48 protein-coding genes (1 of these 48 running past the window's edge) are annotated in these 57,671 nt (G+C 41.8%); 40 read left to right on the top strand and 8 right to left on the bottom strand.

Annotated features, from left to right (window positions below):
- Positions 1-281, bottom strand: partial view of a CYTH domain-containing protein gene (locus tag DXA60_RS09410; protein WP_117921005.1) — the 5' portion only. It extends 166 nt beyond the left edge of the window; 281 of the gene's 447 nt are visible here — the first part of the coding sequence; it begins with the start codon at positions 279-281; the stop codon falls past the left edge of the window.
- A gap of 658 nt (positions 282-939) precedes the next feature.
- Here DXA60_RS09410 and DXA60_RS09405 point away from each other — a divergent pair.
- Complete coding sequence (locus DXA60_RS09405) at positions 940-1,500, top strand: DJ-1 family glyoxalase III (RefSeq protein ID WP_117921004.1); 561 nt, start codon at positions 940-942, stop codon at positions 1,498-1,500.
- A 107-nt stretch (positions 1,501-1,607) separates the two neighbouring features.
- Here DXA60_RS09405 and DXA60_RS09400 read toward each other — a convergent pair whose 3' ends face one another.
- Positions 1,608-1,829, bottom strand: a complete 222-nt coding sequence (locus DXA60_RS09400; protein ID WP_015559764.1) for an alpha/beta-type small acid-soluble spore protein — start codon at positions 1,827-1,829, stop codon at positions 1,608-1,610.
- Between the two features lie 250 nt (positions 1,830-2,079).
- Here DXA60_RS09400 and DXA60_RS09395 point away from each other — a divergent pair, with 250 nt between their 5' ends.
- The 9 genes from DXA60_RS09395 to DXA60_RS09355 all read left to right on the top strand — a co-directional run bounded on the left by DXA60_RS09395 (position 2,080) and on the right by DXA60_RS09355 (position 11,973).
- Positions 2,080-2,541 (top strand): GtrA family protein, encoded by a 462-nt coding sequence (locus DXA60_RS09395; RefSeq protein ID WP_117921003.1) that lies wholly within the window; start codon positions 2,080-2,082, stop codon positions 2,539-2,541.
- Between the two features lie 67 nt (positions 2,542-2,608).
- Positions 2,609-3,586 carry a glycosyltransferase family 2 protein gene (locus DXA60_RS09390; protein WP_117921002.1) on the top strand — a complete coding sequence of 326 codons (978 nt, stop codon included), beginning with the start codon at positions 2,609-2,611 and terminating at the stop codon, positions 3,584-3,586.
- A gap of 8 nt (positions 3,587-3,594) precedes the next feature.
- Positions 3,595-4,539 (top strand): glycosyltransferase family 2 protein, encoded by a 945-nt coding sequence (locus DXA60_RS09385; protein WP_117921001.1) that lies wholly within the window; start codon positions 3,595-3,597, stop codon positions 4,537-4,539.
- 26 nt (positions 4,540-4,565) lie between these two features.
- On the top strand, positions 4,566-6,599 hold the full coding sequence (locus DXA60_RS09380; RefSeq protein WP_117921000.1) for an InlB B-repeat-containing protein: 2,034 nt from the start codon (positions 4,566-4,568) through the stop codon (positions 6,597-6,599).
- 135 nt (positions 6,600-6,734) lie between these two features.
- Complete coding sequence (locus DXA60_RS09375) at positions 6,735-7,829, top strand: DUF3048 domain-containing protein (RefSeq protein WP_243006831.1); 1,095 nt, start codon at positions 6,735-6,737, stop codon at positions 7,827-7,829.
- 120 nt (positions 7,830-7,949) lie between these two features.
- Positions 7,950-8,681 (top strand): toxin-antitoxin system, toxin component, encoded by a 732-nt coding sequence (locus tag DXA60_RS09370; protein ID WP_241070895.1) that lies wholly within the window; start codon positions 7,950-7,952, stop codon positions 8,679-8,681.
- An 11-nt stretch (positions 8,682-8,692) separates the two neighbouring features.
- On the top strand, positions 8,693-9,826 hold the full coding sequence (locus DXA60_RS09365; protein WP_117920998.1) for a hypothetical protein: 1,134 nt from the start codon (positions 8,693-8,695) through the stop codon (positions 9,824-9,826).
- Entirely contained in the window at positions 9,816-10,895 is a 1,080-nt protein-coding gene (locus DXA60_RS09360) for a hypothetical protein (RefSeq protein WP_117920997.1), read from the top strand. The genes DXA60_RS09365 and DXA60_RS09360 overlap by 11 nt, the downstream gene beginning before the upstream one ends.
- Positions 10,896-10,938: 43 nt before the next feature.
- The gene (locus tag DXA60_RS09355) at positions 10,939-11,973 is read left to right on the top strand and encodes an acyltransferase (protein ID WP_117920996.1); all 1,035 of its coding nucleotides are present in this window, start codon (positions 10,939-10,941) and stop codon (positions 11,971-11,973) included.
- Between the two features lie 84 nt (positions 11,974-12,057).
- On the opposite strand, the gene DXA60_RS09350 is transcribed toward DXA60_RS09355, so the two are convergent.
- The 3 genes from DXA60_RS09350 to DXA60_RS09340 form a co-directional block, all read right to left on the bottom strand.
- Positions 12,058-13,104, bottom strand: coding sequence for an acyltransferase family protein (locus tag DXA60_RS09350; protein ID WP_117921042.1), 1,047 nt, complete (start codon positions 13,102-13,104; stop codon positions 12,058-12,060).
- Between the two features lie 113 nt (positions 13,105-13,217).
- Complete coding sequence (locus tag DXA60_RS09345; RefSeq protein ID WP_117920995.1) at positions 13,218-14,237, bottom strand: hypothetical protein; 1,020 nt, start codon at positions 14,235-14,237, stop codon at positions 13,218-13,220.
- Positions 14,238-14,254: 17 nt separating this feature from the next.
- Positions 14,255-15,208 carry a GT-D fold domain-containing protein gene (locus DXA60_RS09340; protein WP_117920994.1) on the bottom strand — a complete coding sequence of 318 codons (954 nt, stop codon included), beginning with the start codon at positions 15,206-15,208 and terminating at the stop codon, positions 14,255-14,257.
- 177 nt (positions 15,209-15,385) lie between these two features.
- Between DXA60_RS09340 and DXA60_RS09335 the strand changes: the two genes are divergently transcribed.
- The 9 genes from DXA60_RS09335 (at position 15,386) to DXA60_RS09295 (ending at position 26,995) form a co-directional block, all read left to right on the top strand.
- A complete protein-coding gene (locus tag DXA60_RS09335; RefSeq protein WP_117920993.1) occupies positions 15,386-16,996 on the top strand; it encodes a glucosyltransferase domain-containing protein in 1,611 nt (536 codons plus the stop codon).
- An 11-nt stretch (positions 16,997-17,007) separates the two neighbouring features.
- Positions 17,008-17,868: a UbiA prenyltransferase family protein gene (locus DXA60_RS09330; protein ID WP_117920992.1), complete on the top strand. Its 861-nt coding sequence runs from the start codon at positions 17,008-17,010 to the stop codon at positions 17,866-17,868.
- 61 nt (positions 17,869-17,929) lie between these two features.
- On the top strand, positions 17,930-19,630 hold the full coding sequence (locus DXA60_RS09325) for a hypothetical protein (RefSeq protein WP_117920991.1): 1,701 nt from the start codon (positions 17,930-17,932) through the stop codon (positions 19,628-19,630).
- 56 nt (positions 19,631-19,686) lie between these two features.
- Positions 19,687-20,589 (top strand): alpha-1,2-fucosyltransferase, encoded by a 903-nt coding sequence (locus DXA60_RS09320; RefSeq protein ID WP_117920990.1) that lies wholly within the window; start codon positions 19,687-19,689, stop codon positions 20,587-20,589.
- A 13-nt stretch (positions 20,590-20,602) separates the two neighbouring features.
- Positions 20,603-22,348: an ABC transporter ATP-binding protein gene (locus DXA60_RS09315; protein WP_117920989.1), complete on the top strand. Its 1,746-nt coding sequence runs from the start codon at positions 20,603-20,605 to the stop codon at positions 22,346-22,348.
- Positions 22,345-23,178, top strand: a complete 834-nt coding sequence (locus DXA60_RS09310; RefSeq protein WP_117920988.1) for a Nodulation protein Z (NodZ) — start codon at positions 22,345-22,347, stop codon at positions 23,176-23,178. Before DXA60_RS09315 ends, DXA60_RS09310 begins: the two co-directional genes overlap by 4 nt.
- 64 nt (positions 23,179-23,242) lie before the next feature.
- Positions 23,243-23,971 carry a WecB/TagA/CpsF family glycosyltransferase gene (locus DXA60_RS09305; protein WP_117920987.1) on the top strand — a complete coding sequence of 243 codons (729 nt, stop codon included), beginning with the start codon at positions 23,243-23,245 and terminating at the stop codon, positions 23,969-23,971.
- Positions 23,972-24,088: 117 nt separating this feature from the next.
- Positions 24,089-25,963 carry an asparagine synthase (glutamine-hydrolyzing) gene (gene asnB / locus DXA60_RS09300; protein ID WP_117920986.1) on the top strand — a complete coding sequence of 625 codons (1,875 nt, stop codon included), beginning with the start codon at positions 24,089-24,091 and terminating at the stop codon, positions 25,961-25,963.
- Between the two features lie 3 nt (positions 25,964-25,966).
- Positions 25,967-26,995 (top strand): acyltransferase family protein, encoded by a 1,029-nt coding sequence (locus DXA60_RS09295; RefSeq protein WP_117920985.1) that lies wholly within the window; start codon positions 25,967-25,969, stop codon positions 26,993-26,995.
- A 264-nt stretch (positions 26,996-27,259) separates the two neighbouring features.
- Here DXA60_RS09295 and DXA60_RS09290 read toward each other — a convergent pair whose 3' ends face one another.
- Entirely contained in the window at positions 27,260-28,138 is an 879-nt protein-coding gene (locus tag DXA60_RS09290) for a helix-turn-helix transcriptional regulator (protein ID WP_117920984.1), read from the bottom strand.
- A gap of 128 nt (positions 28,139-28,266) precedes the next feature.
- Between DXA60_RS09290 and gmd the strand changes: the two genes are divergently transcribed.
- From gmd to DXA60_RS09265, 5 genes are all read left to right on the top strand, one after another.
- Entirely contained in the window at positions 28,267-29,301 is a 1,035-nt protein-coding gene (gmd, locus tag DXA60_RS09285) for a GDP-mannose 4,6-dehydratase (RefSeq protein WP_117920983.1), read from the top strand.
- A gap of 105 nt (positions 29,302-29,406) precedes the next feature.
- Positions 29,407-30,348: a GDP-L-fucose synthase gene (gene fcl, locus DXA60_RS09280; RefSeq protein ID WP_117920982.1), complete on the top strand. Its 942-nt coding sequence runs from the start codon at positions 29,407-29,409 to the stop codon at positions 30,346-30,348.
- A 116-nt stretch (positions 30,349-30,464) separates the two neighbouring features.
- The gene (locus tag DXA60_RS09275) at positions 30,465-31,802 is read left to right on the top strand and encodes a sugar phosphate nucleotidyltransferase (RefSeq protein ID WP_117920981.1); all 1,338 of its coding nucleotides are present in this window, start codon (positions 30,465-30,467) and stop codon (positions 31,800-31,802) included.
- A gap of 373 nt (positions 31,803-32,175) precedes the next feature.
- The gene (locus DXA60_RS09270) at positions 32,176-32,550 is read left to right on the top strand and encodes a BlaI/MecI/CopY family transcriptional regulator (RefSeq protein WP_117920980.1); all 375 of its coding nucleotides are present in this window, start codon (positions 32,176-32,178) and stop codon (positions 32,548-32,550) included.
- A complete protein-coding gene (locus DXA60_RS09265) occupies positions 32,537-33,949 on the top strand; it encodes a M56 family metallopeptidase (RefSeq protein WP_117920979.1) in 1,413 nt (470 codons plus the stop codon). The genes DXA60_RS09270 and DXA60_RS09265 overlap by 14 nt, the downstream gene beginning before the upstream one ends.
- A gap of 137 nt (positions 33,950-34,086) precedes the next feature.
- Here the strand turns inward: DXA60_RS09265 and DXA60_RS09260 are convergent, their stop codons facing one another.
- Positions 34,087-35,010, bottom strand: coding sequence for a ComEC/Rec2 family competence protein (locus DXA60_RS09260; RefSeq protein ID WP_117920978.1), 924 nt, complete (start codon positions 35,008-35,010; stop codon positions 34,087-34,089).
- A gap of 170 nt (positions 35,011-35,180) precedes the next feature.
- On the opposite strand from DXA60_RS09260, the gene DXA60_RS09255 reads away from it, so the two are divergent.
- The 14 genes from DXA60_RS09255 to DXA60_RS09190 all read left to right on the top strand — a co-directional run bounded on the left by DXA60_RS09255 (position 35,181) and on the right by DXA60_RS09190 (position 54,416).
- Entirely contained in the window at positions 35,181-36,365 is a 1,185-nt protein-coding gene (locus tag DXA60_RS09255; protein ID WP_117920977.1) for a nucleotide sugar dehydrogenase, read from the top strand.
- A gap of 15 nt (positions 36,366-36,380) precedes the next feature.
- Positions 36,381-38,864 (top strand): glycosyltransferase family 2 protein, encoded by a 2,484-nt coding sequence (locus tag DXA60_RS09250; protein WP_117920976.1) that lies wholly within the window; start codon positions 36,381-36,383, stop codon positions 38,862-38,864.
- Positions 38,865-38,895: 31 nt separating this feature from the next.
- On the top strand, positions 38,896-39,096 hold the full coding sequence (locus DXA60_RS09245; RefSeq protein WP_006855882.1) for a hypothetical protein: 201 nt from the start codon (positions 38,896-38,898) through the stop codon (positions 39,094-39,096).
- 2 nt (positions 39,097-39,098) lie between these two features.
- Positions 39,099-41,039: a glycosyltransferase family 2 protein gene (locus DXA60_RS09240; RefSeq protein WP_117921041.1), complete on the top strand. Its 1,941-nt coding sequence runs from the start codon at positions 39,099-39,101 to the stop codon at positions 41,037-41,039.
- 11 nt (positions 41,040-41,050) lie between these two features.
- Complete coding sequence (locus DXA60_RS09235) at positions 41,051-42,007, top strand: glycosyltransferase family 2 protein (protein ID WP_117920975.1); 957 nt, start codon at positions 41,051-41,053, stop codon at positions 42,005-42,007.
- Positions 42,008-42,154: 147 nt separating this feature from the next.
- On the top strand, positions 42,155-43,573 hold the full coding sequence (locus tag DXA60_RS09230) for an undecaprenyl-phosphate glucose phosphotransferase (RefSeq protein ID WP_117920974.1): 1,419 nt from the start codon (positions 42,155-42,157) through the stop codon (positions 43,571-43,573).
- A gap of 12 nt (positions 43,574-43,585) precedes the next feature.
- Positions 43,586-44,689, top strand: a complete 1,104-nt coding sequence (locus tag DXA60_RS09225; protein WP_117920973.1) for an LCP family protein — start codon at positions 43,586-43,588, stop codon at positions 44,687-44,689.
- Positions 44,689-45,660, top strand: coding sequence for a glycosyltransferase family 2 protein (locus tag DXA60_RS09220; RefSeq protein WP_117920972.1), 972 nt, complete (start codon positions 44,689-44,691; stop codon positions 45,658-45,660). The genes DXA60_RS09225 and DXA60_RS09220 overlap by 1 nt, the downstream gene beginning before the upstream one ends.
- Positions 45,661-45,663: 3 nt before the next feature.
- Positions 45,664-47,046 carry a DUF6056 family protein gene (locus DXA60_RS09215; RefSeq protein WP_117920971.1) on the top strand — a complete coding sequence of 461 codons (1,383 nt, stop codon included), beginning with the start codon at positions 45,664-45,666 and terminating at the stop codon, positions 47,044-47,046.
- A gap of 110 nt (positions 47,047-47,156) precedes the next feature.
- On the top strand, positions 47,157-48,713 hold the full coding sequence (locus tag DXA60_RS09210) for a S1C family serine protease (RefSeq protein ID WP_117920970.1): 1,557 nt from the start codon (positions 47,157-47,159) through the stop codon (positions 48,711-48,713).
- A gap of 206 nt (positions 48,714-48,919) precedes the next feature.
- On the top strand, positions 48,920-50,245 hold the full coding sequence (locus tag DXA60_RS09205) for a hypothetical protein (protein ID WP_243006830.1): 1,326 nt from the start codon (positions 48,920-48,922) through the stop codon (positions 50,243-50,245).
- Between the two features lie 92 nt (positions 50,246-50,337).
- Positions 50,338-51,531 carry a Mur ligase family protein gene (locus DXA60_RS09200; RefSeq protein ID WP_243006829.1) on the top strand — a complete coding sequence of 398 codons (1,194 nt, stop codon included), beginning with the start codon at positions 50,338-50,340 and terminating at the stop codon, positions 51,529-51,531.
- 229 nt (positions 51,532-51,760) lie between these two features.
- Positions 51,761-53,098, top strand: a complete 1,338-nt coding sequence (locus DXA60_RS09195; RefSeq protein WP_117920967.1) for a replication-associated recombination protein A — start codon at positions 51,761-51,763, stop codon at positions 53,096-53,098.
- 31 nt (positions 53,099-53,129) lie between these two features.
- Positions 53,130-54,416, top strand: coding sequence for an aminotransferase class I/II-fold pyridoxal phosphate-dependent enzyme (locus DXA60_RS09190; protein WP_117920966.1), 1,287 nt, complete (start codon positions 53,130-53,132; stop codon positions 54,414-54,416).
- 140 nt (positions 54,417-54,556) lie between these two features.
- On the opposite strand, the gene DXA60_RS09185 is transcribed toward DXA60_RS09190, so the two are convergent.
- Entirely contained in the window at positions 54,557-55,195 is a 639-nt protein-coding gene (locus DXA60_RS09185) for a hypothetical protein (protein WP_117921040.1), read from the bottom strand.
- A gap of 154 nt (positions 55,196-55,349) precedes the next feature.
- Here DXA60_RS09185 and ispE point away from each other — a divergent pair, with 154 nt between their 5' ends.
- Complete coding sequence (ispE, locus tag DXA60_RS09180) at positions 55,350-56,228, top strand: 4-(cytidine 5'-diphospho)-2-C-methyl-D-erythritol kinase (RefSeq protein WP_117920965.1); 879 nt, start codon at positions 55,350-55,352, stop codon at positions 56,226-56,228.
- A 26-nt stretch (positions 56,229-56,254) separates the two neighbouring features.
- Positions 56,255-56,929, top strand: coding sequence for a GntR family transcriptional regulator (locus tag DXA60_RS09175; RefSeq protein ID WP_186900142.1), 675 nt, complete (start codon positions 56,255-56,257; stop codon positions 56,927-56,929).
- Positions 56,930-57,671: the final 742 nt, after the last annotated feature.

The following is a 57,671-nucleotide window of genomic DNA, read 5'->3' as shown; positions in this document are numbered from 1 at the left end:
GTGTATTTTGGTGCAAGCGGGATCAGATAGCGGCGCTTTTTGATCAGCCTGCCATCAATTTTTTCTTTCAGATGAAGAAATGCTTCCTCATTCAAAGGCAGATTATATTCTTCGCGCACCATCATTCCTTTGCCTTTGTAGGTTAGAATATAATCGTCATTGGAACGGCGGATACGCACGACCGGGTTGGTATTTAAGTAACCCTGTTCGATCACTTTGCAGGGGTACTGTTCTAAATGCTCCGGTAATGTTTTTATTAAATATTTGCGTTCGATTTCCATGGTAGAGAACTCCTTTTTGTTATTTGTGAAATGATTTTAAAGGGATGTAGGAAAACAACATCGCTGTATATTATTATACCAGTTGTGCAGGTAAGAAAAAAGAAGATTTCGATAGAGGTTACAAAGAGACAAAGAAAAATATTTACAAATATAATAGTTGATTTCGCATGAAAGTGGAAGGCTTTCAATTGGGTGGCACGCACCTAAATAAACCAGTAGCAGTATTAACAAAGATAAAGGTCTTGCGTAAGCAGGACCTTTTTACGTAGGAGAAAAATGACAGTTAATTCAAGACTTTCTGATAGTGAACTATTGGATGCAATTTATAGAGCTGCATATGAGTACTCTAAATTAATTGGTAATTCCTAAAAATATAGATGAGTTTATGAAACAAAAATATAAGATAGTATTAGTATTACAAAAAAGTAAGTCACAAGAAAAGTACAGAATGGTTACAGCAGAGATAAAAGGAGGAACTTTTAAAAGATATGCATAAGGAGTTTCCAGATAATTTGAAGGAATTAATTACTATAGATAAATAAGAGCATACATGCAGAAAACAGGTAGCCATTGACCACAAAAAAACAGTTTGTTATACTTTATTTAAATTATTAAGCTGAATGTGATACCGTACATAAAAGAAAGGCAGGCAATATTTATGAGTAAAATTGGAATTTTCATGGCAGACGGCTGTGAGGAAATTGAAGGACTTACCGTAGTTGATATTGTGCGTCGTGCAAAAATGGAGATCGTTATGATCTCTGTCACCGGGAAAAAAGAAGTAACAAGCTCCCACGGAGTTACTTTTTTAGCAGATGTACTTGCAGAAGAAACAGGATATGAGGATTTGGATGGAATCGTGCTTCCGGGTGGCATGCCGGGAACTATACATCTGCTGGAAAATGAAACTGTCAATGCGGTGATCCGCAAGTTCGCAGATGAAGGAAAGTTAGTTGCCGCAATCTGTGCAGCTCCGAGTGTATTAGGTGCAGCAGGGCTGTTAGAAGGAAAGCATGCAACCTGTCATCCTGGATTTGAAGAAAAATTAACCGGTGCGACAACCAGCGAGGACGAGGTCGTAGTAGACGGCAGCTTCATCACAAGCCGCGGCATGGGAACAGCGATTCCATTTGCATTTGAGATCGTGCGTTACTTTACCGATGATGAAACGGTAGAGCATGTCCGTCAGGGGCTTGTGTACCGTGCAAATGAAAAATAACGGATCGCAGGCATCAGGCACAGAACAGATCATCGTGAATAAATAGAAAAAGTCTCCACATCACGCCATGGATGTGGAGGCTTTTTTACTTCCGGCAAGTTGTTTTTTTACTTGCCTGACATCTGCTCTTCCTGTTTCATGATCATTTTTTTGACCATCTCGCCGCCGATGCTTCCTGCCTGTGCAGAAGTAAGGTCACCGTTGTAACCTTCTTTTAACGGCACACCGATCTCGCTTGCTACTTCCTGTTTAAAACGGTTCATAGCTTCTTTTGCCTGTGGTACAGCCATTTTGCTGGTGTTAGAACCAGAATTGTTAGATCCACTCATGGATTTCACCTCCGTAAATTAGTCTGTTATTTGTTGTAACTATTTAGAATAGTTACTGTTTGGTATTAGGATTTACAAGTAAGAATTACTGTATGTCCTAATTCTATTATTTACAAAGAGAGGAAAAATATGATGGAAAATTCTGAGAAAATCGGGAACCTGCAAATGATTCAGGTTCGTTGACAGCAGACCATGAATACTCTATAATTAAAAAGTTATGATAGAGTTGCACGAAAGAACGGAGGAATATATGGATACAAAGAAACAGGATATATTTGACCGGCTGATGCATCTGCCTGTTTTAAATATTTTTGAACCATTTTATAAAAAACATAAGGAAATGCTATTATATTTATTTTTTGGCGGATTGACATTTGTGATAAGTGTTATCACATATGCCTTTTTTAATGTTTCACTTGGAATGAATGAGCTTGTTGCCAACATTTTTTCCTGGATCTTAGCAGTTTTATTCGCTTTTTTTACGAACCGTATCTGGGTATTTGATGGAAAGACGAATGGAGCAAAAGAATTTTTTGTACAGATGATGAACTTTTTTGGCGGACGTGTTGCAACGCTGCTTGTGGAAGAAGTGATACTTTTTGTGTTTATCACAGAGCTTGGATTTGGAAGTATGGCAGTTAAGATAGCGGCACAGATTATTGTAATCATATTGAATTATGTGATCAGTAAATTGTGGGTTTTCCGGAAATAAAAAGGTATATCCGGGTAAGGAGCAGAATCGAAGGGTATGTCTGTGCAGAGAAAAAGGGAGAATGTCAATGAAGGCAATCTTATATATTGTAATTCCGTGCTATAATGAAGAAGAAGTTTTACCGGTAACTTCCGGTCTTTTTTTAGAGGAATTATTGTTGTTGATTAAGAAGGAAAAGATAAGTCAAAAGAGCCGTATCCTTTTTGTGAATGACGGGAGCAGGGATCGCACATGGGAGATCATAGAGAAACTTGCCAGAGAAAATCCTTATTTTATCGGAATAAGCCAGAGCCGCAACAGGGGACATCAGAATGCGGTTCTTGCGGGACTGATGGAGGCAAAAGATGTCGCTGACATCACAATCTCAATTGACTGTGATGGACAGGATGATATTGCGACAATGGAAGCAATGGTAGATGCTTATTATGATGGTGCAGAAGTGGTTTATGGAGTCAGAAGTAAGCGCGATACGGATACTTTCTTCAAGAGGCTTACGGCACAGGCATTTTATAAAATTTTAATATGGATGGGTGTGGAGACCATTTACAATCATGCGGATTACCGCCTGGTTTCGGCGAGGGTTTTAAAAGAATTTGCCGGATTTAAGGAGGTAAATCTGTTTTTACGGGGAATGATCCCTCTGGTTGGATTTAAGAGCACAAGTGTTTTTTATGAGAGGCACGCGCGGATTGCGGGCAGATCACATTACCCACTTGCAAAGATGGTCAATCTCGCGATTGATGGAATCACAAGTTTAAGTGTAAAACCTCTGCGTCTTATTTCTGGTATTGGTATCGGAGTATCTGTATTAAGTTTTATTGGCGTTTTGTGGGCGGTCATTACACAGATCTGCGGCAGAACTGTGACCGGATGGGCAAGTACGATCTGTGTGATCTGTTTTATGGGAGGTGTACAGCTCGTCTGTCTTGGCGTGCTGGGTGAATATATTGGAAAAATCTATATGGAAGTCAAGGCGAGACCACGTTATATCATCAGCGAACGAACATGGATCAAACAAAATAAGAATGAGGAAAAGGGAGAATAGAGAAACATATGAAAATTTCATTGATTATTCCGTGCTATAATGAGCAGGAAGCGTTACCGATTTTTTATCGGGAAACAAAAAAAGTGATGCAGTCCATGGACTGTGATTATGAGATGATTTTTGTCAATGATGGATCAAAGGATGGTACACTGGGGCTTTTGAAAGAGTTCGCAAAAGAAGATGATCATGTGACTTATATCGGATTTTCCAGAAATTTTGGCAAGGAAGCTGCAATGTATGCCGGATTTTGTAATGTGACCGGTGATTATGCAGCAGTAATGGATGCAGATATGCAGGATCCACCGGCATTATTGCCGCAGATGCTCGATATTTTGGAGAATCAGGAATATGACAGTGTGGCAACACGCCGTGCAACAAGAAAAGGAGAGCCGGTGATCAGAAGCTGGTTTGCAAGAAGATTTTACAGTCTGATCAATAAGATCTCAGATGCAGACATTGTAGATGGTGCGAGAGATTTCCGGCTGATGAAACGCAGTATGGTTGATGCGATCGTTGAGATGGGAGAGTATAACCGTTTTTCGAAAGGTATTTTCGGGTGGATAGGGTTTAAGACATACTGGCTTCCATACGAAAATGTCAATCGCGTTGCCGGAGAAACAAAATGGAGTTTCTGGAAGTTATTTAAATATGCGATCGATGGTGTGATTAATTTTTCACAGGCTCCGCTTTCCATAGCATCCTGGTTTGGAATGTTTATGACATTTGTATCATTTATAGCAGTTGTGTTTATCGTTATCCGCAAACTGATCTTTGGTGATCCGGTGGATGGCTGGGCGTCAACGGTATGTATTATCACGCTGATCGGCGGCATACAGTTATTTTGTATGGGGATTATGGGACAGTATATCGCAAAGACATATCTGGAAGTCAAAAAAAGACCGCACTATATCGTTTCGGATACGAACCGTGAGGATATGGAAAAGGTTAAATAAGGTATAAACGAAACAGGAGGTCAGGTATGAAAAAAAGAGTATTGGCAATGTTTATGGCTGCCTTAGTCTCTGTGGGGACTGTGCTTGCACCGGCAGACATGGGGAGTGCTTACGCAGCAGAGGTAACGCAGGAAGAAACTGAGGAAAGTGCTGCCGAGGCTTTGCTTGAGAATGAAACACCGGGAGTAACAGTCGAAACAGAAACCTCTGAAACGGAAGAAATACAGACGACAGAGGGGAAAGAAATACCGGAAACACAGATGGTTGAAGAAACATCCGAAACCGAAGAAGCAGCAGAGACACAGACAGTCGAAGTAATTGCTGAAACCGAAGAAACGGTGGATGTGCAGACAACAGGGGAGAATGAAGCAAGATCAGCCACACTTTCGGAGATGCCGACGGGTCTTCTGCCGTTTGAAGCAGTTGGTGAAATCACACTGGATGGCGAAACTGCGGAAGAGGAAGAAGCAGAAAATATTTTAAAATCATCTGCTTATTATAACAGTACCTGGGAAAAATATGGAAGTTATTATTTTTATAATCAGTTAAGCAGTAAGGAAAAGGCATACTGGGATGCTTTGAATAAAGTTTGTTTAAAGTATATGACAACACAGGCAGATGCAGCAAAATACAATATCAGTGGGACAACTTACTATTATATTGATATAGTAGGCAGCAGTTCGCTGTCATTATCGCAGATGGAGGAGGTATATCAGATCTTCCGTTATTCAAATCCACAGTACTATTTCTTAAAGAGTGCATACTTAAAAAGTGGAACTTATGGTATTGCAGGCTGTGTTTATCCTGCATTTGCAAATGGTTCCGCACGTGCAGCTGCAACAAAAAAAGTGCAGAGTCAGGTTTCATCCTGGCAGAAGAAGATCGATGCATGTTCAACAGATGAGAAAAAGGTAAAAATGATCCATGATCTGATCATTGATAAAGTGGAATATAACCAGACCTTATATGATAATAATTTTAAAGATGAGGATACGGCATATTCCCAGTCTGCCTACAGTGTATTTTGCACAGATCTGACGGTATGTGCGGGATATTCACAGGCATTTGAGATGATGTGCAATGGCTCAGGAATCGATGCCGTAGCAGTAACAAGTTACTATCACGAGTGGAATAAAGTGCGCCTTAACGATTCCTGGTACAATGTAGACTGTACATGGGATGATGCGGACGGAACCATTTACTATGGTTATTTTGAAAGAAGCGATAATTATTATGATACAGTAAATTATAGTTCCTATGTTTTCCATGCGGAAGAAGATATCTGGGAGAGTTACCTGCCGGCATGTACGATCGATTCCGGGGCGACATCCACAGCACCGGGAACGATTGCCACAATCACTCAGACAGTAGCAAAGCCAGTTATTTCAGCGTCGGTAAGCGGTACCTCCTATAAAGTAAAAATAACATCGAAAACATCTGGGGCAGTTATTTATTATACCACAGACGGAAGTGAGCCAAATGCGGCATATTCAAAGGGCACACGTTATACGGGAGCATTTACAGTTTCCCCTGGTAAGACGGTGAAGGCAGTTGCAGTCTGCAATAAATATGCGGACAGCAGTGTTTCATCGAAGAAACTCGCAAAGCTGACAACTTATAAGATCACATTCAAGAGCAATGGCGGCAAGGGAAGCATGAGCAAGCAGAGCATGGCAAAAGGTGTTTCCACCGCGATCTCAAAAAATAAGTTTTCAAAAAAATATTACACGTTTGCGGGCTGGAAGACCAAGGCGAACGGAAAAGGAAAGTCTTATAAAAATAAACAGAAGATCAAGCTCACAAAGAACATTACCCTGTACGCACAGTGGAAACTCACAAAATATAAGATCACCTATAAGCTAAACGGTGGAAAAAATGCGAAGAAGAATCCGACTGCATATACATACAAGACCTCGACGATCAAACTGAAAAATCCGACAAGAAAAGGGTATGTATTTAAGGGATGGTATTTAGATAAGAAATTTAAAAAGAAAGTTACTGTCATCAATAAAGGAAGCAGCGGAAATAAGACACTGTATGCAAAGTGGAAAAAGAAGTAATTTATGAATTACAGCTTTTTACCTTAAGGTTTTCTTAAAACGTGAAAATAAGATGGTAAAAAAGTCTTAAAGGGTGGTATAATAACAGAAACGGTGCGCAAAATGCACAAATAATTACTTTGAGAGGTATTTAGTTTGAAGAGAAGAGCGATTTTAATGCTGACTGCACTTGCAATGACAGTATCCATTACAGCATGCGGCAGCAAAAACACAGACGAGACGGCAGCTGATTCGACAGAGGTTGCCATGACAGAAGCAGGAACAGAGGAAACCGAGACTGAAAGTGAGGAAGTGCTTCCAGAGGGGATGTATCGCAGCGAGCTGACAAACGAACTGATCGATGAGAGTCTTAAAAATCAGAGACCGATTGCAGTCATGGTGGACAATGAGTCTATTGCATTGCCACATTATGGATTATCCCAGGCAGATGTTGTTTATGAGATGATGAACAGTACATTAAACGGCAGGATCACCAGATTTATGGTACTTGTCAAAGACTGGGAGAATATCAAACAGTTAGGAAGCATCCGGAGTGTGCGCCCGACGAATATACTGATCGCATCTGAGTGGAATGCAGTTATCTGTCATGACGGAGGTCCTTTCTATATTGATGAATATATGGCAGATCCGAGTGTGGATAATTTTAGTGGTACTTTCTCCCGTGTGGATAACGGTAAATCAAGAGAGTATACCGAATATATCTTACCGGGCGATCTGGACAAGAACTTTGAGAACAGCGGTGTGTCCAAAGAATATACCTCCTATTATGAGGGTCCACATTATCAGTTCGCAAGTGAGAGTAATCCGGTGGATCTTTCATCAGCGTCTGATGCAATTGATGCAAATCTGGTAGATCTTCCATTTCCTCATAACGGTTCTTATTTAGAGTACAATGCAGATGACCAGCTCTATTATTATTCAGAGTATGGTAAAGCACATGTAGATCCGGGCAATGACAACAAACAGCTTTGCTTTAAGAATCTTCTGATCCAGAGCTGCGGATATACACAGTATGATGAACACGGTTATCTGATCTTTGACTGTGTCAGTCAGGGTGGAGGATATTATGTGACCAACGGAAAAGCAATTCCGGTTACATGGAAAAAAGAGAAAATGACTTCCCCGACACGTTATTATGATGCGGCAGGTAATGAGATTAAGATCAATACAGGTAAGACTTATGTCGGATTTGTTCCGGTAGATGACTGGCTTGATCTTGTAATTGAATAAGCAGATTGAAAAATCCGTATTTCAGAAATGAAGTACGGATTTTTTTATATTGTTTTTAGGCTTTTAAAATCATGTGTTTTGCGGTAAAATGAAAAATATATGTAGTCAGAAAGCAGAATTTTGGCAGAAGCAAATGAATGGAAAGAAAACGGAGAAGCTGTAGTGGATAAAAGTACATTTGAGACGGACAGAGAATATACGGTATGGGAGATACTGAAGGGAAACCTTAAAGTATGGTGGCTGATGCTTGTTGGAGCACTGGCAGGAGCAATGCTTTTGGGTGGATATAAATATTATTCAAACCGTTCTTATATTTCTGAAAAAAATTATGAGGATGATTACCGTGTTATGGCATCTTTATTTGTGGAGGAATACAGCACAGAGAGTGCTGCAGAGCGTGTTGGAACCGTGATCACAGTGGCAGGCAGCCGCAGTACCTATGAGAAGATGAAACAGTTAAGCGGATATGATATGGAATATCTGGCATATCAGGATATGTTTGATTTAGAGCAGAATACTTCTTCGGCTGTGATTACAGTGCATGTGAAATACCCAAGAACCTATGGAACATTTTCATTGGAAAATGAAAGTGATGCCCTGGAATTTGCCGGATATCTGTTAGAGGCAATAGAAGATACGGTACAGGAGAGTATTGGTAAAAACGGAGTACATGTATTAGATGCGCCATATGTGGCAGATGTTCAGCAGAGATATCTTGCTTATGCGCCTACTATACAGGAATTTAAACAGGAAATTGCAAAAGCAGCAGTAGCGGGGATATTTTTCGGAATCCTAATAGAGGTGGCAATTTATGCAGGAATATGTGTGTCTGGCAAAAAGAGAGGAATATAGAGGGATAGCAAATGAATACGGTAAGAACATTTTTAAAAAATGCTGACGTAAAAAAAATCGGAGTTGTCTCTTTTTATGCCTATTTTGCAATCAACGTACTGATGAAAGCATTTTCCTACGATCATGGTGACAATATCTATAAATATTTTTTTTATACAGCGATCTTGTTCTGGGGCATCAAAATGATATTTACGACATATACCATGCGGGAAGTATTCTGGATCGCAGGTATGATGGGAATCGGAGTGATGCTTTCCGTGATCACAAGACAGAACATGTGGCTGTTGTCGATCATGACGGTGGCAGCGATGAAGAACTGTCGTTTTTCTGTGATTGCACAGATCGCAGTGTGGATCCGTTGTGTGGCAGCAGTGATACTGGTGGGAGGTTCTTTGATTGGAATTTTTAATATCGGAGAACAGACTAAACTTGATTCGGGCTATGTGGAACAGCATGTTTACGGATTTGCAATGGGGGAACCGAATACAGCGTTTCTGACGATATTTTTGGCGTTACTTCTGGTATTGTATTATAATTATGAAAGATTAAATATACTGTGGTTTGCTGTGACTTCGCTGATCGCACTTGTTTTTTACAAGATGACATTTTGCAGGACGGGTGTGCTTGTATTCTTTTTCTGCTGGGGGCTGATCTTATTTGAAAAGATTGTAAAAAATAAAAAAATAAAGTCTGTACTGGTGTGCTCGGTGTCGGTCGGTGCAGCATTTTCCCTGCTTACAACACTTTTTTATGATGGAAATAATGCATTGCTTTATAAGATCAATCATCTCGTTTCGGGAAGAGTTTATATCATGAATACTTATTATAAAGATCAGGGATTGTCTCTGTTTCCACGTACGCAGGCAGTTTTTTATACGAGTTATCATGGACTGATCGACAACAGCTATATGAATGTGACATTTTACGCAGGTATTCTTGTGGCGGTACTGTTCTTTGTGATCATCTTTAAAACTATGATAAGACTGTACCGGATGGAGTGTTATAAAGAACTTGTAATGATAGGAACTTTAGCATTGTATGGCGTGTTAGAGCAGTTTGTGTTAAATGGATTTATGAATATATTTTTACTTCTGTGCGGAATGTTATTATATCCGGGCATAGTGGAGGAAAAACATGAAAAATAATATTTATGTGTTAAATCAAAGACAGGATGAGACATTTGATGCAGCAGGCAAAGCAATGCGGGATGTGTTTTCTGTGCTTGCAGATAAAAATGCAAAGATTATCTGGAGCGTACCAAAACACTGCAGTAAATATTTAAAGCTGTTAGATCTGCCATATCTGGTTTTGTTTTTACTGTTTCACGTGAACAAAAACGACAATGTATTTTATTCGATTCCGGAGAATCATTTAAAAATCCGTCTGTTAAAAAGCCTGCAGCGTGTAAAAAAATACCGGATCATCTGTTTTGTCAACGATCTGAATGCATTCCGCTATGACGGACAGACCGATGGAGATCCCGGTGAGGTAAGGGCGCTTGCAGCAGCGGATAAAATTCTTGCACCGAATGTCAATACTGTTTCCATGTTAAAGAAAAACGGTATTTCTTCGGACATGATACCGGTCGGAATCTGGGATTACCGGATGAATGAGACACAGATCGCTAAAATCCGTGAAATATCGCATGCACACAAAAAAGAAAATGAAGTAAAAATTGCATTTGCCGGCAATTTAAACAAATCAGAATTTTTATCTGTCATGGAGATACCTTCTGATGTCAGAATGGAATTATGGGGAAAACTTGATCCGGAGCGTGAAAAAACGCTGGCAGATGGGTGTTATTATCACGGAATATTGTCTTCCGATGAGATACCGTTCGCAGTTGCAGAGATGGATTATGGATTAGTCTGGGATGGCAGCGGAAAAGATGAGATCGAAGGCGGCCTGGGTGAATACCTTCGATACAACAATTCACACAAATGTGCACTTTACCTTGCGTCAGGTCTTCCTGTTATCGTATGGAGTCAGTCAGGAATGGCATATTTTGTAAAAGAGCATGCCTGCGGTATCGTTATTGACCGTCTCAGCGATCTGGATCAGGTACTCCGTGAAGCAGATTATGAAAAAGTGAAAGAGGCAGCACTTACCGTTGCCCCGAAACTGTGGGAGGGCTATTACTTAAGCAAAGCGATAGATACAGCTTCATCAAAGCACAGGATTGAAGCAACCGGGAAGGCGGATAAGGATATGTAAGTGTTTTGTTTATTCCATTATACACAAAGGAGAAAAGTTAGTTATGAAAAAGAAATATTACCTTGAAGCCATCCGCATTGCTGCGATCCTGATGGTCATGTACAATCATTCTGCAGCATTTATGTCATTTTCTGTTCAAAGTGGCGTCGAATATGCAATATCGTTTTTCCTTTCCATGATATGCAAAGGTGCGGTACCACTGTTTTTCATGGTATCCGGTGCACTTCTGCTCGGAAAAAATGAGAGTGGAAAAGACTTATTCCAAAAAAGGATTCTTCGCATGATTTTCGTAATCGTGCTGTTTTCATTTTTATATTATCTGAAACTGGTATTAAAAGGAGAGCGTCCGTTTACACCGTTTTCTTTCCTTTTATCCCTGCCATCAGATCTTGTTTATCTGCCATACTGGTTTTTATACAGTTATCTTGGCGTGCTCACTATTTTACCGATATTACGTCCGCTGGCACAGAATATGACAAAAAATACCTTCTGGTATCTGATCATTCTGCAGTTATTGCTTGATTGCCTGAAACCTACAGCGTGGGTATTGTGGGGATATGGACTCTGCGGATACTATAATTTCGGCGGACTGTTCCAGTATGTTATTTTTTATCCGCTGATCGGATATGGGTTAGATCAGTATTTCAGTGAGAAAAAATTTGTGACGCCGCAGAATATAGGAAGAAACCTGGCTGTGATCGCTGCGGCAGTTCTTACGCAGATGATGGTATATAAAGATTACCTTTCCGTTGGAAATTATCAGGAAGCATATCTTGGCACATGGCTGTCTGTCCCGGTCATTGTGATCTTCTTAAATGCAAAACTTCTCTTTCAGGAAGAACGTCTGTCTGAGCACACGAAAAAAGTTCTGGGATGTGTCGGAAGCTGTGTATTCGGATGTTATCTTTTAGGTGGATTTATCGGAACAGGGGGAAGACTGGATATCATTGCAAATACATTAACCCCTGTGATCGGAATGCTGCCGGCGTACATCATTGAGATCCTGATTGCTTTTCTGATCGAAGTGGCAGTTACGCTGGTTTTGAAGAAATTGCCGGTATTCCGGAAATTATTGTAGGAAATGTAATTAGCAGGATTTTGGAAAAAAGAGGTGTGCCGGGAAATTCCGGAACACCTCTTTTTGTCTTTTAAGTGAACATCATCAGGCAAGAAAATACGCCATTAACTTTTCTGCTACAGTTCTTACCACATTTGCACCCCACATTACCATGCGGTTGACCACATCCACGATCCATGGCTCTAAACGTCCGATCGTCGCTTTACGTACTTCATTGAGCAGACATGCAATTACCATGATCGCAAGCACATAACCAATCGCAGGGAATACTAAAAACCATGATCCTGCATAAGGTTTAAGATCGATCCATTTCAGCAGAAATGTCTGTACCGTTCCGTCTAACACATAAATGGCAAGTACATTTCCTGCAGCACGGTTGATAAAACGGCTGTGAAAATGAATCTCCCGAAACAGCAGCAATACCATGACAGAACCGAATATAATGAAGATCGAGCAGTCACGGCAGAAGGTCGTATAGAGTTTTCCACGAAGAAACGTCAGCGAACTGTCCGCAAGGAAAATAAAGCCAATGCTAAGAAGCAGCCCTGAAAGAAGGCGATGAACATTGTGGCTGCGGTTATGATAGAGTGAAAGGTAACGTCCGAGCAGATAGATCATAACCATGTGAACTAACCCTTTTCCACCGTCCTGCATGATCTCAAAAAATCCGAAAGTAGGGATCACAGAGAAAAGAAGCAGCAATATGGCAAGCAGCTTCCTAAAGTTTTCCTTTGATAGTTTTTCCGGGATCTGGTTTAAAAACGGTGTTAAAAAGCAGAGGAAAAAGTAGCAGCTGATAAACCAGTAATATCTTGAAATTACAGGAATACAGGATTTAATCAGTGATTTTATGCCAAAATTGCCGACGGCGATCGTACCAAATACCGTAAAAAAGATGATCATGAGATCAAGCCGGATCAGTTTTTTGAAATCAAAACGGATACCAAAATAACCGGAAATTAATATAAAACAGGTAACTCCCATGTTAAAAATGGAATTGACCAGTACATGGATCTCTGTGTTAAGCAGTGATACAGATGTATCAATACCTCCGAAAGTGTGCATCATCAGGATACCAAAGATGCATAATAAACGTAATAATTCAAAATTCGAAGAACGTTCTTTGGACATGATGTCTCCATTTCTGCCCGTGCTGCGGGGCATTAGAAATTTTTGCACAGATTATGTTTTGTATGGTGTTCTGTGCATTTTTTGCAGCAGAGTATTACAGATCTATACAAAGATCATGCTTTCTGGCTGCGTCTGATCTTTAGTTTCTGCTGCCACTTTGTATTGCCGTGTTTGATATCCGCAAGTCTGCCGCGGCATTTTAACATATAGGTCACAAACTTGGCATGTGCGGAATAAGACTGGTTTTCATAGATTCCTTCCATGAAGATTTTTGTGATATCAACAAAGTGAAGATTCAAAAACCAGGTTTTTTCGTGTCCGTCGATCGTATAACAATAAGGTCTGCCGTTTTCCCAGTGAAGATTTTTCACACTTAAGCGTTTGATATATTCATACTGGTGTTCTAAGTAGCCGGAAGATTCGCCGACAGAATTATCAAATACGCTGTGGTTCGCATCGTCTTGTAACAGGTTTAAATATTCGCCTTCCGGAAGAGATGAAACCCAAAGGTGCAGCAATGCCATCTCGCCGACACCACCGTACATGCCGAATTTGCGGTGGACATCCCATTTTTTCATCAGGATATCTTTATGATTTGCATACATATCGATACAGAAATCCGTAAATTCACGAAGACCTTCCGTGGTAAAATAGGAAAATCCTGCGCAGGTTTTCCATTTTAGACCGTTACCTTCTTCAAGCATTGCAAAATCCTGTAAAAGCGGAGTCTCGGCAGCTACCTTGCAGTGACGGAACGGTTCATATTCACTGACATTTAAATAAAGCAGAACATCACTGTCGATGATGACACATTCTTCAAAGGAGTTGCGCTCTAAATACTCTAATATAAGGAAGAAACGTTTGAAGATTCCTTCTGCCCACGCAGTCGGATAGGTAGAAAGATTTTCAAAAACAGAGTGGAACTTTGTCCATTTTTCAGTGATGAAATCATTCGCATTATGCCAGTCGTCACACCAGGCTTTGTTGTATTCATCGCCTAACAAAACAACTTTTTCATTATATTTTTTTGCCTGTGCAATACAGTATTTTAAATATTCCTGGTTCTTTTTTCCGGCAGCCTGTGCCTTTTCTCCGGTTTCATGGTGAACCATAACAGGAATAATCTTACTCATAATAATTGTCCCCCTTATTATTCTTTTTTCCAGTAAGTGCCGCCTTCTACGTCGCTGCTTCCGGTCGGTACTTCGCTTGCCATCGGATAATGCCAGTAATCGTTATACATGGCAACGATATCCGGTTCTTCCTCGTCCCAGCGTCTTCCTTTTAAACCAAACAATATCTGCAGGCATCCACCGAGATGAATTGCCTGTTTTCCCATTTTTTTGATATGGGCAGCTAATGGATAACCGTAAGCTCCACAGCCGAGCAGGGCGATGTCAAAATCGATTTTTTCGCATTCCCTGCACATATAATCGAGCGCGTCAAACCATGTGGCAAAACGCGCATCTGTAGCATTGCCTGCGGTCTGCACTGCTTTTAAAGTTTTTAATTCAAATTCAGGCAGAATGTCTGTACCAGGAAAGAGTTTATCAAAGTGTTTATACTGGTTTTGAATTGACTCTTCAAATGGATGAATGACAAGTACCTTTTTCCCGGCAAGGGCAGCAGACCATGGATTATTGCTGCGCCATGGTTCTAAGGAGATCAGCCGGCAGGTTGCAGATAAATCTTTACAGTATCTGCGGATATAATAATCCTCACAGGCATTCTGCCACAAACCTAGGATATCCGTCTGCCTGCAGGCATCTTTCATGATATCGTTAAAACGGGGAAGGAGTGCAGGATCATTTGGGAAAAAGCCGGCGCAGGTAAAAAGCTGTTCGCAGGCTTTTTCTTTTTTGGATTCCATGTGAAATTCATCCACACGCATGTTGAAAAGTTCGACAGCACCAAAACGTCCCATCATAAACGGTTTGCCGGAACCAATCAGATCTGCCGTATATTTATTTAATGTATCCGTATCATAGAACGGTTTGCCGACATAATGCCGGTAAAGAAAATCTGAGTCATCTGTTGCCTGCCGCAGTTTGTTGCGCAGACAGTATTTTAACTGATAATAAGAGGCTCCGAGGATCGTACCCATCTTAAGAACACTCCTTTCTGATTGCAGTACATAGATATAAACATCATAAACAATGCTTCCTGCGGTGTCAAGAAAAATGGAACAGGCAGAGGAATCTACTGTTTGACACTCACTATATATATTTGATACAATAAAGAGTAAATGAAGTTGAGAAAGTAACAGATAGAGGAAAACGTTATGAATACGATTAAATGGAAAATGCCGGATCAGTATCTGACCGAGTGGTACCGGAATCTTTCGGGAGCGGTAAAGACAGCTTTTTATGCTGCGTTTGTGGCGGGGCTTGCAGCACATTTGTATCAGTTCACCAATAAATTATATAACTATGATGAACTTGCAAATACACCCGGAGGTATCGGACTTAGCACAGAACAGGGAAGATGGCTGTTAAACTGGATGGGACGGTTTATGCATTCGGTATTTGGAGGTTCTTATTCACTGCCTCTTTTTAACGGGATCTTTGCACTTTTGTTCCTTGCATTATCAGCAGGAATGATCGTTTCCATCTTTCAGGTGAAAAACAGGCTGACCGCAGGACTTATCGGAGGACTTATGACGGTATTTCCGGCAGTTGTGTCCATGTATTTTTTTATGTTTCTGTCACTTTATTATGCGATCGGTATATTTTTCAGCGTGCTTGCTGCGTGGCTGACTGTGAAATATCCGAAAAATATCATTGCAGACATAGCAGCAGTTTTAATGGCTGCCTGTTCACTGGGTGTATATCAGGCATATTTTCCGGATACTGTATGTATCCTGCTTATGGTAGTGATCTTAAAGGCAGGATTTGGCGGCGTAAAAGAGAAAACACAATGGAAAGAATTTTTTCTTATGGTCGTCCGATTTTTAGTTGTGATGGCAGCAGGTATTGTAGTTTATTTTCTTATTAATAAGGCAGTACTTGCAGTAACGCATATACAGCTTACGAGTTATCAGGGTGGCGATACGATGGGAAAGATCACGTTTACGCAGCTCATTGATGCAGTGAAGCAGTGTTATACTTCGTTTTTTGATCTGGGATATTCGGATGTTATGGGGATTAACTATAACCGGACCATAAAGCGTCTGATCAAAGTGATGTGGCTGTTATTTGCAGCTGGTATCGGAGCATATCTGGTTTTAAAGAAAAAGGAATATTTAAATAAGGTAATTGCTCTGTGCGGCATATTGGTATTTCCGGCAGCAATGTTTTTGATCTATGTGATGGCACCGAATTCTTATTGTTATACACTGATGGCATATCCGGTTGTATTTTTCTTTATATTTTTCCTGCTCTGGATGGATGCATGTTTGTGGAACCTGAAACTGCAGGCACCGGTTAAGAGTATAGCAGGCTGGGTATCGGCACTGCTTACAGCAGCATTGGTAATCGTGTTTGTCTGGTATGCAAATGGAAATTATATGGCACTTGAATATACGAAATATCATGATTTTTCCTATGTACAGACATTGATCACAAAAATACGCAGTGTGGAGGATTATTCCCAGGATAAAGCTGTGATCGTGGTTGGAACACAGATCTCAGACAGCACAGGCAGTATGGGAAGCCTGATCGGTGATACGTTTATCGTTGGTGGAAAAGCAGATACCAATTTAGGGTATAATTCACTGCTGTATCTGATGTCTGACTACCTTGGATTTTCACCATATTATGGCACTTATGAGGAGATTCAGAGCTGGATGCAGAGAGAAGCGGTGAAAGAAATGCCGGCTTATCCTGCAGATGGCTCCATTCAGGTTATCGACGATACGATCATTGTAAAATTGTCTGATTATGAAATGAATTAAGGAACGATTGGATGAAAAAATATTTATATCTTATGAGAGTACATCATTATATCAAAAACATACTGATTTTTATGCCGCTGATCTTCAGCGGCAATCTCACAGACCGCCGGAAATTTATGGCAACATTACTTGGAATGATCGCATTTTCGCTGGTCACATCCGCTGTCTATATTATTAATGATATCAGGGATGCGGAAAAAGACCGGATGCATCCGACGAAGAAAAAACGTCCGATCGCTTCCGGCGCAGTCACACCGGTGCATGCTGTGATACTGATGGCAGTCATTCTGATCGCGGCAATGGTTTTACTGGCAGTATCAGATGCAACAGCAGGCAGTTATACACTTGTGCTGTTATATCTGTTTATTAATGTGGCATACAGTATGGGACTTAAGGATGTACCGCTTTTGGATGTGACCATCCTTGCTTCCGGATTTTTGCTCCGTGTACTCTTTGGTGCAGTGCTGACTGGAACGGAAGTATCTGAATGGCAGTATCTGACTGTACTTTCCGGCGCATTTTATTTCAGCCTTGGAAAGAGACGAAACGAACTGCAGAAGAAAAAAGACGGGGATACGAGGAAGGTACTTAAATATTATACGAGAGATTTCCTCGACAAGAACATGTATATGTGTCTTGCCCTGCTCAATACATTTTATGCTCTATGGTGTAAGGATATTACCAATGCAGGAATGAAATATGCAATGTGGACTGTACCGATCGTGATCTTAATCTGCATGAAATATAGTCTGACGGTTGAGGGCAATTCTGAGGGAGATCCGGTTGAGGTACTTTTACATGATAAGGTGCTGATGGCGCTCTGTGTTGTTTACGGTATTGTAATGTTAGCTATGCTTTATTCCAGAGTATAGTCTGCAGGCTGTTGAAAAAGTATGGTTAGTTAGTAGAAAAGAGCTTGGAAATGAGGTTTTTATGAAACGAACATATAAATTTGGCTGGATCATTTTGATCGCACTGATCCCGCTGTTGCCATTATCGGGCTGGAATTACAGCATTGATGTCAGCGATGTCGGTTTTAATCTGAATCAGTATCGTTTTTGTTTTACAGATATGGACAGTACTTATCTTCCTTTGTTTCTGACGAATATTTTAGGCGGCTGTCTGTTAAGATTATTTGAAGTGCTGCATATACCGGCATATATCGGTATGGAGGCTGCATGGGCAGCAGTCTGTTTTTATCTTTGCTTCTTGTCTTACCGGCTCTATGTAAGATATCGCAGGGATACATTGATACTTCCGGCACTTGCGTTTGCTATGGTGTTTGCAAAATGTAATTTTCATTTCTTTATTTATAATACGGCAGTTGCATTTATGGCACTGACGGGATTGTATTTTCTCATCCGGGCGGTCAATGATAAAAAGTCATGGATGCTCTTTTTTGCAGCAGCATTTTTTATGCTGGCTTCTTTCTGCAAGATATCTTCCCTATTGCAATTTGCTGTATTTGCAGTTCTTTTTTATGATCTTTACCGGAAAAAGGATGTGGCATATTTTGTACGTCAGGTGTTATGGTGCGTGGCAGGTGTTTTGTGCAGTCTTGCAGCAGGACTTGTGCTCATGTACAAAACATGTGGGATCAGCACTTATTTTCAGATGGTTGCAGACATGTTTCTCTATGCGGGAAACTCAAATGACGGACATACGATCGGCAATATGGTGGTGATCAATTTCAAGGGAACTGTGCGTGGAATGTTGTTACTTGCCGTGATCTATGTTATTTATCTGGCAGCAGCAAAAATAAAAAGGCTTGCGCCGGTTATTGGATATGGTATGATCGCTGTGGCAGTGCTTTTGCTGGCAGGAGCAGTTTTAGGTGCAGATCAGATTGCAGGATTATCGATCCTGTACCGTGTGCTTGGAGATTATCTGAATGCAGTTGCAGTGATAAAAGCCATGATGTATGTATGTGCAGTTCTGATCTTAAGAGACAAAGAAACTTCGGAAGAATTTAAAATACTTACACTAGCATCCTGTGCGCTTGCAGTCCTGATGCCGATCGGTTCAAATGTGGGAATCACACATCTGTGTAATGAAGCGTTTTATATTCTGCCATATATTTTGATCTGTGCTGGAGAGAAAATCAGAAAGTCAGAGAACAATAGAAAAATTGTTGTGATTATATTCACAATATGGTGCGTGATATTAACTGCGTCACAGAGTCTATATATGACAAAGGCATACGTAAGAGATAAAGAACAAAAGCAGCAGTTTACACTTGATGAACTGCGTGGCATCAGGTATGATACAGCTATTGTCCTGCCAATGGAAGAAGTGGTGAACTTTATAAAATCATATGGCGGGGAAAGCGATAAAATGGTTGCCTGTGGTGCAATTCCGATATTACATTATCTGACAGGAAGAGCACCATATATTACAGGCTGCGGCGGCTGGATCGAGACAGATTATGTCACGGCAGAAGAGATAAAACAGCAGCTTGATGCATCGGCAGAGTCAGACAGCGGCGGAAAAACAATGCCGCTTGTGGTTTTTAATAAAACAGCGCTTGACAAACCGTCGGAAAAGACGGACGTGGTTTTGTCATTTGTAAAGAAATATTCTTACCAGCAGGTATTTGAAAATGAAGAATATAAAGTGTATGCAAAGAAAAATTGAAGTATATGGGCAGTTGAACCACCGGATATTACAGAAAAGTATGAGGTAACAGAGAAATGATAGCAGTAAAAATTGGAGACGGCATGGGTAACCAGCTGTTTAATTATGCCTGCGGCTATGCCCAGGCAAGGCGGGAGAACGATTCACTGCTTCTTGATATTTCGGAATGTGATAATTCCACTCTGCGGGATTTTGAGCTTGACAAGTTTCATCTGAAATATGATAAAAAGGAATCATTTCCAAATCATAATTTAGGTCAGAAGATTTACAAGAACATAAGACGTGCGTTAAAATATCATGTGATCAAAGAACGCGAGGTGTATCATAACCGTGGCCACCGTTATGATGTGAATGATATTGATCCGGGAGTATATAAGAAAAAATTTATACGTGATAAATATCTGTATGGTTATTGGCAGCATCTTGCTTATTTTGAAGAATATTTAGACGAGATCACTGCGATGATGACGCCGGCTTATGAGCAGAGTGAGACAGTGAAAAAGTTACAGGAAGCGTTCAAAAAGACGCCGACCTGCGCCGTGCACGTCAGAGGCGGGGATATCATGGGACCTGCCGGTATTTATTTTAAACATGCCATAGAGCGGATGGAACAGGAAAAACCGGGTGTGCGGTATATCGTGTTTACCAATGATATGGAGCGTGCAAGGGAAGCACTTGCTTCCATATTAGAAAGTCAGAAACAGGAAGCAGGCGGGGATCAGCTGAAAAATGAAGTGTGTCAGATGGAAAACAGGCTGGAGTTTGTCACGCAGCTTGGAAAATTTTCTGACGTGGACGAATTTTTCCTGATGGCAGCATGCCAGAACCAGATATTGTCAAACAGTACATTTTCGACATGGGCAGCTTATCTGAATCAGAATCCGGATAAGACGGTCATTATGCCGGATGATCTTTTAAGTGAGCGGATGTGTCAGAAAAACTGGATAATTTTAAAATAAGAAAGGCAAAAGAATGAAAGATTTGGTAAAAAGTGTATTAAAAGTTTTTGACGGAAAACAGAAGCGGAAACTTGTCGGAATGATGTTTCTGATACTGATCAATTCCGGCGTCAGCCTGCTTGGTGTTTCTGTGTTATCCCCGTTTATCACAGCGGTAATGAATCCGGAACAGTTATTAAAAAATGATATCATACGTTCTGTTTATGATGGATTTCATATGCAGAATACAAATCAGCTGATCACATTTTTATGTGTGCTGATCATTATTGTGTATATTGCCAAAAATGCATTTATTATTTTCATCAATAATATGCTGTATTGTTTTTCCTATTATGGAAAGCGCGAGATGCAGGATCGTATGATGAAATATTATATCAGCAGGGATTATACATTTTTTCTGAATCATAACAGTGCAGAGCTGATGCGTGATATCAATACAGATCCGGAAATGTTTTATGCGGCGGTATTAAATATGCTTCAGCTTATGTCAGAGCTCTGTGTCAGCCTGATCTTAGTCGGATATCTACTGGTAAAAGATGCCCTGCTTACTTTAGGTGTTGCATTTGCAATGGTTATTATGGTGTTTATCTTTATGAAAAAACTGCGCCGTACCTTAGCGCGTTTCGGTGATGATAGAAGAAAATACAATGCCAATATCTTACAGTGCATGCAGCAGGCGTTTGGTGGCATCAAAGAGATCAAGATTGCAAACCGTGAGGCATATTTTGAAGGGGAATTTGTAAAGCAGAACGGTCTTTATACGTATGTGATCAAACAGAACTCTTTCTTAAGTTCCATTCCAAAGCCGATCATGGAAGCACTCTGCATCACAGGACTGATGGCAGCGATCGTTGTCCGTATCAATGCAACTTCCACAAGCCCGGAGCAGTTTGTCGGAACACTTGCGGTGTTTGCAGCGGCAGCATTTGCCCTGCTTCCTTCGGCAAATAAAATGTCAGAATATTTAGGATCGATCATCCATAATGGTGTCGTGATCCACAAGATCGGCGAGGAGTACGCAGCGATCCGTGACATGGAGATCCAGACAGAAAAAGAAGAAAACTACAAAAAAGTAACCTTGGACAAAGAAATCAAAGTCGAAGACATGACCTTCCATTACCCGGACACGGAGGATGCTGTATTATCCCATGTAAATGTGACAATCCCAAAGAACAAGTCCGTTGCATTTATTGGACCATCCGGTGCAGGAAAGACCACGATGGTCGATCTGATCCTTGGAGTTTTAAAACCACAGGCAGGAAAGATCACGGTAGATGGCATGGATATCAAAGAATCTTATCGTGGATGGCATGACAAGATCGGTTATATTCCGCAGACAATCTATATGTTAGACGATACGATCCGCAACAATATTGCATTTGGAAGGACAGAAGGCATTGATGATGCAGATATCTGGGAAGCCTTAAAACAGGCGCAGCTGGATGAATTTGTGAAGTCACTGGATGAAGGACTTGATACAATGATCGGAGAAGCAGGTGTCCGCTTATCAGGTGGACAGCGTCAGCGTATCGGTATTGCGCGGGCACTTTACCGCAGACCGGAAGTGCTTGTCCTTGACGAGGCAACTTCCGCATTGGATACGGAAACAGAGGCTGCTGTCATGGAAGCAATCGACAGCCTGCAGGGAAAAATGACAATGCTTATCATTGCACACCGTCTGTCTACCATTAAAAACTGTGATATGGTATATCAGGTAGAGGGCGGAAGTGTGACAAGGAAAGAAAAGGAAAGCGTATGAGTAGTGAACCGATGATAATTATAGAACCGTGTGCAGGGCTTGGAAACAGGCTGCTTGGTTTAGGATCTGCCTATGCAGTGGCAAAGAAATTAGACCGTAAACTGGTCGTGATGTGGAAACGTGAAGTCGGATGCAATATCCGTTTTCAGGAATTATTTGATCTGCCGTTTGAAGTCGTTGAGATCAGTGAGAATGGTCTCAAAAAAGAGCCGGTAGCACAGATACTTGGAGACCGTGCCAAAAAGAAATGGAGAAATTCGGCAGACCGTTTTCTGGAGTGTGATGAGGTGGAAAAAATCAAAGAGCGGGAAGGATATGAGGGATTATTCCGCCTGATCGAACAGACTCCGGTTATTTATTTAAAGGCATTTGGACCGATCTGCGAAGTTACAGCAGAGAGTTATTCCTTTGTAAAACCAAGTAAAAATATTGAAGAAAAGGGTGCATATCTGTTCCGGGAACTGACCGGGCAATGTGTGGGGGTACATGTCAGAAGAACCGATCATACGGAGGCGATCGCAAACAGTCCGCTGGCACTCTTTGCCGAACGAATGAAAAAAGAACTGGAAACAGCAGCAGACACCAGCTTTTTTGTAGCAACCGATGATAAAGAAGTGCGCAGGGAGTTAAAAGAATTACTGCCGGACGCAAAACTGATTTTCCCACAGTCGGATGTGATCGACCGTGATTCGAAAGAGGGAATTGAGGAGGCATTTATTGAAATGCTTGCGTTGTCAAAGTGCAGAAAGATTTTAGGAAGTTATAATAGTACATTCAGTTTACTGCCATCGTATATTGGTAATATACCGCTTGAGACGGTGCACAAGTAAATGCGGGAATGTTTTTGACAAAGATGCTGTCATTTAGAAAAGACAGTGCAGGGACGGAGAAAATATGGAACTTACGACATGCAATATTTTAGGTCTTGATATCCTTGTGACGGATATGAAAAAGACCATAAATCTGATCGAGCAGAATATAGAGCAGTTGAGAGGGCAGTATATCTGTGTGGGAAACGTGCATACGACAGTGATGGCGCACGATGATCCGCAGTATCATACTGTACAGGCAGGTGCGGCATTTGTCCTGCCGGATGGCGGACCACTTTCCGGTTACAGCAGGAAACACGGATTCCCGAATGCAGAGCGTGTGACAGGACCGGATCTGATGCTTGCATTATTTGCACGCGATAACGGACTGAAACATTATTTTTACGGAAGCAGTGAAGAGACGCTTGCACTGTTAAAAGAAAAACTGACGGAAAAATATCCGCATCTGCAGATTGCGGGAATGGTATCGCCGCCATTTCGTGAATTATCCGAGGAGGAGGATCAAGAAATGGTGGATAAGATCAATGCGTCCGGAGCAGATATTATCTGGGTGGGATTAGGTGCTCCGAAACAGGAAAAGTGGATGTATGCACACAAAGACCGTGTCAATGGCGTGATGATCGGTGTTGGAGCCGGATTTGATTATCATGCAGGAAATATTAAGCGTGCACCGGGCTGGATGCAGAAATTAAGTTTAGAATGGCTGTATCGTCTCATGCAGGATCCGAAGAGACTGTTTAAACGCTATCTGGTAACCAATACACGTTATCTGTGGCTGATTCATCGGAAATAATTGTGAAATATAAATTTGAGATATAAAAGTATGGAATTGTTACAATTTTTGTAACTATACAAGAATGGAGATCAGTGTGAAAAATGGAATTTTTCGCACACGGGAATGGAGAGTAGTATGTGTGGAATTTACGGTGTAGTCAATAAAAAGATAGACCGGGAACTGGCAATGAAATGTTTAAATACGATGATCCATCGTGGACCAGATGGCTATGGATTGTGGCAGGAGGACGGTGTGACATTAGGACACCGCAGACTGTCGATCCTAGATCTTTCAAATGCCGGGAGTCAGCCGATGTCCTATGCCAATGAACGTTACTGGATGACATTTAACGGTGAGATCTATAACTTTATCGAGATCAGGGACGAATTGCAGAAAAAAGGATATACATTCCGCAGTGCCAGTGATTCCGAGGTGATCATGGCTTCATTCTGCGAGTGGGGTGAAGCATGCGTGGACCGTTTCAATGGCATGTGGACATTTGCTATCTGGGATAAACAGACAAAACAGCTTTTCATTTCCAGAGACCGTTTCGGGGTAAAACCGTTATTTTATGCTGAACTGCCGGATGGCGGTTTTGCATTTGCATCGGAGATGAAAGTTATTCTGCCGTTACTTCCGAAAGTGGAGGCAAATAAGCCGATGTTTGACCGTTATTTTGCGGACAACCATTATGAATCACAGCCGGAGTGTCTGATCCGTGGAATCAAACGTTTCCCGGCGGGGCACAATGCATGGGTAAAAGATGGGAAAATCATCCTGAAGCGTTACTGGAATACCTTAGACCATCTGATCTGTGTACCGGATTCCTATGAGGAGCAGGTAGAGCAGTTTCGTGAGCTGTTTTTAGATGCCTGCAAGATCCGTATGAGAAGTGACGTGACACTTGGTACCGGACTTTCCGGTGGTCTTGACTCCTCTGCTGTCATCTGTGCGATGTCTTATATTTCAAAGAATATGACAGATGAGCGCACCAACAATGACTGGCAGCACGCCTACGTGGCATGTTTTCCGGGAACAGCACAGGATGAGACAAAATATGCAAAACAGGTTACGGATTTTCTTGGAATCAGCCACACCTTTATGAATATCGATTCCGCAGTGTCTGAGCGTGAGTTTTTGCGACAGCTATACTGTTTCGAGGAACTCTGGGGTAATCCGCAGGTGCCGATGATGGAACTTTACAAGAAAGAGAGAGAACTTGGAACCACAGTTTCCCTTGATGGGCATGCAGCGGACGAACTGTTTGCGGGATATGGGTTTGACGTATTAAAAGCGTACCCGGATGCAAAGACAAAAGAAGAGATCGACATGATCACGACTGCATATCTAAATCAGGATGCGGAAGATGGAGTGAGTCAGCAGTCTGCTGCATTTAAAAAGCAGAGAAATAAACTCTATCGCGAGTATATGCTGAAATATCATGCCAAAAAACTGCTCGGCAGGGAGACTGTAAAGAGTGCATATTCGGATCATCCCAACTGGAACCAACTGGATAATCTCAATAAAACATTATTTGTTTCCACACATGAGACGATCCTGCCGACACTTTTACGTAACTATGACAGGGACAGTATGGCAGCCGGAGTTGAGATCCGTATGCCGTTTCTGGATTACCGGATCGTGGAATTTGCATTTTCCATTGGCTGGCGTTCAAAACTTCATGGCGGTTTTTCAAAATCGATCGTCCGTGATGCAGGTGCGTCTTTTATGCCAAAAGAGATTGCTTACCGCCGTACCAAGCTGGGATTTAATGCGCCGATCCTTGACTGGATGCGTGGACCATACCGGGAGTTTTTTGAAGATACTGTGGCATCGGCAGACTTTGCAAACTGCAGCCTGATCGATGATCCCGCAAAAGTGCGCAGTGACCTTTCCGATTTTCTTGCAGGTAAAAATGCTACGTTTCATCAGGCGGCAGATATCTGGAACAGGATTCAGCCGTATCTGTGGGAGCGTGCACTGATCAAACAGGATTGGATACAGGAGTAAACAATGAAACGATATCAATATCTGGATGTGGCAAGGGGATTTGGACTTTTACTTGTCATCATTTCACATAGCTGCGGACTGAGCCGCTTTCTGATCAATTATTATATTCCGCTGTTTTTTGTGGTGTCGGGATATATTTATAAAGAAGGCAGAAGTTATAAAGAAAATATTTCTCACAAGGCAAAGCGCCTTTTGATACCATATTTTGGTTACAGTGCAGTACTTTTAGTAATCTATGCGTTAATGGGAAGGACATTTGCAGAGACAAAAGAGTCTGTATTTGGGATACTTTATTCCAGATACTGCCTATATGATACAACCGTTGTAACAGATAACGTTTACCTGTTTACGGTGGCAAATGGTGCGATGTGGTATCTGACAGCTTTTTTTGCAGCAAGTCTTGTGTATCATCTGGTGATCGACCGTTGCCTTGCGGATAAGAAGTTCCTGATCGGTACGCTGATCGTTTTAACTGCGATCACCATGGCACTTGCTGATATTCCGATACTTCTTCCGTGGAGCATTGATCTTGCCTGTGTTGGAACCATCTTCATGATCGCAGGAACCCTGCTCGGCAGAGCGCAGTTTTTCGAAAAGAAATGGAACATTCCACTGATCGTGGCAGTGCTTGCTATCTACATCCTGACAAGCTGCCTTGATCCTGGTATTAACATGTCCATCCGCGAATACGGCATCTACGGAGCGCTCAGTGTACCATTCTTTATCATTGTAGGACTTACGGGCTCACTGCTCTGCATCTGGTTTGGAAAACTGATTGAAAACACTGCCCCAGGCAGATTCATCGCCTACGTCGGAAAAAATACGATCTTCCTGCTCGCCTTCCACATATTTGCCTTAGAAGTTGTTGAGCGTATCGCATCAAAATTCATCACAATCCCTGCACCGGGCGGCGCAGCAGTACCATTCGTACTGTATCACGCACTGCGCATCACAGTTGCAGTCTTAGGATGTCTTGCAGCTTCGGAATTATTGAACCGCATAAAAAAAAGCCTGCAGCAGAAGAATGTATAGAGTTTGTTCGCATTAAACCGCCTGCGCCGAAAGATCAGGTAGAGATAGGTCGCGTTGAAACGCCTGTTGAAACATGACAATATAGCCAGGTGGGTGGGAGAGTTTTAAAAGAAGGTGCTGGGGAGCCGCCGGTCCTTAGCGACCGTATTCTGGTCGCTTAGTACCGCTGCGAGCGACACGCAGCGCAAGCGTGCCTTCTTATAAAACCCTCCCGCCCACCTGGCTTTTGTAATCCTACCCAGGCGTTTCCACGCGTCCGAGCCATCACCACCTCTTCCGGTATTCGGATGCCGTACACCCCTCCATCTTCCGGAACACCTTATTAAAATAACTCGCATCATCAATGCCGCAAAGGTGCGCAATCTCTTCAATGGAAGAATTGCTGTACCGGAGCAGTTCCTTGGCATTATTGATCTTTTTTGCCAGGACATACTGGATGATCGTCGTTCCAAATTCTTTTTTAAATTCCCGTGAAAGATAATATTTACTGATAAAAAACTGTTCTGCGAGCTGGTCTAAGGAGATATTTTCCGTATAATGATCGTCCAGATAGTGCAGAATTGTTTTGAGTTTATCTGAGAGCAGCTCATTTTTTTCATTGGACTCGGTACAGATGAGCGTTAAAATATTAATGATCTGCTGGGCAGTCAAAAGATCGGTGTCATCGGTTGGTTCTTCGTTGTAACGGATGATATTCTCTATCGAGGTGATCAGTTCTGTGAAATGAGCAGAGCGGAAATGCCAGTTATGGTGCTCCCTGAAATAGGTATAATATGCTTTGACCTGGGGACCGTTGAAATGAATCCAGAGCAGTTCCCAGGGGTCTTCATCCGTACTTATGTGGGTGTATTCTCCAGAACAGTCGAGAAAAAAACAGTCCCCTGTGTGGGCAGTCCTAGAGATCATACCACCCTCGGATAATGGTTCCCGATAGGTGACTTCGCCACTGCCGGAGAGCACGACAAAAAACAGGTAGGAATTAAGCTCACTGCGTCGGCTTAAGTGTGATTTCAGACTTTTTAAATAGCCGGCTTCCTGTATATAAAAGAAGTTCTGGCGGGTAAATGCAGAGGGAGTATTGATGACGCTTCGCGTATTTGTAACTTCGGAGGTTTTGTATTTTTCAAAAAATAATTTTTTCATAGCAATATAATACTATTTTAGACCAATATATTCAATTGTAAAATGCAAAAAATTAGATTAATCTATACAACGGCTTAAAAAATTGATATTAGCAAAATAATTATAGAATTCATAAAAGGAGAGATGAAATGAGTAAAAAAGCATTGATCACAGGTGTAACAGGACAGGATGGAAGCTACCTTGCAGAGCTTCTTTTGGAAAAAGGATATGAAGTACATGGTATGGTACGCCGTTCTTCCGTAGAAAAGAGAGAGCGTATTGACCATTTAGAGGGCAATCCGAACTTTACCGTTCATTATGGAGATCTTTCCGATTCTTTAAGTCTGGTACGTCTGATCGGAAGCATTAAACCGGATGAGATTTATAACCTTGCTGCACAGAGCCATGTTGGTGTCAGCTTTGATGTGCCGGAATATACAGCAGATGTTGTCGCAACCGGAGTACTCCGCGTACTTGAGGCAGTACGAATCTGTGGATTAGAGAAGACCTGCCGTATCTATCAGGCTTCCACATCTGAGTTATACGGAAAAGTAGAAGAGGTTCCACAGCGCGAGACAACACCATTCCACCCATACAGCCCATATGCAGTTGCAAAACAGTACGGTTTCTGGATCGTAAAAGAGTACCGTGAGGCATACAATATGTTCTGCTGCAACGGTATCTTATTTAACCATGAGTCAGAGCGCCGCGGTGAGACTTTCGTAACAAGAAAGATTTCCCTTGCAGCAGCAAGAATCGCTCAGGGCAAACAGGATGTTCTTTACCTTGGAAACTTATCATCCCTGCGTGACTGGGGTTATGCAAAAGATTATGTTGAGTGTATGTGGCTGATCTTACAGAATGAGAAACCGGAAGATTTTGTTATTGCAACCGGCGAGCAACACTCTGTACGTGAATTCTGTGAGCATGCATTCCGTGAAGCAGGTATTGAATTAGAGTTTAAGGGTGAAGGAATGGATGAAGTCGGAATCGACAAAGCAACCGGAAAAACAGTTATCAAAGTATCACCGGAGTTCTATCGTCCGACCGATGTTGTAAATCTCTGGGGAGATCCGACAAAAGCAAAAACAGAGCTTGGCTGGAATCCGACAAAGACTACTTTTGAGGAACTTGTAAAGATCATGGTAGCTCATGACATGGAGCTTGTAAAAAACGAGAAATAATATATTTGGAGAAAAGTGTGAAAAATAAAATTTTTCACACACAAGTCTGTGCTTGCGCTCAAACTTGTTATGCCTTGAGAAACAGGCAGGAATGGAGAAAAGATCATGGAAAAAGATGCAAAAATATATGTTGCCGGACACAGAGGAATGGTAGGTTCCGCAATTGTCCGTCAGCTTGAAAAAGAAGGATATACAAATATTATCACAAGAACACATAAAGAGTTAGATCTCTGCCGTCAGGATGCTGTTGAGGCATTCTTTGCAGAGGAAAAACCGGATTATGTATTCCTTGCAGCCGCAAAAGTAGGCGGTATAATGGCAAACAGCGAAGCACTTGCTGATTTTATGTATGACAATATGGTTCTTGAGATGAATGTGATCCATGAGGCATGGAAAAATGGATGCAAAAAACTGATGTTTTTAGGTTCTTCCTGCATTTATCCGCGTATGGCACCACAGCCGATGAAAGAGAGCTGCCTTCTGACAAGTGAACTGGAGAAAACAAATGAGGCATATGCACTTGCTAAGATCAGTGGCCTGAAATACTGTGAATTTTTAAACCGTCAGTACGGAACCGATTATATTTCCGTAATGCCGACAAACCTTTACGGACCAAACGATAACTATCATCCACAGCACAGCCATGTGCTGCCGGCATTGATCCGCCGTTTCCATGAGGCAAAAGAGGCAGGATTAAAAGAAGTAACCTGCTGGGGAACCGGTACACCGCTTCGTGAGTTTCTTTATGTAGATGATCTTGCAGATGCCTGTGTATATCTGATGAACCATTACAGTGGAAATGAGACTGTAAACCTTGGTACCGGCAAAGAGCTGACCATCAAAGAACTGACAGAACTGGTAGCGAAAGTAGTCGGATTTGAGGGTGAGATCAAATGGGATACTACAAAACCGGATGGAACACCGAGAAAACTTCTTGATGTAAGCAAATTAGAAGGACTCGGATGGAAGTATAAAACAGAGTTAGAGGAAGGAATCCGTCTGACTTATGACGATTTCCTGCACAATCCAATGCGTGCAGAACGCTAAGAGAGCAATGTGAAAAATAAGATTTTTCACATGCAAGATTTGCGCTTACGCACAAACTTGAGATGCAAATAAAAACGTTGTTTTTATTGAAAGACAGCGCAAGAATGGAGAATAACATGTATATTGTTTTATTATCAGGCGGTTCCGGAAAACGTCTCTGGCCGTTATCAAACGATCTGTGTTCCAAGCAGTATATTAAGTTAATGAACCCGGATGAAGCAGAACATTCGGCTAGTACGGAAAAATGTTCCATGTTACAGCGGGTGTTCGGGCAGCTTAAGGCGGCATCACTTTCTGAGAATACGATCGTGTGTGCCAGTGATTCCCAGGTGGAACTCATTGAAAGCCAGTTGGACGGACAGGCAGAAGTTGCTGTTGAGCCGATGCGCCGGAACACATTCCCGGCTGTCATGTTGTCCTGTGCATATCTGCTATCAAACAAGGGGGCAAAACCGGATGATGTGGTCGCATTTCTTCCGGTAGATCCGTACACCACGGTAGAGTTTTTTTATAAGATCAAATCTTTAGGTGAGTATATCGAAAAACAGGATGGTGTGATCGGACTGCTTGGCGGAGTACCGACATATCCATCTACCAAATATGGATATATCGTTCCTGAAAAAAATGAGTCTGAGCCGTTTGCGGTAAAAGGATTCCGCGAAAAACCGGATGAAGCAACTGCACAGGAACTTGTGGACATGGGTGCACTCTGGAATTGTGGTGTGTTCTGTTTCAAATTAAATATGGCTGCACAGTGGCTGGAAAAATACGGTGTTACGACAAACTATGATGAGATGGTTACCGATTACGAAAAACTGCCGAAACAGAGTTTTGACTATGAAGTGTTAGAACACTGGAAAAACATTGTTGCGGTTCAATACGATGGGATCTGGAAAGATCTTGGAACATGGAATACCCTGACTGAGGAGATGAACGAGCAGAGTATTGGAGATGTGACCTGGGACAAGACCTGTGAAAACAGCCATGCCATCAATGTGCTCGGTGTTCCGATGGTAGTCATGGGTGCGAAAAATATGGTGATCGTTGCCTCACATGATGGTATTTTAGTGGCAGATAAACATCAGAGCTCCTATATCAAAGACTGCCTTGAAAATATCCCGGATGAATCCAGATTTGAGGAACGCCGCTGGGGTACGATCAAGACGATCGATAACAACGACGAGGATGGAATACACAGTGTAACAAAACGTATTAAGATCCTGGCAGGAAAGACGATGCCATATCATACACATGCGAGACATACAGAGACGATCACCGTTATTTCCGGTATGGGAAAACTTATTCTCGAGGGAACAGAGGTAGATCTGCTTGCAGGTTCTACGGTAAGCATTGCATCCGGAAAGAAACATTCCATCAAGGCTCTCGGTTCGGATCTGCGTCTGATCGAAGTAAGTCTCGGTGTTACCTGTGATGATGAGCAGGTTCTAGGCTAAAAGTAGTTACTGTTCACAGGCAGGCATTTTCTGAACTGAAAATGCCGTATGATACAGTGGGGGCAGCAGATTTTGCCGATTTGGAATGCGAAGCATCGGCAAAATCCGTTACTGGAACGAGGTACGAGTGAACAGTAACTAAAAGTATGAAGATTATCTGAATAAAAAAGATAAATGTAGCATTTTGGCTAAAAATGTTTTATAATTAAAAATGTATATACGTCTTTCTTTGAAAAACAGGGGATTTATAAACAGAATCTCTGGTATCAGGAAAAACATAAAAAAATAAAAAAAATATTGAAAACGGCATAAAAAGATGATATGTTGTTTACGGACGTAGTAATCACTGCGCGAGAAGAAAGGAGATTGGTTCATGGATACGAACGATATTTCAGCATGCGAAAGACTTGTCATGAAAGTTATCTGGGATTCCACTGAGGATCTGGCATTACAGGATATCATGAACAGAGTAAATCAGGAGAACGGAAAAAGCTGGAAGCCACAGACGGTTTCTACTTTTCTGGCAAGACTGGTTAAGAAATCATTTTTAACAGTTTACCGCAAGGGAAGATATTCATTCTATCAGCCTGCAGTAAGCAAAGAAGATTTCTGGAAAGCAACCGTACAGGAGAACGCAAGATACTTTGATAAGGGAGATATGGCTGCATTTGCATGCCACCTTTGCGAAGATGCACTTACTAAGGAAGAGATTCAGGTACTCAAGAAAAAATTAGATGAACTTAATTAGTCAGATATTTTTGATTATCCTGATCGCCTGTTTTACAGGTACGGTCAGTCTGGGGTTCTGGAAGTTATTTCAGCCATTATTACTGAAACTGGACCCCAGATTGATATATGTGACATTACGGTTTGTATGCATGATGTATATAGTTCCGTTTGGATATCTGATCGTCAGACTGACATGGCGGGGATATCTGCGGGCAGATAGCATATGGAAACCTAATTTTGAGATGGCAGGAGACATGGATCTCGTGTTTGGAATAGCCGGGATCATCTGGCTGATATTCCTGATCAAAAATGTCGCAGATGGCGTGATTGAATTTATCCGCTGGAAAAGACTCTGCAGATATAGGATACCTGTGGCAGATGAGCAGGTTTTAGCAGAGTTTTCGAAAGTAAAAAATATGCTCCATATCCATCGGAAGATAGGACTTTACTATAGTAATTCCATTCAGAGTCCAATGGTGACAGGAGTATTCCAATACAATATCTTATTACCGAAGGATCACTACAGTAAAGAAGAACTGACGGTGATCTTTTGTCATGAATTGGTACATTGTAAGCATAATGACCCTTTCTTTAAAATTTGCAGCATTTATATCGGTGCGATGCAGCATATGACCTCCGGGGCAAAACATATTCTGTCATGGATCAATGAGTGGAGTGAGTGTGCCTGTGATGTATCGGCAGTCTGTGCATTGCGTGATGTGACAACGCCCAAACGTTATTTTGAAGTGATCGTAGATCTGATGGAACGTATGCCGGAGGATTCAAAGCCGGATTATATTTTTTCTACCCTATATGAGAGCCAACAGAGTTTGGAAAGGAGAATAGAGTATATGAAAAAATATGTGAAAGCCAGAAGAGGGGCAAAAATATCAGCATTTGCATTATCATTTTTGTTTGTGGTAACATCAATAACTACGACTTATGCAGCAAGTTACGGAGTAGCGGGTGTGCATGACGAATTGTATCAGGAGGCAGAAGGAACACAGGGTGAGTTATCTGAGACACCGGAATTAAAAGAGGTATTTGTTCCGGCATCTGAGAATAACGACTATTCCCGTATCAAATATGCAAAACCGGATCTCAGTCCGGTAGCACCTATACTCAGTTCCGGTGAAATGGCGACTTTTAACTGGACGGTAGAACCAGGAACGCGTTACTGCTCTGGTAAATTTAAGGTAACGAGTGGACAGAAGATAGTGCTTTCTGCTTCCATAATACCGAGTACACAGACCTGCTGGATTGGTATCATGGATCCCCACAATAATGTGCGTTATGTGGAAGGAAAAGGTGGATTGGGTCATACGTTTTCTATTTCTGAAACCGGAAAATACCGTGTGTTTGTGCAGAACCGTGGAACAAAGAATGTAACATCAAGTGGAAGTTATTATTTCCAGTAGAAGATTCATAATATAAAAAGAAAGAGGTGAAACACCTCTTATCTTTTACAACAATATCACTACAACTGAAATCGACGTTTGATAACAATTTACATCGAAAAAATATGATCGGACGAAATCCGGGAGATCTTATCAGGCTATCTCAAAGTAACAGAATTAGGAGCGGTAGAAAAATCAAATACCGTTCCTTTTTTCTGCAGAAAAGCCTTTAGGGAACTGGCAGGAAAATCAGGATTTTCCGTGATGGAGGACGGTGCATCGATAAAAGCGCAGGCTGCACCTGCTGCCTCATAAAATTCATCCGAGAATGACCAGTTTCCATGATGACCGGTCTGGATATAATCACAGGAAATGTCATCCCGGTAAGTACTTAGAAGATAGTCATTCATATCGTATTTGATATCAGAACAGAATAACATGCTGTTTGTCGTACCGCTGATCTTAAAAAGCAAAGAAGCATTGTTCTGGTAGTCTTTTTCATCTCCTATATTGGAAATTACGGAGTCATCCCATGCATTAAAAACAGAGAGAGTCAGATCACCGGCAAGTGCGATATTATCGCCGCGTTTTAAATGAGTGACATTGCCGGCATCTTTTGTCAGGGCATGGAACGTCTCCATGACTGTGATATCATCATAGGGTTCACCGGCAGCTTCGATAAAATCATAATCAAAACCATTGTCGTAAATAGCTTTTATGGTAATATCCCCCGGATTGGAATAAATGACATTAAATGCACCGGCATGATCCTGGTGTGGATGGGAAATGATCCATGCGTCCACGGTGTTGTTATGTTCTGCGATCACTTTCCGGACAGCGTCGGCATTGCCTGCCCAGCCTCCATCGATGATGATTAAGGTGTTATCATTTGTGATCGTATAAAAGGTACCCTGAACGCCGGTTGCATCTGCATATTGTGTGATAAGATATTCGGTATCGGGATCAGGTATGTGTCCGGTGGAGTCCATACGGCCTTTCTGGTAGGAAAACCATGCAGCAAGACCGATCAGCAGGGTAAATAAGATTAAAAGCAGTGTACTTAAGTATATTCTTTTTTTCATAAATGCTCCATTCCAAGATTGTTTTTTCTTTCTACATTAGCAAAAAAATGTGCTGTTGTAAATTGTACAGATTGGTTAAAATCTCAAACTTGCATGATATTACAGAAAATGGTACTATAAAACAATATGGAGTATTTTTGACTTTTAAATGGAAAGGCAGGAGAAATACGATGAAAATTGCAATCGCGGGAACAGGATATGTTGGTTTATCAAATGCGATTTTATTGGCGCAGCATCATGAGGTGACTGCAGTAGATATTATAAAAGAAAAGGTGGAGATGATCAATCAGCGCAGATCACCGCTTGTGGATCGTGAGATTGAGGATTATCTTGCAAATGCAAAACTTGATCTGACTGCGACGTGCGATGGTGTGCATGCATATGAAAATGCAGATTATGTTATTATCTCAACACCGACGAATTATGATGAAAAGAAAAATTATTTTGATACATCATCCGTAGAAGAAGTATTAGAGCTGGTTTTAAAAGTGAATCCGCATGCTGTGATCGTTATCAAATCCACGATCCCGGTCGGCTATACACAGTCTGTATGTGAGAAATACCACACAGACCGTATCCTTTTTTCACCGGAGTTTCTGCGGGAAGGACAGGCATTAAAAGATAATCTGTATCCGTCAAGGATTATCGTCGGTTCAAAAGAAGGAAGCAGCGAGATGAAAAAGGCAGCGGAGACATTTGCACATCTGCTGCAGGAAGGGGCGATCAAAGAGGATATCCCGACACTTATGACAAATCTCACAGAAGCAGAGGCAGTAAAACTTTTTGCAAACACATATCTTGCGCTCCGCGTTTCTTTTTTCAATGAACTTGATACGTTTGCGGCAATGAAAGGACTTGATGCGAAACAGATCATTGAGGGAATCGGACTCGATCCGAGAATCGGAATGCAGTATAACAATCCTTCTTTTGGATATGGTGGTTATTGTCTGCCGAAAGATACCAAGCAGCTTTTAGCAAACTATGACAATGTACCGAATAACATCGTCGGTGCGATCGTAGATGCCAATCGTACGAGAAAAGATTTTATCGCAGAGCAGATCCTTGAGAAAAATCCGGATACAGTTGGTATTTACCGCCTTGCAATGAAAGCAAATTCGGATAATTACAGACAGAGCTCTATTTTAGGTGTAATGGAGCGTATTCGTGCAAAGGGTGTAAATATTGTCATTTTTGATCCGTCATTAAAAACAGATACGTTTGAAAATTCCAAAGTGATCCGTGATTTTAATGAATTTTGCAGCATGAGTGATGTGATCGTGGCAAACCGTATGGATGCAATGTTATCAGATGTAAAAGAAAAAGTGTATACGAGAGACATTTATTTCAGAGACTGATTGGAAGGACTGCATATGGATACACATAAATTTTTTGTGGAGAAACTCAGATTTCATCTGAATGAGCCGGATATGCTTGTGTTAGTCGGCTGGTTTTATGACGGAAAAGCCGCCGGCAGAGAGGTTATGGCTTATCTGGATGGTGAAAAACTGCCGGTTACCCTTACAGTAAACAAAGGTGCTGAGGTTCGCCAGAAATACCTTGGAACGATCAATGAGATCAATGAGGAAGTCGTAGGAATCGTGACACTGCCAAAAGACTGGCGTGAAAGAAAGAAATTTGAGATTTTTACGGATGATGGGGAAAAGAAAAAAAGAGCGTATGCCGTTTCAACAAAAAAACTGCGCGTGCGGGAGAGCAGGCTGGAATATTATATTGAAAACTGTCACCGTGATGAGGATACTGTAACTGTGACCGGCTGGTGTATGGGAGCAGGGGAAGTGAATCTTTATCTGCTGGATCAGCGCAGACAGAAACTTCAGGTAAAAACGGATCATTATTTCAGAAAAGATCTTCTTTCGGTATTCCCGGAATGTGACACGCAGGCAAAACCAGGGTTTATGATCCAGGCGTCGGTGAAAAGACAGGTGGATGATAAAAATTTTTTCCTTGAAATGCGAAATGCAGAACATTATTCCCGCACCCGGTTAAGAAAGTGGGATGATGGCGGCAGATGGCAGTATGTTCTGGAAAAATCACAGGATGCATTCCGCTATTTAGAACGTAACGGACTGGCTGCAACGATTCATAAGATCGAGACGAAATTGGTGGGCAGATCGGAGACATCCTATGATGCGTGGTGCAAAAAATACGATGCAGGTAAAGAAGAACTTGACGAACAGAGAAAACATGTATTTTCTTATCAGCCGCTATTTTCCATCGTTGTACCGTTATACCGGACAAAACCGGAATATTTACAGGAAATGATCGAATCGGTGCAGGCACAGACTTATGGCAACTGGCAGTTATGCTTAGCAGACGGCAGTCTCTCCGGGGATGATGAGGACAGACAGAAGGATTCCTTTGTGACGGAGCTGACACCGGTTTTAGAGAAATATGCAAAGGCGGATGCAAGGATCACTTTTACGACGCTTCAAAAGAACCTCGGTATTTCCGGCAATACGAACGCAGCACTTGCAATGGCAGCAGGTGATTATATTGTTCTGGCAGATCATGATGATATTGTTCCTGCAAATGCACTTTATGAGCTGGCAGATGCCCTGAATCAGGATCAGAGTATTGATGTTTTATATTCGGATGAAGATAAGATCAGCATGGATGGAAAAAAGCGGTTTGAACCTCATTTTAAACCGGATTTTGATCTGGATCTTCTGTGCAGTGTCAATTATATCTGCCATCTGTTTGCAGCAAAGAAGGAACTTGTGGATATGACAGGTGGATTTTGCAGTGAATATGACGGGGCGCAGGATCTTGACTTTATATTAAAATGTTGTGAGAATGCGAAAAATATCAGACATATTCCAAAGATTTTGTATCACTGGAGATGTCATATGCAGTCTACGGCTGCAAATCCGGAGAGCAAGCTGTACGCTTTTGAGGCAGGAAGACGCGCGATAGAGGCACATTATGACAGGATGGAAATTCCTGCAACTGTGGAGAATGCAGCATTTTACGGGATGTACCGGACAAAATATAACTGGAAGGAAAAACCTCTGGTATCGGTCATTATTCCGAATAAAGATCATAAGAAAGACCTTGAAAAATGTATGAATTCTATCCTCGGAAAAAACACGTATCCGAACATTGAGTTTATTATTGTGGAAAATAACAGTACGGAACAGGAAACTTTTGATTATTACAAAGAACTTGAAGTGATGCATGAAAATATACATGTCGTTTTCTATGAGGGAGATTTTAATTATTCAAAGATCAATAATTTCGGCGCAGATGCTGCAAAGGGATCGTATCTGTTGCTCCTCAATAATGATACGGAGATGATCGATGGTGGCGCGGTCAATGAAATGTTAGGCTATTGCATGCGAGAGGATGTCGGGATTGTCGGCGCAAAGTTGTTATATGAGGATGAGACCATACAGCATGCCGGAGTCGTTTTGGGATTTGGAGGAACAGCCGGACACGCATTTATCGGCAAACCGCGGTATGATACCGGTTATTTTGGCAGAATTTTATGTGCACAGGATTATTCGGCTGTAACGGCTGCCTGTATGATGATAAAACGCAGTGTGTTTGATGAAGTCGGTGGACTGACAGAAGAACTTGCAGTTGCATTTAATGATGTGGATTTTTGTCTGAAAGTCAGGAAAGCAGGAAAACTTGTGGTCTACGATCCGTATGCAGAGTGGTTCCATTATGAATCGAAATCCAGAGGATATGAGGATTCACCGGAGAAAGTGGAACGGTTTAATGACGAGGTGGATATACTGCTTCGTTCATGGAGAGAGATCATTGAGCAGGGGGATCCGTATTATAATCCGAATCTGACACTGGATAATTCAGATTTTTCCCTGCGCAGATAGGAAGTAAAAAAGGAGAGAGGCAGAAGTTCCTATGATGAAAGTATTTATTTGCCCGGAATGCGGATGGATGCGTGTTGTATCAAGACGCAAAGACGTGGAGTGCTTTAAATGTGGAAACGAGCAGATGACGCTGGCAAAGGTGGATTTTGATGCATTTACCTCAATGTCGGAGGAGGAACGAAAGGATTACGCAAACGGATGGCTTTATATCCATCAGAAAGCGAAAAAATAAACATGAAATCAATTTTTCAGAAAATAACCATTCAGAAAGTTGTGAAAGGATTACGCTATCTGAAGCATTATGGATGGAAAGAATTTGTGATACGTCTTCAGGAAAAAATGGAGGCGGAAAATGTTCCGTATGAGCCATGGTATGAAAAACATAAGGCAGCAGCGGATCAGCTTGAAAAACAAAAAAAGCAGGCAGAAAAATGGAAAGATGCGCCAAAGATCAGTATTGTGGTGCCGCTTTACCGGACACCGGAAACTTTTCTTCGAGGGATGATCGAGTCGGTGCAGGCGCAGACTTATGGAAACTGGCAGTTGTGTCTTGCGGATGGCAGTGAATCTGCGGAGGAAGAAACAGATCTTAGATCATCAGTTGTACAGCGTGTTGCAGCCGAATATGCATCGGCAGATGTACGGATCAGGTATCAGTGTCTTAACAAAAATCTGGGGATCGCAGGAAATACAAATGCAGCGATCGCATTAGCAGATGGAGACTGGATCGCATTTATGGATCATGATGACCTGCTTGCACCGGATGCTCTGTTTGAGCTGGTAAAGATGATAAGACAGGGATTTCATAATGAAGACGGACTGGCAGCAACAATCTATCAGGAAGCCGGCAGTGACTATGAAATGATCTACACGGATGAAGATAAGGTTGATATGGATGGTAAAACACATTTTCAGCCGCATTTAAAGCCGGATTTTAATATTGATCTGCTCCGGTCAAATAACTACATTACGCATTTCCTTGCGGTAAAACGATCCCTTCTTGAAAGAGTGGGTGGCATCCGCCCTGATTTTGACGGGGCGCAGGATTATGATTTTATTCTCCGCTGTGCAGAACAGGCGAGAGCAATCGGTCATATCCCAAGGATACTGTATCACTGGAGATGTCATAAAGAGTCGACTGCTGAGAATCCTTTCTCAAAACAATATGCGGTTGATGCGGGAAAGCGTGCGATCGGAGAGCATTTAAAGCGGCTTGGTGTGGATGCGGTTGTGACACCGACGAAGGATATGGGATTTTATGAGGTAGAATATGCTCTGACAGAGAAACCACTTGTGTCGGTTATCATACCAAGTAAGGATGAGGTGGAAACCTTACAGAAATGTATTGCTGCGATTGAAAAGTCTTCTTATGGTAATTATGAAGTTATCGTGGTGGAGAATAACAGTTGTGAGGAGACATTCGATTACTATAAAAATATTGCACCGGAAGAAAATATGGTTGATGGAATACGCTGCATGGAAGGAAAACTTGCCGGTGGACAGCGCATCTGTGTTGCGGTTTACACGGAAGGCTTTAATTATTCCAGATTAAATAACTTTGGCGTAAAATTTGCAGAGGGCAGTTATTATCTCCTGATGAACAATGATATTGAAATGATCGGAAATGACTGGATGAAACGGATGTTAGAAAACTGCCTGCGAAAAGAAACAGGAGTTGTCGGTGCAAAACTGTTTTACCCGGATCATACGATCCAGCATGCCGGAATCGTGGTCGGGATCGGCGGAAATGCACGTGGAATCGGAGACAATATGTTTGTCGGACTCGCCGGAGAGCGCAGCGGTTATATGCATAAGGCATCGATCCAGCTGGATTACAGTGCAGTTACGGCAGCATGTCTGATGGTGAAGAGAGAGATTTACGAGCAGGCAGGCGGCTTTGAGGAGCAGCTTGCGGTTGCGTTTAATGATGTGGATTTCTGCTTAAAAGTGCGCAGACTTGGAAAATTAGTTGTCTATGATCCGCATGTCCAGGCATATCATTACGAGTCGAAATCCCGTGGCGCGGAGGATTCGGCAGAAAAAACAGTGCGTTTCCAGCGCGAGATCGAATATATGAGAAATCACTGGATCGGTATCTTAAAAAATGGAGATCCATATTATAATCCAAACTTTTCTTCGGTTTATAATAATTATTCACTGAAGGATAACAGTTGAAGGGAGGATGGATGACGGAAGTTACGATTATCATTCCGAATTATAACGGAAAAAAACTTTTGGAAAACTGCATAAAAACACTGGAACGGCAGACCTGCCGGGAATTTAAACTGCTTGTGATCGATAATGGCTCCACAGATGGAAGCACTTTAGTTACATCGGAAAGCCTGGATATGGAAATGGTCGCACTGCCGGAAAATACCGGGTTCTGTGGAGCGGTAAACCTTGGTTTTAAAATGACGGAAACACCCTATGCAATCCTTTTGAATAACGATACAGAGGCAGAACCACATTTTGTGGAGGAACTGCTAAAAGGAATCAGGCAGTCGGAACATATTTTTTCCTGTGGAGCGCAGATGCTTGATTTCAGACAGCGGGATCTGATTGATAATGCAGGAGACCTTTATACGCTGCCAGGCTGGGCAGTGGCACGGGGAAAAGGCAGACCGGCTGCAGATTATGGAAAACCAGAGGAAGTATTTTCCTGCTGTGGCGGCGCGGCCATTTACCGGATGTCTGTGTTAAAGAAGATCGGTGTGCTGGATGAAAATCATTTTGCCTATCTGGAGGATCTTGATCTTGGATACCGTGCAAAAATCGCAGGATATCGCAATTGTTATATTCCGGGGGCGAAGGTGTATCATGTCGGAAGTGCTACGACAGGCTCACGCTATAATGAAAAAAAAGTATTTCTTGCTGCACGCAACTCCATGTATGTGATCCATAAAAATATGCCAGTGTTGCAGCTTTTGATCAATCTGCCGTTTTTACTTGCAGGTGTTCTGGTCAAGTGGCTGTTTTTCTGCAGAAAAGGATTTGGTCATTGTTATCTGAAAGGGATCACAGAAGGAATTACGCAGTGTAAAAAATGCAGAAAAGTTCATTTTAAGGCGGGGAATCTTCGCAATTATGTAAAAATTGAGTGGGAACTCATTACAAATATATTTCGTGTGTTATCGCACAGATAACAGGAAAAATCGTTTGAGCGTCAAAGAATAATAAAGAAATAATTAAGAAATTGTGACAAGAGTTTTAAGAAAAAGAAGTTGTGCTTTATGGAAAATTATTGTATTATTATTTTTATGGTAGCTTGAAAATGAAAAAAGGATGACATTATGATAAAAGATAATCAACAGCATTTTAACAGACTGCATGTGATCATAGATGCGTTTGTCATTGCGGTATCATATATCATAGCATGGTGGCTGAAGTTTTCGAGCGGTATTTTGGACTCACCGGGCGGTGCATTGTCTTTGGGATTTTACATGAGGGCACTGATCGTAATCATTCCATTGTATCTGATCTTGTATTATGCGTTTAATCTTTATGCGCCAAAGAGGGTACAGGGACGGCGGTTGGAGTTTTCCAATATCGTGATGGCGAATATTGTAGGCTTTCTGTTGATTTTTACAGTATTGTACAACCTGCAGTCTTATGTGGAGCAGTTTCGAAATTTCTCACGTGAGATGTTCTTTTATTTCTTTGCGATCAACACGGTATTAGAAGATGTATTACGTCTGCTGATACGTCAGTTTCTGCGCACGATACGCAAAAACGGCTATAACCTTAAGCATGTTCTACTTGTGGGATATTCGCGTGCCGCTGAGCAGTATATAGACCGGATACAGCAGAATCCGCAGTGGGGGTACAATGTCAGGGGGATTTTAGACGACAATATAGCGAGAGGGACAACTTATAAGGGGATAAAGGTTATTGGAAGTATTGGCAATCTGCTTTATATTCTGCCGGAGAATAAATTAGATGAGATTGCGATCACACTTGGACTTGAAGAATATTATAAGTTGGAGAAGATCGTTGCGGAATGTGAAAAATCCGGAGTTCATACTAAATTTATTCCGGATTATGGAAATATCATTCCGACAAAGCCGTATACGGAGGATCTTTTAGGACTTCCTGTTATCAATATCCGTTATGTGCCGTTGTCAAATACGTTTAATGCACTTGTAAAACGGTGTATGGACATTATTGGCTCACTGCTCTGTATCGTGCTTTTTTCGCCAATTATGCTGCTTACCGCAATAGCAGTCAAGGTGACTTCAAAAGGACCGCTGATCTTTAAACAGGAGCGTGTCGGACTGCACAATGAGCCATTCCGCATGTATAAGTTTCGCACCATGTATGTGCAGACAGAGGAAGAAGAACGCAAGGGCTGGACACATAAAGATGATCCGCGGATCACAAAGATCGGCAGATTCCTGCGCAAGACAAGCCTGGATGAATTTCCACAGTTATTTAATGTGTTAAAAGGCGATATGAGTCTTGTGGGACCAAGACCGGAACGGCCACAGTATGTGGAAAAATTCCGGGAAGAGATACCGCGTTATATGATCAAACATCAGGTACGTCCCGGTATGACCGGATGGGCACAGGTCAATGGATACCGGGGTGACACATCCATACGCAAGCGGATCGAGCATGATCTTTATTATATTGAAAACTGGACGATAGGGCTGGATATTAAGATCCTGTTTCTTACCGTCTTCAAAGGTTTTATAAATAAAAATGCATATTAGGAGAAAACATTTATGAGTAAAACAGTACAGGGAAGAAATGGGGCACATAGCAGGAATGGAAAAAGAAAGAAAAAGCAGAAAAACAGAATCATCATTGTTGTGATAGAGATTTTTGTTTTACTGATTCTTGCAGCAGTGCTGTTTGTCACAGTAAAACTTTCAAAGATTGAGAAGGACACAAGCTTCAATAAAGAAGATATCGAGGTAAATGAGGGATTATCTTCGGAGTCACAGGAAATCATGGCAGGTTATACAACAATCGCACTGTTTGGTCTTGATAACCGTTCAAACGGTAATCTCTCCAAAGGTAACAGTGATGTTATCATGATCGCAAGTATCAATAATGATACACATGCGGTAAAGCTGGTATCTGTATATCGAGACAGTTATCTGGATATCGGAGGCGGTACTTTTAAGAAATGTAATTCCGCATATGCAAAAGGTGGTCCGGAGCAGGCAATTACCATGTTAAATAAAAACCTGGATATGGACATTACCGATTATGTAACAGTGGACTTTAATGCAGTTGTGGAATGTGTAGATCTTCTTGGAGGAGTTACGATTCCGGAGGTATCCGATGACGAGGCTGTATTAATGCATGGTTACATGGATGAGATCAATAAGCTGACAAAACATAATTCAAAATATTTATCCGGCGGCGGAACAAACGTAGAGATGGATGGTGTTCAGGCATGTGCATATGCGCGTATCCGTTATACTGCAGGAGATGATTATAAACGTACAGAACGCCAGCGTACAGTTCTTACTGCAATGGTACAGAAAGCCCAGAAAGCAAATCTTACTACGATCAACAGCCTGCTCGATGAAGTATTTGGTGATATCAAGACAAGTTTTTCAAATACAGAGCTGATCTCTCTGGCTGCACAGGTATTTAATTACAGCCTTGGCGAGACAACAGGATTCCCATTTGAGAAGAATACGACAACACTTGGAAATAAGGGAAGCGTTGTTGTACCATGTGATCTTGAATCCAATGTAAAACAGCTTCATGTATTTTTATACGATGATAATGAATATGCACCGACCGATACAGTCAAGAATAACAGTGCTCAGATTGTCAATGATACCGGATTCCATCAGGGAGAAGGATATTAATGAAAGCAGATCTGATCATACCGACTTACAGACCGGATGACACATTTTGTCTGCTCCTGCAAAAACTGCAGGAGCAGACCTTTGTCGTTCATAGGGTTCTTATTTTAAATACAGAAGAAGCATTATGGAGAGAGGCTGTAGCAAAGTATCCAATTGAACAGTGCCTGCAGGCACTTCCATGTGAATATACACTGTATCATGTCAGCAAAGAAACATTTGACCATGGTGGAACGAGAATGTATGGCGCAGATCATTCCGATGCAGATGTTGTTATTTTTATGACACAGGATGCAGTCCCTGCAGATGCGGATCTGATTGAACGGCTGGCAGCAGGCTTAGAGGAACCGGATACAGCAGTCTGTTATGCAAGACAGCTTCCAAATGAGAACTGCCGCATTGTAGAGCGCTATACAAGATCTTTTAATTATCCGGATAAAAGCAGAAAAAAAGGAAAAGATGATATAAAAGAACTTGGCATTAAAACATTTTTCTGCTCTGATGTATGTGCAGCTTACAGGGTGGATCTGTTTCGTGAGCTTGGAGGATTCGAGTCACCGGTTATTTTTAATGAAGATATGTTTTTTGCGGCAAAAGCAGTTTTTGCAGGATATTATGTAAAATATGAAGCGGACGCGAAAGTGATTCATTCCCACAATTATACAGTAAAACAGCAGTTCCACCGGAATTTTGATTTGGCTGTCTCACAGACCATGCATCCTGAGATATTTGAACAGATCAGTTCGGAAGTGGAGGGAATGAAGCTGGTAAAGAGTACTATGAAGTATTTGTGCTCGATTGGAAAGCCACATCTTATTTTTGAACTTGGAATCATGTGTGTTGGAAAATATGCGGGGTACTGGCTCGGAAAAAGATATAAAAAGCTGAGCAGAAAACAGATTTTAAAGTGCACGATGAGTCCGGATTACTGGAGACGTATGTGGAAACAGGAAGTATCAGACGGGAATAGGTAAATTATGAAAGAGACTTCTAAAAAAGTTTTATTTTGGGCATTGATGTTTATGGGAGTATTCCTCCTGCTGACGCAGGTGGGGTATTCCGATGGCGACGATGCCTTTTTTTATCAGTATACACATGAAATGGGATTTTTGGAATATCTGAGCTGGCGTTATACGACATGGGTGGGAAGAATGTCTGGAGAAGCGATGGTATATGCTGCGTTTACACTGGGAATCTGGTTCTGGCGTGTTGTAAATGCCATGATGATCGTACTTCTTCCATGCGGTGTTCTGAAACTGGCAGAAAAAGCAGCGGGGATTCGTACAGAAAGATTTCTGGCGGGACCGACACTTACAGTGGTGTGCGGTTATCTTCTGATGGCGATTATGACCGTTGGATATGCGGCAATATGGATCAACGGATCTATTTTTTACACCTGGTCATTTACCTGTGGGATCTGGGCTCTGATCCCGGTTGCAGATATTGTGTTTGATACGGGAGTGGGAAACACAAAACATTTTTTCTATTCCATCCCCTGTGCGATTCTTGCAAGCATGTCAATCGAACAGATGGCAGCGGTACTGCTGACGTTTGAGGTGCTGGCAGTACTGGTGGCTGCAGTCAGGCAATATGGATGTAAAAAACATCCGGGGAAAAATGAACGGATCAGAAATATCCTTCTTATTGCACAGACTGCGGTGACTGTCGTGGCATTTATCATTCTGTTTCTGGCACCGGGAAATGATATCCGGGTTGTATCGGAAGTGCAGAACTGGATGCCGCAGTATAATGAACTCTCATTTGGGCAGCATTTTTTTATTACTGTGCAATGGCTGGTGTCTTCTTTTGCAAATGAGAACCGCCTGTTGTTAGCAGGAATCTGGTTGACGGGAATCCTGCATATTTTATGTAAAAATGAAAGAAAAACATCAGATCTGGTATGTGTGACTGGGGCAGGTCTGTTTTTACTCACTGCAATACTTCCATTTTTTGGTATCGAAATATTTTCAGACTGTGGGCTTCATATTAAGGATATTACAGTGCGGCTTGATCAGGTACCGCGGATCGAAGATATGCAGGCGGCAAACTGGTTTGCAATGTGCTGGTGGATTGTGGCACTTTTATTTACCTGCATATTGATATGGAAAGTTTCAAAACACAGTGTAGTACTTGTGCTGGCATGGCTTGGTGGAATTGCAAGTGAAGCAATCATGCATTTTTCGCCGACGATCTATGCGTCCGGTGCAAGGGTTTATTATCTGACAGACTGGATGTGTATGTTTATCATGCTGGCTCTGGTATTTAAAATCCCTGAAAAGAAATGGCGGGATCTGTTTTATTCCATTATGGCAGGTCTTGGTGTCTGGAATATTTTGCATCAGATCATAAATTACATTTGAAAATAAAAACATATTTTTTTGATTGTTTTGTCACAAATAGAACACAATTTCTCTGTACACTCATAATCAGAAAAGGAAAAGAAATTCCGAATACGAAAGGAGAAATCGTTATGGATGGTAACAATTATAACAATAACAACAATCAGAATGGGTCTTCGGATTCCTTCTATTCATACAATAACGGAAGCCAGAACAGCCAGCAGACAGAACACACGAATGAAGGAAACGTAAACCATTACCAGAATTCTTATCAGAACAGCAGTTCATATTCACAGAACACAGGATATCAGCAGGGTGGTGCATATCAGAATAGCACATATCAGAATACCGGCTATCAGCAGAATGGTACTTACCAGAATACCGGATATCAAAATGGAGGATATCAGAATACTGGCAATGCATTTTATCAGAATGCACAGCCGACCGGCAAAAATCAGAAAAAGAAAAGAGAAAAAAAACCGGGTGGATTTGGAACAAAACTTGCAAAAAGCGCAGCTATTGCTTTAGTATTTGGATTGGTATCCGGTACTGCATTTGAGGGCGTACATCTTGTATCTTCCAAGGCATTTGGAAATGATGAGAGCGTGGCAGAGAGCAGTGGCAGTCAGAATTCACTGACAAAGGCAGACAGCAAGGTGGAGGCAACTTCCACATCATCGAATTACGTTGCAACGGATGTATCTGATATTGTATCATCCGTAATGCCGTCTATCGTGGCAATCACCAATGTGAGCGAGACAGAATACCAGAGCTTCTGGGGCGGTATGCCACAGACTTATGAGAGCACAAGTTGTGGATCAGGTATTATTGTAAGCCAGGATAATGATTATCTTTATATTGCAACCAATAATCATGTGGTAAACGGTGCAAACAGCCTGACAGTTACCTTTAATGATGAGTCAACCGTCAGCGCAGAAGTAAAGGGAACAGATCCATCTACAGATCTTGCAGTCATCCGTGTCGCTTTAAGCAGCATTGAGAGTGACACCATGAATAACATCAAAGTAGCTACACTTGGTGATTCCGACAGCTTAAAAGTTGGTAATTCCTGTATCGCGATCGGTAATGCACTTGGTTATGGACAGTCTGTAACTGTTGGTTATATCAGTGCATTGAACCGTCAGGTATCCGTCGGTGATTCAGAGAGTGATACGAGTTATACCGCAGAACTGATCCAGACAGATGCAGCTATCAACCCTGGTAACAGTGGTGGTGCATTACTCAGTGCAAACGGTGAGGTCATCGGTATCAACTCTGTAAAATATTCTGATACTTCGGTAGAGGGTATCGGATATGCGATCCCGATCAATACGGCAGCACCTATTATCAATGATCTGATCACGAAAGAAAAAGTAGATGAATCTGACAGTGCATACCTTGGTATTGCAGGCGTCGATGTGACAGATGATGTTGCAAAGACATATAATATGCCATCCGGTGTTTATGTTGCACAGGTAACAAGTGGTTCCGCAGCAGAGCAGGCTGGCATCCAGAAAGGCGATATCATCACAGAATTCGATGGAAAACAGATCGGTTCCATGGAAGAACTGTCATCTACAATGGAGTATTATAAAGCAGGTACAACCGTTGATGTGAAGATTCAGCGTTCTACAAATGGTGAATATCAGGAGCAGACGATCTCTGTAACACTTGGCAAGAAAAATTAATTGAATGACCGTATAGGGAGTGGGCGAAAAGCCCACTCCTTTTTTGGTGGACGCTGTTTGTGCGTCCCTCTGCTATCGACTTTTACAAGGATGTGTGCTATGATATTCTAGAGTCTGCTTTGCGGTGTGGATGTTTATAGCGGACGGTTATTTCATATAATAAAAATAGGTCTGGGACGTATCGCGTCTGGAATGGAGGATTTACGTTGTCAAAGTTTGAGGATTTCAGAAATCAATATGATTCTTTTTTATATAAAGATTATTCGGTGGAGTATATCGAAAATGCATATCATATCGTGTATCACTTTGAGATACCGGGACTGTGTGAATTTCAGTCAAAATGGGAGTTTCCGGCTGCGGAGCGCGTGGATGAGACAATCTTAAATGCACTTGCGTTTCACCTTGGAATGGCAGAGACGATCAGTTACTGGAAATGTGCCTGTCCGAAACAGTTAAAGATACTTTGTGGAACACTTTCCGCTGAACAGAAAAAATGGTGGAAAAAGTTATACTATAATGGACTTGGTGAGTTTATGTACCGTAATGGGATTGTGGTTTCAGAGGAAGATCTTGTAACGATCGAGTGTGAAGAGAAAAAAGATGTACCGATCCATGATACACATTCCTATGACGGATGTCTGGTATCAGTCGGTGGTGGAAAGGATTCCGTTGTTTCGCTGGAAGTATTAAAGGGAGAGAAGATCACCACATACAGTATCAACGGTAATGCGACTACGAAAAACGTCATTGCAGTCTGTGATCATAAACAGGGAGATTATGCTGCAAAGCGTATCCTTGATAAAAAAATATTAGAGCTCAATGCAGAAGGGTATTTAAACGGACATATTCCGTTTTCTGCTGTTGTGGCGTTTTCATCGTTTATTTCAGCATTTTTGAGTGGCAACCGCTATATCGTGCTTTCGAATGAGACGAGTGCAAATGAGACAACGGTAAAGGATTCTTTTGTCAACCATCAGTATTCAAAGAGTTTTGAATTTGAGCAGGATTTTGTATCATATATCAAAGAAGTGACGGATTCAGATATCCACTATTTCAGTCTTCTTCGTCCGCTCACCGAGATGCAGATCGCATGGCTGTTTTCAAAGTGTAAGAATTATCATGAGGTATTTCGGAGCTGTAATGCGGGAAGTAAGCAGGGAATCTGGTGCTGCAACTGCCCGAAATGTTTATTTGTCTATATTATTTTAACGCCGTTTTTATCACAGGAAGATCTGGTACACATTTTTGGAGAGAATCTGTTAGAAAAAGACTCACTGGATCTTGATTTCAGGGAGCTGACAGGAATTGAAGAGAATAAACCATTTGAATGTGTGGGAACAAGACGTGAAGTCCTTGTTGCATTAAAGACATTTATTGCACGCGGTGGAAAGAGTCTTTTAACCGAGCGCTATAAAGAAACGATCGAAGCTGCTCCGGGAGAGTTAGATGAGATGCTTTCTGAATGGGTATCTGAAAATCAGGTGCCGGAGCATTTTTTAGAAGTCTTAAAAGAATTTATGAGCCGGGCATAGGGCATAAAAGCCGGAAATGAATTTTAAAGTAAAAAAGAAATTGCAGGATGCACCAAAATAGAATATGCGTGCATGGAGAAATGGAGATAAAAATGGACATCATCAGCGAGTTGGATGGAAAACGGATTTTGATCTGGGGATACGGCAGAGAAGGAAAAGCGACAGAGCACTTCCTGGAAAGATGTGCAAAACCGGCATCTGTGGATATATTTGAAGGAAAAAGAGAAGAGATCAATGAGGATGCTTATGATTTTATCATAAAGAGTCCTGGCATTGTGATGAAGGAAGAAAATCCGAAATATACTTCAGAAACAGAATTGTTTTTGCAGCAGTTTCGTGACCAGGTGATCGGAATCACAGGCACAAAAGGAAAAAGCACGACATCTGCCATGCTTTATACCGTTTTAAAAGCATGCAGCGGCAGACCGGTGCTGCTTCTCGGAAATATCGGACAGCCTTGTCTTGATTATTTCGAGGAAGTGACAGAAGATACGATCATTGTCTATGAGATGTCCTGCCACCAGCTTGCGCATACGAATGTGTCACCGCATATTGCAATCTTTTTAAATCTCTATGAGGAACACCTTGACTATTATGGGACGGTAGAAAAATATTTTGAGGCAAAAAGCCATATTGCAGCGTATCAGAAAAGTGGAGACTTTTTCTTTGTCGGGGAAAATGTACCGAAGATTGAGACAAAAGCGGAAAAGACAGTGCTTCATCAGCCGAAAGATGTGCATTATAAACTGAAACTTGCCGGGGAGCATAACCAGTATGATGCGCAGTTTGTAGAACATGTGGCGGAATTGCTTGGATGTGAAAAAGAGGCAGTGTTAAAGAGCATGGCAGAGTTTGAGGGATTGCCGCACCGGCTGCAGTATATTGGCACCTACAGAGGAGTCAGATACTTTGACGATTCCATCTCAACAATTCCGGAGGCTGCCATAAATGCAGCAATGAGTATTCCGGATGCAAAGACTATTTTGATCGGAGGCATGGACCGTGGGATCAATTATGATCTTCTGATCACATTTATCAGGGAACACAGGGAATTTCAGTTTATCTGTGCATATGCATCCGGTAAACGTATTTTCGGGGAAGTTGGTGACTGTGAGAACTGTGTTTATGTGGAAGATTTAGAGCAGGCAGTTGAGACAGCAGTGCAGATGACAGAGCCGGGAGGTGCCTGTATTCTCTCACCGGCAGCAGCATCTTATGGTTATTTTAAAAACTTTGAGGAACGTGGAGAGGCATTTCAGAAGTACGTATATGCTTTTGCACAGTAAAGTGACAGATTTTCAGAGAAAATCATACAGAACGGAGAAAATAATTTTACGTCTTGCAAAAGCGTATATTTTCCTGTATGGTAATAGATGAATGAATTTTTGAAAAATTGATCTGTCATATTTGCAGGAAGTAATGCAAAAAAATAAATATTTAGACGCAAAAATGCAGGATTGCAGAAAGAAAAATGCAAAAAGAGCAAATGTATGTGTCAGAAAGACAGGTTGAAACATGGATTTATTCGAATATATGAGAGAACAGAAAAAAGAAACGGAATCGCCGCTTGCATCGCGTCTGCGTCCGGCAACTTTAGATGAGATGGTAGGACAGCAGCATATTATCGGGAAGGACAAGTTACTGTACCGCGCGATCAAGGCGGATAAGCTAAGTTCCATTATCCTCTACGGACCTCCGGGAACGGGCAAGACAACACTTGCAAAGGTCATTGCGAACTCTACAAGTGCTGAATTTCTGCAGATGAATGCAACTTCCGCAGGCAAAAAAGACATGGAAGATGTTATTTCCAAGGCGAAGAATAACATGGGGATGTTTGGAAAAAAGACGATCCTGTTTATTGATGAGATCCACCGTTTTAATAAGGGACAGCAGGATTATCTTCTGCCGTTTGTGGAGGACGGAACCATCATTCTGATCGGTGCAACGACCGAGAATCCTTATTTTGAAGTAAACGGTGCTCTTCTTTCACGTTCGATCATTTTTGAACTGAAAAGTCTGGAAAAAGAGGATATTAAGACTCTTATTTTACGGGCAGTAAACGATGAGAAAAAGGGTATGGGCGCATACCATGCCGTCATTGATGAGGACGCATTGGATTTTCTTGCAGATATTTCAAATGGCGATGCACGTGCAGCATTGACTGCGGTAGAACTTGGAATACTGACAACGGAACGCAGTGAGGACGGGTTCATACATATCACGCTTTCCGTTGCTTCCGAATGTATACAGAAACGTGTGGTAAAGTACGATAAGTCCGGTGATAACCATTACGATACGGTATCCGCGTTTATCAAAAGCATGCGCGGCTCTGATCCGGACGCGGCAGTCTATTATTTAGCAAGAATGCTGTATGCGGGGGAGGATATCAAATTTATCGCAAGAAGGATCATGATCTGTGCATCGGAGGATGTGAGCAATGCAGATCCGATGGCACTTGTTGTTGCAACGTCGGCAGCACAGGCAGTAGAGCGTATCGGGATGCCGGAAGCGCAGATCATATTAGCCCAGGCAGTCACTTATGTGGCGAGCGCGCCAAAGAGCAATTCCGCAGTCAATGCGATCAGTGAGGCGATGGAAACAGTGAAAAATACTATGACAGCACCGGTTCCGTCCCACTTGCAGGATGCCCATTACAAATCATCATCCAAACTCGGTCACGGCATAGGATATAAATATGCGCATGATTATCCGAATCATTATGTAGAACAGCAGTATCTGCCGGACGGACTGACTGACCGGAAGTTCTACAGACCGTCAGAGAACGGTTATGAACAGCAGATCAGGGAATATTTCCATAAGATAAAAGGGGAATATTCCATGAATGATAAATAATGTATAGAAAACCAAGAGGAGGAAGCAAACAATGCAATCTTACCAGGAAATGACAAAGGAAGAACTGTTAGCCGAAAAAAAATCACTCGAGGCAGAGTACAAGAAATTCCAGCAGCGCGGATTAAAACTTGATATGTCCAGAGGAAAGCCATCCCAGGAGCAGCTTGATCTGTCTATGGGAATGATGGATGTTTTAGCATCTTATGTGGACTTAACCTGCGAAGATGGAACAGACTGCCGTAACTATGGTGTGCTTGATGGTATCCATGAGGCGAAAGTGCTCATCGGCGATATGATCGAGTGTAATCCGGACAATATCATTATCTATGGTAACTCCAGTTTAAATATCATGTATGATACGATTGCACGTTCCATGACACACGGTGTTATGGGAAATACTCCATGGTGCAAGTTAGATAAAGTAAAATTCTTATGTCCGGTTCCGGGATATGACAGACATTTTGCCATCACAGAATATTTCGGCATTGAGATGATCAATGTGCCGATGCTGCCAACAGGTCCGGATATGGATATGGTAGAGGATTTAGTCAGCAAAGATGAGTCGATCAAAGGTATCTGGTGTGTTCCAAAATATTCTAATCCGCAGGGTATCACATATTCCGATGAGACAGTACGCCGTTTTGCAAGATTGAAACCGGCTGCAAAAGATTTCCGTATCTACTGGGACAATGCTTACTGCGTACATCATTTATATGATATCGACCAGGATCATCTGATCGAGATCCTTGCAGAATGTAAGCGTGCAGGAAACCCGGATATGGTATACAAATTCTGTTCCACCAGCAAGATCACATTCCCTGGTTCCGGTGTTGCTGCGATCGCAACTTCCGCAAATAACTTAGAGGATATCAAGAAACAGTTGAAGGTTCAGACCATCGGTCATGACAAGGTAAACCAGCTCCGTCATGTACGTTTCTTTAAGAACATTCATGGTATCACAGAGCATATGCGTAAACACGCAGCATCCTTACGTCCGAAGTTTGAAATGATCACAGACATGTTTGATAAAGAACTTGGCGGTTTAGGCGTAGGTACCTGGTATAAACCAAAGGGAGGTTATTTCATCACATATGAGACTTTAGACGGCTGTGCAAAGAATGTTGTTGCAAAAGCGAAAAAAGCAGGTGTTGTAATGACTCCGGCAGGTGCGCCGTTCCCATATGGAAAAGATCCGAAAGATTCCGTGATCCGTATCGCACCGTCTTATCCAAGTTTAGAGGATCTGACAACAGCAGCAGAGATCTTTGTTGTCTGCGTGAAATTAGCAAGTATTGAAAAAATCTTAGAAGAGAAATAAAAAAGCAGAGAAATAGAAAACATAAAACATAAAAGCAGCAATATGCAGAATGTTATAATAAAAAACTGCAGGAATCATGAAAATATGATCCCTGCAGTTTTTTATGAGATGCATCAGATGTGATGTCTGTTTTGTAGAAATTAGTTTTCTGTCTCAGTTCCGGCAGTTTCTGTGGTAGAACCATTTTTCCATTTGTCAAATTTCTCTAAAACTGCATCATAGGTGCGTTTAGAGATATCCGGGAGATCTTTTCCCCAGGATTTGGTTGCATCATCAAAGCCTTTTTTGAATGCGTCGATCAGAAGATCCGCTTTTTCAGGATCATTGCCGGAAAGTGCTTTTGCAAAATCAAGGATACGGTCAGAAGTCTGTTCTACACCCCAGTATCCATCTTCTGCGATATCTGCCTGTGCCTGTTTCTGGGTCTCTTCGTCAACGGTAAAGTTGCCTTCTGCTAAGAAACTCCACATGGAATCAGCATTTGCAATGGCTGTGCCCTGTTTGGTCATCATTTTTTCGACCAGACTGCGTAACTGGGAAGTACGCTGTTTAGCATCTGCTTTTAATTTTTCTACCATTTTATAGTCTGTTTTCTTGGTGACGGTGTTTTTGTCAGTTTGAGAAGATTTCTCATATACAACACCGGTTTCCGTCTTATCCGTGGTAGTTGTTTTGTCTGCTGTCTCAGAAACTTTCTTGGAAGCCTGACTTGTCTGATAGCTGTTAAATGTTGAAGTTACGCTGTTAATTGCATTCATATCCATAAATAATTCCTCCATTCCAGTAAATGAATGACTGATTTGTTCATGCATTTTTTTCTGTAAGATATATCGGCTTTTCGGGAAAAATAATTTAGATGGAATTGACCTTTTGGTCTTAAAATGTTAAGATTTATGTTGTATACAAAAAACAACGAAAATACATAATGATGGTATGGGGATTATGAAGGAAATATCAGTAAAAGCACTTGCAAAAATTAACCTTGGACTTGATGTTGTACGCAGACGTGAAGATGGATATCATGAAGTGAAAATGGTTATGCAGACGATACATCTGTTTGATCGTCTTGAAATGAAAAAGACCGCAGGCGGGATCACAATGACAACGAACCTGTCTTTTTTGCCGACCAATGAAAATAATCTGGTTTATACGGCAGCAAAACTTCTGATCGATGAATTTCAGATCAAGGACGGCATCGATGTAAAACTGCACAAGCATATTCCGGTTGCAGCCGGGATGGCAGGAGGAAGTACAGATGCTGCAGCAGTGCTTTATGGTATGAACCGGATGTTTGAACTTGGACTGTCTAAGGAGGAGCTGATGCAGCGCGGAGTTAAGATCGGAGCGGATGTTCCTTACTGTATTATGCGTGGAACCGCGCTTGCAGAGGGAATCGGTGAGAAACTTACAGCACTGCCACCGATGGTAAAATGTCCGGTGCTGATCGCAAAACCACAGATTTCTGTATCGACGAAGTTTGTATATGAGAATCTCAGACTGGATGAAAACACTGTTCATCCGGATATTGACCGGCTGGTTGAGGATATCAGACAGAAAAATCTTGCAGCTGTTACCGCAGATATGGGAAATGTTTTAGAAACAGTAACAATCCCGAATTATCCGGTAATTGCAGAAATCAAAGAACATATGATGGTGCATGGGGCTGCAGGGGCAATGATGAGCGGGAGCGGTCCGACCGTATTCGGATTGTTTGAGGATAAAGAGAAAGCGGTTGCAGCATATGAGGCGATGCAGGCATCCGGACTGGCAAAACAGGTTTACCTGACCAGTATTTACAACAACATGAGATAAGCGAAGAAATGGAGGAAGACAGGTTTATGACAGACGATTTGACGCTGAATATGGATGCGTATCTGCCTCTTCGGGATGTGGTGTTTAATACACTGCGCGAGGCAATCTTAAAAGGAGAGTTAAAACCCGGAGAGCGTCTGATGGAATTACAGCTTGCTGCAAAGTTAGGCGTCAGCCGTACACCAATCCGTGAGGCAATCCGTATGTTAGAGCAGGAAGGACTTGCGGTCACAATTCCGAGAAAAGGTGCGGAAGTAGCCAAAATGACGGAAAAGGATATGGAGGATGTGCTTCAGATCCGTGACGCCTTAGATGAACTTGCTGCATCGATCGCATGTGAACAGATGACGAAAGAACAGTTAGATACCCTGACAGAAACAATGCATGAGTTTGAGGAATCTACCAAATCAAAAGATTTAAAAAAGATCGCGGCAGCAGATGTAAAGTTTCATGATATTATTTATCAGGCAACCGGCAATCCAAAACTTGTTAATATGCTCAATAATTTAAGAGAGCAGATGTACCGCTATCGCGTCGAGTATTTAAAGGATGAAAGAAATTATCCGACATTGATGCGGGAGCATAATGAGATCGTGGAAGGACTTATGACAAAGGATAAAGTGCGTGTGACAGAAGCGATGCACAAACATGTCAAAAATCAGGTCGTGGCAGTCAAGGAAATGATACGTGAGCAGGAGTAGCTGCTTCGCAAAAGTTGTATAATCCGTGGAAAATCGCATAGAATAAGAAACAGAAATGAGGATAAGCGTTTGCTTATCCTTTTTTGCTGCCACTAAATGATGGTTTGTTGAGATATGTGTCGCCCGTCCAAATGGTGAGTCGCAGGTTTGTGAATGGCATCTTGCGCAAAGCCGGAGTTAATTTTGGTTCCGTTGTACGAAAATAAGAAAAGTCTAAGTGTGTCTGAGTTAGATTTTTTCGGAGTGACGTGAACGGCAACAACGAGTCATCCATGACTCGATGCTGCCTTGTTCTGCCATCCGTGGCAGAACATCACTATGTATAGACAGGCACACCAAGATTTTCTAATTTTCTCCCAAAGTCACAAAATCAGCTCCGGCTTTCCGCAAGATGCCAGACTTCAGGTTATGAACACCATTTGGGTGGGCGGTTCATCTCAAAACTGGGGGCGTAGGTGCGAATTTTTGATATTCGCACGAATGGAAATATGCTTAAAATCCTAATGTGCTGTATCATTAATATTCTTCTTAATGAATTGCTAAAATTTTATCTGCTACATTGCATAATACGGATTACTTGGTAAATTGCCAGACCAAATAACACAGAATATTTTTTCAAATGTGTATGGCAATAAATATGGGCATAGTGGTATATATCGAGGTTTTTGCCAGTGTTGTCAAACAAATAATAAACCATTGAATATAGTTATTTGGAAATCTTTTTTTAATCAGATTCAGACAC

It is taken from the genome of Roseburia sp. OF03-24 (assembly GCF_003463035.1).
Lineage (GTDB): Bacteria > Bacillota > Clostridia > Lachnospirales > Lachnospiraceae > Roseburia > Roseburia rectibacter.
The sequence above is the reverse complement of the archived record's forward strand: the minus strand, read 5'-3'. Positions and strand labels throughout refer to the sequence as shown.

Excerpts from the sequence above, each read along its gene's own strand:
- DXA60_RS09405 (WP_117921004.1), top strand. The coding sequence starts at position 940 with ATGAGTAAAATTGGAATTTTCATGGCAGACGGCTGTGAGGAAATTGAA.
- DXA60_RS09400 (WP_015559764.1), bottom strand. The coding sequence starts at position 1,829 with ATGAGTGGATCTAACAATTCTGGTTCTAACACCAGCAAAATGGCTGTA.
- DXA60_RS09395 (WP_117921003.1), top strand. The coding sequence starts at position 2,080 with ATGGATACAAAGAAACAGGATATATTTGACCGGCTGATGCATCTGCCT.
- DXA60_RS09390 (WP_117921002.1), top strand. The coding sequence starts at position 2,609 with ATGAAGGCAATCTTATATATTGTAATTCCGTGCTATAATGAAGAAGAA.
- DXA60_RS09385 (WP_117921001.1), top strand. The coding sequence starts at position 3,595 with ATGAAAATTTCATTGATTATTCCGTGCTATAATGAGCAGGAAGCGTTA.
- DXA60_RS09380 (WP_117921000.1), top strand. The coding sequence starts at position 4,566 with ATGAAAAAAAGAGTATTGGCAATGTTTATGGCTGCCTTAGTCTCTGTG.
- DXA60_RS09365 (WP_117920998.1), top strand. The coding sequence starts at position 8,693 with ATGAATACGGTAAGAACATTTTTAAAAAATGCTGACGTAAAAAAAATC.
- DXA60_RS09360 (WP_117920997.1), top strand. The coding sequence starts at position 9,816 with ATGAAAAATAATATTTATGTGTTAAATCAAAGACAGGATGAGACATTT.
- DXA60_RS09355 (WP_117920996.1), top strand. The coding sequence starts at position 10,939 with ATGAAAAAGAAATATTACCTTGAAGCCATCCGCATTGCTGCGATCCTG.
- DXA60_RS09350 (WP_117921042.1), bottom strand. The coding sequence starts at position 13,104 with ATGTCCAAAGAACGTTCTTCGAATTTTGAATTATTACGTTTATTATGC.
- DXA60_RS09345 (WP_117920995.1), bottom strand. The coding sequence starts at position 14,237 with ATGAGTAAGATTATTCCTGTTATGGTTCACCATGAAACCGGAGAAAAG.
- DXA60_RS09340 (WP_117920994.1), bottom strand. The coding sequence starts at position 15,208 with ATGGGTACGATCCTCGGAGCCTCTTATTATCAGTTAAAATACTGTCTG.
- DXA60_RS09335 (WP_117920993.1), top strand. The coding sequence starts at position 15,386 with ATGAATACGATTAAATGGAAAATGCCGGATCAGTATCTGACCGAGTGG.
- DXA60_RS09330 (WP_117920992.1), top strand. The coding sequence starts at position 17,008 with ATGAAAAAATATTTATATCTTATGAGAGTACATCATTATATCAAAAAC.
- DXA60_RS09325 (WP_117920991.1), top strand. The coding sequence starts at position 17,930 with ATGAAACGAACATATAAATTTGGCTGGATCATTTTGATCGCACTGATC.
- DXA60_RS09320 (WP_117920990.1), top strand. The coding sequence starts at position 19,687 with ATGATAGCAGTAAAAATTGGAGACGGCATGGGTAACCAGCTGTTTAAT.
- DXA60_RS09315 (WP_117920989.1), top strand. The coding sequence starts at position 20,603 with ATGAAAGATTTGGTAAAAAGTGTATTAAAAGTTTTTGACGGAAAACAG.
- DXA60_RS09310 (WP_117920988.1), top strand. The coding sequence starts at position 22,345 with ATGAGTAGTGAACCGATGATAATTATAGAACCGTGTGCAGGGCTTGGA.
- DXA60_RS09305 (WP_117920987.1), top strand. The coding sequence starts at position 23,243 with ATGGAACTTACGACATGCAATATTTTAGGTCTTGATATCCTTGTGACG.
- asnB (WP_117920986.1), top strand. The coding sequence starts at position 24,089 with ATGTGTGGAATTTACGGTGTAGTCAATAAAAAGATAGACCGGGAACTG.
- DXA60_RS09295 (WP_117920985.1), top strand. The coding sequence starts at position 25,967 with ATGAAACGATATCAATATCTGGATGTGGCAAGGGGATTTGGACTTTTA.
- DXA60_RS09290 (WP_117920984.1), bottom strand. The coding sequence starts at position 28,138 with ATGAAAAAATTATTTTTTGAAAAATACAAAACCTCCGAAGTTACAAAT.
- gmd (WP_117920983.1), top strand. The coding sequence starts at position 28,267 with ATGAGTAAAAAAGCATTGATCACAGGTGTAACAGGACAGGATGGAAGC.
- fcl (WP_117920982.1), top strand. The coding sequence starts at position 29,407 with ATGGAAAAAGATGCAAAAATATATGTTGCCGGACACAGAGGAATGGTA.
- DXA60_RS09275 (WP_117920981.1), top strand. The coding sequence starts at position 30,465 with ATGTATATTGTTTTATTATCAGGCGGTTCCGGAAAACGTCTCTGGCCG.
- DXA60_RS09270 (WP_117920980.1), top strand. The coding sequence starts at position 32,176 with ATGGATACGAACGATATTTCAGCATGCGAAAGACTTGTCATGAAAGTT.
- DXA60_RS09265 (WP_117920979.1), top strand. The coding sequence starts at position 32,537 with ATGAACTTAATTAGTCAGATATTTTTGATTATCCTGATCGCCTGTTTT.
- DXA60_RS09260 (WP_117920978.1), bottom strand. The coding sequence starts at position 35,010 with ATGAAAAAAAGAATATACTTAAGTACACTGCTTTTAATCTTATTTACC.
- DXA60_RS09255 (WP_117920977.1), top strand. The coding sequence starts at position 35,181 with ATGAAAATTGCAATCGCGGGAACAGGATATGTTGGTTTATCAAATGCG.
- DXA60_RS09250 (WP_117920976.1), top strand. The coding sequence starts at position 36,381 with ATGGATACACATAAATTTTTTGTGGAGAAACTCAGATTTCATCTGAAT.
- DXA60_RS09245 (WP_006855882.1), top strand. The coding sequence starts at position 38,896 with ATGATGAAAGTATTTATTTGCCCGGAATGCGGATGGATGCGTGTTGTA.
- DXA60_RS09240 (WP_117921041.1), top strand. The coding sequence starts at position 39,099 with ATGAAATCAATTTTTCAGAAAATAACCATTCAGAAAGTTGTGAAAGGA.
- DXA60_RS09235 (WP_117920975.1), top strand. The coding sequence starts at position 41,051 with ATGACGGAAGTTACGATTATCATTCCGAATTATAACGGAAAAAAACTT.
- DXA60_RS09230 (WP_117920974.1), top strand. The coding sequence starts at position 42,155 with ATGATAAAAGATAATCAACAGCATTTTAACAGACTGCATGTGATCATA.
- DXA60_RS09225 (WP_117920973.1), top strand. The coding sequence starts at position 43,586 with ATGAGTAAAACAGTACAGGGAAGAAATGGGGCACATAGCAGGAATGGA.
- DXA60_RS09220 (WP_117920972.1), top strand. The coding sequence starts at position 44,689 with ATGAAAGCAGATCTGATCATACCGACTTACAGACCGGATGACACATTT.
- DXA60_RS09215 (WP_117920971.1), top strand. The coding sequence starts at position 45,664 with ATGAAAGAGACTTCTAAAAAAGTTTTATTTTGGGCATTGATGTTTATG.
- DXA60_RS09210 (WP_117920970.1), top strand. The coding sequence starts at position 47,157 with ATGGATGGTAACAATTATAACAATAACAACAATCAGAATGGGTCTTCG.
- DXA60_RS09200 (WP_243006829.1), top strand. The coding sequence starts at position 50,338 with ATGGACATCATCAGCGAGTTGGATGGAAAACGGATTTTGATCTGGGGA.
- DXA60_RS09195 (WP_117920967.1), top strand. The coding sequence starts at position 51,761 with ATGGATTTATTCGAATATATGAGAGAACAGAAAAAAGAAACGGAATCG.
- DXA60_RS09190 (WP_117920966.1), top strand. The coding sequence starts at position 53,130 with ATGCAATCTTACCAGGAAATGACAAAGGAAGAACTGTTAGCCGAAAAA.
- DXA60_RS09185 (WP_117921040.1), bottom strand. The coding sequence starts at position 55,195 with ATGGAGGAATTATTTATGGATATGAATGCAATTAACAGCGTAACTTCA.
- ispE (WP_117920965.1), top strand. The coding sequence starts at position 55,350 with ATGGGGATTATGAAGGAAATATCAGTAAAAGCACTTGCAAAAATTAAC.
- DXA60_RS09175 (WP_186900142.1), top strand. The coding sequence starts at position 56,255 with ATGACAGACGATTTGACGCTGAATATGGATGCGTATCTGCCTCTTCGG.